Here is a 57671-nt window from a genome sequence, read left to right as displayed (position 1 = left end):
CCTTACAAAATCATAATTTTTGTTTTCAATAAATTTTAATGCATCTTCATAAACTAAATCATTAATATCTTTAATTTGCTCGTCATAATCAATATCTAAAATATTTTCTTTCATTAATAGATATAAAATATACCCTAAACCACTTAAACCGCTTTCTAAAGTAGAATTTAATAATAAACTAGAATTTTGATTCTCAATGTTTTTAAAAATCAGTTCTAGATTAATTGCAATCTTATCTAAATAATCAACTGTTCCATAATGTTTGTATAAACAATAGTAATAATATACTAGTCCAGCTCTCCCATTTAATAGCCCTTCACAATTAAATAATTCACTATTGTATGAGTTAATTTGTGTTATTAATTTTTTTGTTTTATTCATGTTAATTTAATAATTTAAACCCTGCCCGCAACCAATAACTTAATTCAAAAAAATTGCGTGTTTTTCTATTAAAAGAGAGGATAACAGTTATAATACATGTTTGCTCTTGCCCTTTAAAAAACCATTTGGGATTCCTGAAACTTTTTAATTGCTTCTTTGTTAAGTTTTAGCCATTACTTAATTTCATCTTACTAAAATTATTAGTACTTAACTTACTGCTCTATTAAAATCCAATTTAATTAGTAATCTATTTTCTAAATTAACTAAGTGGACGTAATGACCTATTATTATTAATAAATTCCATCAAGATTCGATGCTTTTTAATAAAGTAGAATTGAGAGCACAAAATGCATTGTTAAATACTTTTTATCTATACATTTTTATCTTTAATAGATTCTAAAAAAACTATAATTGACCTTTCTAATAACTAATCCCATAGGAATTCTAATAGTTAATTGATCTGGAATAAAAGTTAAAAAAAACAACAAGTATTTTATCTTTAACTGCAAGACATTTTTTGACAAGTTCCTATACAAGAATCATCTATATATAAAACATTACCGACTCCTTGCGCATTACGCCCTTTAAAATGTGACATTTGTGATTCTTGAAACCTTGTAATAGATTTTTTGTTAAGGCTTAAGCCTTTGGTTAATTTAATTTTCATCTTTTTTTATTTTAAAGAGAGAGCTAAAAAAACAATTAATTCTCTCAATAAATATTTACTCTATTTGCGACATGCAACTTCCATAGAAGATGCAAAACATGATGTGTCATTAGAGGACCTAAGCCTTTGGTTAATTTAATTTTAAATAAGTTATTATCGACAAGATACTACTTCACAAGACATGTCGCCCATACAGGTATTTAATTCACATGATTTAACTGGTGGTACTATACCTCCTTTAAAATGTGCAACTTGTGATTCTTGAAGTTTTGTTATAGCTACTTTATTTAGACTTAAGCCTTTAGTTAATTTAATTTTCATACAATTGTTTAATTTAATATTTTAGTAATATTTGGTTAGTAATTATTTAATGTCTAATTCACTCTTTGATAATAATTGCATTAGAAATGCTATTACATTTATAATCTTTTTATATTCCTTTAAGAATTAAAAAAAAAGAATTTAATTTTCATCTATTGATTAAAAGATAGACGGTTTTAACTAAATTATAAAACCACCTATCTCTTACAATTCTTATCCGTTACATGTACCTTTATTACATGACGCATTACAAGTTCCAGCAACACATGACCACGAATCTTCGATTACATTACCTCCTTTAATATGTGCCATTTGTGATTCTTGAAGTTTTGAAACAGTTTCTTTATTAAGGCTTAAACCTTTTGATAATTTAATTTTCATCTTTTTTTGTTTTAAAGAGAGAGAGCTAAAAAAACAATTAACTCTCTCAATAAATATCTACTCTATTTGCGACAGGAATCTTCTTTGCAGGATGCAACACATGATAAGTCTAGACATGATGCATCCTCTATAATAAGACCACCCTTAAAATGTGCCATTTGCGATTCTTGAAGTTTTGTTATCACTTCTTTGTTTAGACCTAAGCCTTTGATTAATTTAATTTTCATCTTTTTTTTGTTTAAAGAGAGAGAGCTAAAAAAACAATTAACTCTCTCAATAAATATCTACTCTATTTGCGACAGGAATCTTCCTTACAGGATGCAACACATGACAAGTCTGCACATGATGCATCCACTGGTACATTACCGCCCTTAAAATATCCCATTTGCGATTCTTGAAGTTTTGTTATCGCCTCTTTGTTTAGGCTTAAGCCTTTAGTTAATTTGATTTTCATTTTATAAGATTTTAATTACTAACAAGATCCTTTATTACATGATTTAAAGCATGATGCCTCAGCACATGTTCCCTCTTCTATCAAATTACCACCTTTAAAATGTGCCATTTGCGATTCTTGAAGTTTTGTGACAGCTTCTTTGTTTAGGCTTAAGCCTTTGGTTAATTTAATTTTCATTTTATAAAAATTTATTGGTTATTTAATCTATCATAGTTTTAAGACTTTAATATTCCTTCGGTCTAAAATACCCGGGCCCTGGATATATTTTTTTTCGTGAACTGACAAGTGCCACCTTGTACCTACACAGATAGGTCACACTAATATGACGTTTTGATCCTGCCTATTATTTACCTCATAGTAAAAATAGATTTCTACTAATTACTTTTTGTCTTTTACACAAATTGGAATCTAACAATCATATTTATATATTTCAATTACTATAATCGATTCTGTATATCTTGATTTCCGGCAGGTCTTGAGTTTAATTTTATTTTTTTGTTTCCAAAAGAATATATTGCGCTTACCCTAATTGATCTAGAGTCATAATAGTTTTTATATGCACTCTTAACGCCACCGTAATAAGTAGTAATTAAATGTCTATTACTATCTAACACATCATTCATGAAAAAGGAGAGACTAAGGTTTTTATCCAATAACCTTAATTTTAAAGATAAGTTTAGTGATCCATATCCTTCAGCTTGCGAAACATTGACTTTTGAGGGAAACACATAATAATAACTGAATCCCATTAAAAAAGTATGTTTTGAATTAAGAGTTATATCGTTTCTGGTTTGTAAAAATGCGTTGTAACCCTCTTGTTTATTAATCGTTTTCGGAATAGATGATTGAATTATTGAATAACCTATATCAAAAGTATTGTATGAAGTTAACCACTTTATTTTATCGTAGATATAAGTGTCCGTTAATCCATAGTTTTTCATGTTTAAATAGTTTAAATAAGTATAATTTACAATTGTAGTTACTGCATCAATTTCGGCTATTTGCTCATACTTCCCTTTAACATCTTGAAAGTAGCCTTTCAACTCATTTTTTTTAGAATTAAAAATAAATTCGTAATTATCTGTATAAGATGGTCTAAGAAATGGATTTCCTTCTACAATTTTAAAGGGATTTATAACGATTTTAAAAGGATCTAATGACTCAAATCTTGGTCTGCTTAACCTTTTATTAAAAGAAGCCGTTAATGAATAAATATCATTAAATTTATATGTTGAATAAATTGTTGGGAAAAATTTTAAATAGTCGTTTTTATTTTCTTGTCCAATAGATTTTGAATAAGAGGTTATCCATGTATTTTCAATTCTTAACCCTGCTTTTAAACTCCATTTCTTAGTCAAATTACTATCTCCAGACGCATAAACCGCAAATATTTTTTCATTATATTTAAATTTATTCGACTGATTTAGATCAAAAATGACATCTCCTGAAACTGTATTAAAAAAATCAAATTCGTTGATCGTTTCTGAAAGAGATGAACTTGCTCCAAATTCTAAATTCAATGTTTTTAAAGGAAGTTCAACATCTATTTTGGTTGCCAAATTATTAAAATCATAATCAATAGTAGTTTGATTAGAAAAAAAAGGGTTTTCAATAATATTATTATCCCGATCAAAAGTAATCCCCCCGTTATCACCGTCTTTATTAGAAACAGCTTTATAAAAATCCATATCTATTGATATTTTTTTTCCTAAAGAATCTAAAGCAAAAATATTGTGAAAATTAAAAGAATGCCTTTTAGGCTGGCTATTGGACCTTCCTACGGATTTAATAGAAAACTCTAATTCATTATTTATAGTAAATATTTTATCCAAATTGTTTGATTTCTCTTCAACGTCAGAGAAAGAATTTGAATAATCAACCCCTGTTGTCCAAAATTTTAATGCCTGATAATCAATTGACAAACTAGAGTTTAAACCTTTATTTTGATACAAACCCGATCCATCGCCTACCCAATTTTGATTTGGATAAAAAGTTTTATTATGATAAATATTTTTTTTATTAAAATCGTCTTTCCCTACATTTGCGGAAATAGACAACTTATCTTTTTTATAATTAAATGTTGCACCTCCATCCCACGACGATTGATATCGCTCTGTTCCAGAGAGTCTAATTGATGAATTCCACGAATTGTTTTTATTCTGCTTAAGAATAATATTAATTAACCCCCCATTGCCCTCTGCATTATATTTTGAAGGTGGCGCCGTAATAACTTCAATACTTTTAATTGTATTACTTGGAATCGAATTTAAATAACTGTTCAGTTGATTGCCAGTAAAAGGAGTAATCCTTCCGTCTACCATAACGTTTATGCTGGTTTTTCCTAACATTGATAACTGGTCATTATTTAAGATTAGACCTGGAGTTACACTAAGCACTTCTATAGCAGATCCAGCGTCTGCCGTTGTTGTATTTTCAATATTAAATACTAGACGATCATTTTTTCTTACTAAAATGTGCTTTTTTGTTTGTAAAACTAATTCGTCTAATTCAATATTATTTGTCTCAATTTGTATAATTCCTAGATTACTATTTTTAGTGACAGATATTTCACTTTGATATTGCTTATATCCAATATAATTAATGGTTAATTTATATTTCCCTTGATTTACAGAAAATTTGAATGCTCCATTTTCAGAAGTAATTGCCCCAATGACATATTCATTACTTCCATTATGCAATGTAACCGTTGCAAACTCTATAGCATGTCGGGAATCTTCAACTATTCCATTAATTTCAATTTGGGCCGACAGAATTACTGGGAAAAAACCGAGTAGTAATAACAAAAAATATTTCATTTAAGAAGAAAATTTAAAAATAATTAAGTTGTTTAATTGTATTTAAATGTTACTAAATAGGATTACTTATATTCGGTTTACACCTGAAATAATTAAAATTTATAACATTTAAATACAATCAATTTTATGCTAAATTAGAAATAACATTCATCTAAAAATTACGGTTTTTTTTAAAAAATACTACGGTATTTATCTTACACCTAAAACCCATTAAGAATAAATAGAATAGCTAGTAATTAAATTACCTTAAAAGGTGAAAGACAATTAAATTATTTAATTTTTAATCTAACTTATTTCTCAATGACAAATAAATTTGTCCATATATTGAAATAAACTAAACATACTATTTAAGCAAGTACGCGTGTAAACACAAAATAAATAGTTGAATATCTAATATTTATACCCTTAAAAATGAATACATCAATAATTGTTTTTGAAATTGCAAAATAATATTCGAAAATGTTAGTCAAGTTTCAAACACAAAACATCTAATATCATTAAAAATCTTTTTTCGGGTAAAGAAGTAAAAAAATTGCTAAGGTATATTGTGATCAATTAAATAATTTTCAATTTCTAGAAATTAAAAACTAAGCTCTTATCATTTCTTTAAAGAACAAAAAACAATTTTCCTCTCCTTTTATTAAGTTGGTTGCTCACTATGTAATTTGATTTATGCCAACTTGTTTAGACGAATTGCGCTAACTGCAAATAGACTAAGTCAAGTATTTAAAATGAATCCAATTAAATCAATAAATTTTAACTAATAATTATTTTATAACTGTTATTAATATGGATATTGTTTAATTTGCGAAACTATTTATTAATAGTTTTTATATCTGAGATTGTGGAAATAAAGCATCCCCTCGAAAATATCATTTTTAAAAATCCTGTGATTTAAAAAAACTTATTTGACGATTATTAGGATTCACGATATGAGTTAAAGGATTAAACTCTTATGAACATTTTAAATCCCCCGTAAAAAAGAAATTTTAATCGAAGTTTTTTGAATACCTTTTCTTAGATAATATATAATCAAGCATAACTACAATTTTTGTCCCTTCTCCAATTTTTGATTCAATACTAAATTGCCCCTCTAAAGAATCAACTCTTTCTTTCATATTACTTAATCCAATACCAATCTTTTTATTTTTAATATCAAATCCTCCTCCGTTATCACTAATACTCAATTTTAAAATATTAATATTCTTCTTTTGAATTTTTATACTACAATCTTTTGCATTTGCATATTTATTAATATTTAAAATAGCCTCTTGAATTATACGATATAAATTAATCTTATAAATATTTGGAATGGTTGCCCATTCAATAGTTTTATCATTTGCATATATAAACTGAGTGCTGTTGATATTTTTTTGATTTTCAATTAAACTTGACAGTAACGTATTAAAATTATTTCCTTCAAAAAAAGAACTACGACTTAAATCATGTGATATAGTTCTAATCTCATTCTCGATATTTTGCAATTCAAAAATATAATTTTTTCTTTTTGCAATTATTTCCTCATCTATTTTAGAATTAAAGAATCCTAAATTCATACGGACACCATAAATTTTATTCATTATCCCATCATGCAATTCTTTTGCTATTTTAGCTTTCTCAATTTCTTTTGCAACATTTATTTTTTCATGCTGCTCAGTCAATAGTTGATATATTTCTTCATTAGCTTTTTGTTGTTTCTTTAAAAACTGCAACTCTTTATTTTTGTATTTTATATATTTAACAACAATAATTATTACCAGTAGTAATATAAGTCCAAATGAAATTATTAAAATGTAAAGGTTATTTTTAGTCAAAACTTTATTTTCATCCTCTATTTTAGAAGTTTCATATTCAATTCTGGCATACTTATTATGAGCATTTTTTTGAATTGCATTTATACTGTCACTTACCTCAATATATCTATTTACATAAGATAAACTATTCTTTTTGTCGACCCGGGAGAGTAATTTTAATGAAGTTAAAATTTCATTACCATTATTTATTTTAGTTGCTAACTGATTTGCTTCTTTTAAGAATTGAATTGATCCTAAAGTGTCCTTTTGAGTTAAAAGATATTCACCAATATGTATTTTTTTATATAAAATATCTGATTCCTTTCCAATATTTTTAGTAATTCTAAGCGATTCAAAAAACATTAAACCAACATTTTTATAATCTTTCTTTTTCATCTTTGAAAAAGCTAAATTACTTAAAACGTTAGCATACAACATAGGTGACTTTGTTTTAAGTTCTTCAGAAAGAAGACCTTTTAATTCTTTTATAGACTTAGAAAAGTCTCCTTTTAAATCATATAAATTACAAATATTAATCATGGAAATTAGATAATAATTATTTGATTCATTATCACTAATTTTCATTTTTTTTAATTCGTCCAATGCATTTTTATGGTACTTCAAAGCTCCATCATAATCAATCAATTTCTCTAAACAATTACCCATTAATGTATTACAAGAATATGTTAACTGGTAATTTGTAGATAGCTTTAAATACTGTAATGCTTTAGAAATCTCAATTTCGCATTCTATATAGTTCCCTTCATAAAATAATATATAAGCTTTATTGAATAGCATTCTACCGACATGATCATAGTCATGAATTTTGTAATATAATTTTTCTGCTTGTAAATAATAAAAGTAAGCACTATCTTTTTTTGAATTTCTATAACTATCACCAATATAATATAATGCTTTAGCCATTCTAATACTATCATTTGTTTGTTTCGATAGTTGTAAAGCCTTTATGCTAACAGATAAGGATTTTTTTAAATTATTGATGTAATAATATTCCGTTGCAATTTTTAAATATAAATTTCTGACAATGGAATCATTTTTTTTAGATTTTAATAAATCAGTAATAGAGTCTAGATATTTTTCTTTTTTACTTTTCTCTAAATTATCTAAATAACTTTTATTAAGTAAAATAGTTACCTGTTTTTCATAAACGTTTGAATCATTTCTTTTGCATGAAAAAAAAAAGAGTAGTAGAAATAAACAAATTATTTTAGGAGTACCAATCAAAATATACTTATTATTAATAATTTCAAATATATAGTTTTTTGAATAAAAACTATGCAATTTATTTACAAAGTACATAGTTTTTTGAATAAAGACTATAACATAAAAGTTAGCCTCTTGGAGGTATTGGATTAATTGGATCTCCGTCTGCATTGTAGACTTCTGTATTAATAATCACAGAAGTAGAATCAATAGTTTTTTCTATTAAATCATTTTGTAAAATAGGTTTTGGTTTAATTTCAAAATTTTTATTGCTGTTTTCTGGAATTTCATCGCTATAATCATCAGAACACGAATAGGTTAAAAAAGAAATAAAAACAAGGCCTGCAATATATAATTTGCTTTTCATAAAAAATTAATTTTAATTAATATAATTAGGAGCAAAAAAACATCTTTGATTTGTTTAAATTGTATGGTAAATCCGTAATATTTGACTAATTTTGTAAGAAATTATATAAAAATGAATCTTAATATTTTGATAGTTGATGATCATCCTATGACCGTTGATAGCTACATTAATCTACTTTCTGAAAATGATTTTAATGAAAATAAACCAAATTTTATAAAAAGTTATGATTGTGAAAATGCTTATAATAAAATTATTTATTATTCAAAACAAAACATAAATATTGATTTTGCTTTATTAGATATTAGTCTACCTCCTTATAATGAATTTAATATTAATAATGGTGTTGATTTAGCTTTGCTCATTAGAAAAAAATTTAAAAATTGTAAAATAGTTCTTCTTACTATGCATAGTGAACCTCTAAAAGTAGATCGAATAATTAAAGAATTAAAACCCGAAGGGTTCATATCAAAAAGTGACATTAACTTTGAAATATTCCCTATCATTTGTAAAAAAATTATTGCTGGAGATATATTCTATAGCAAAACGATAATGGAATCTCAAAGAGAATTATTTAAAAAAAATATTAATTGGGACAATCATGATAATCAAATTTTAATCTTAATTTCTCAAGGAGTTAAAACTGTTAATCTTCCAAACTATATTCCTCTTTCAATGAGCGCTATAGAAAAAAGAAAAGCAAATATAAAAGAGCAACTTTTATTGGGAAAAGGCAGCGATAAGGATTTAATTGGTAAAGCTAAAAAATTGGGATTAATATAATTTAATACCATTGCGAAGCATTCTTACTTACTAAAAATCTAATATTACTGGAAAAACCGGTTTCCGACAACAGATTTTAAAATATGGGAGTTTGGTTAGGGTGGTTGAGCCGAAATGGCTAGAGGAGGAAATTAAGGAGGAGTTGAGGAAGCGGTTTGAGAATTATTAATATATAAACCAAAGTAGTAATTTTTTCTATTTTTTTTAAAAATTTTATCTAGCTCCGTTGATAACTAATATTTAAAAACAAAACCTCGCATTGCAACAAGGTTGATGTTTTAATTTTGTTTGCGGTACAGATTAAAATCTGAATTATCCTGGTTTCAATCCTGCAATCATTTTTTTAATATTTGGAAGCATCTTGCCTATGTTTGAATTCATCTCATTACAAATTGTCTCTATATTTTTTGATAACTTCTTTTCTGTATCTTCTCTTCCCCAAATTGCTAACGAAATTAAATTAGTTGGAAAATACCACCACCAATTTCTGCTTTCAAAGGTGATGTTATCTAAAAAGGGGTTATTATAATTATTTACACTTAATGTATTGATTTTATTACCAAAAAGATTATACATTTTTAAAGTTTTATTCACTTCATCAACAACAAGAAATCCTTTTGTTATGTTATCAAAAAAATCTTTTGATTCATTTTTTATTTGAGAAGATAAACCAGAACCATTAAAATAACCTGCTTCCTTTTTAATAATGTTTAATTGTTTTTTATGGAATTTCTCAACTTCATTTTGCATTATATTAATACATCGTTGTGGTAATCTCAAAGATATTGAATTCCAAAAATTTGCAAATATATTATCAACAAGTTCTTTCTTTCCAAATGCTTTTGAAACAGAACCATCCCTTCTTGTTTTTTCTTCGCTACAAACTTCTATACAATCTACTTTATTTCCAAATTCATTTGATAATGCTTTTTTTAAATCATCTAACTCGTCATCATTTACATTATCAGATTTAGTAAAAATTACTGTTACTTTATAATTTTCCTTGATAAACTTGTCCATTATTTTTATTTCGAAATCTTCTATTCTATGTCCACTAGCTTGAACACAATAAAAAACAGAATGAAACCAATTCATAGGGTCTGATTTCGTAGAACGCTTTTCAAGTTCTTTATTTAATTCTCTCAACCATTGATCTGCTTTGTTAGCTTCAATGCCCCAAGAATCAAAAACTGTTACAGGCAGTCCTTGCAAATCAAATTCGAGAGCGTGAAAACCGTTTGAAGTTACGGGTTTTCCTACCCCAGTTTTAAATTCATTGTTTCCAAAGAGGTAGTTACCTAATGTGCTTTTACCAACACCCGTTTTACCCATAAGGACCATATTATATCTTGCCATTATTTTTTATATTATAGAGTTATCTTTCATTTTTTGTTTAAATATAGAAGTTAAGTTTTTTATATAATCTTCCATTTTTGACTCTTCCCCATCTATAGCAAATTTGCTGATTGTAAAACAAATTTCAGAAACAGAATAACCCATTGCCGCTGTTACCGCAGCTGCAACAGATCCCGTAATCATTCCGCCTCCTATTGTTCCTACCACAGGAATAAGTTTAAGCAATTCACCGACTAACCATTTTCCACTTGTAGAAATTAGTGAACCTAGACTTACTGTTTTTAACAAAGTAGAAAGCAGATTGCCATAACCATCTAAATCATAAACATACAATATTCTCGCTACCATTCCTGCTTGGTTTGCTAACAGAATTGGGGCATCAGCAAACGGAATTGGAGTAAATCCAACACCAGCGCTCACTGCTGTATGTTGAAGGATAATACTATTGACATTTTTTTTCTTTTCTTCTAAATTTACTTTTTGTGATTTAACAAATGCTATTTTGAGTACGGGTTCTAAGTTATTAGAAGACCATTCAATCAATTTTTCTAAATCAAGGTACTTTGGAGTTACTTTTTCATTTGTTGTAACTTCAAAGCAAGGAGTGTTTTTAATCTCATTAGCCAATTCTTTTACTTCTTGTTCTGTTACTAAATCACATTTAGTAAACACTACAGCGATAGGAATATTGAGAGATTTTATTTTAGTTATCAAATTAATATCCCATTCAGTAACCCTATGACCAGATGCTTGAATATGATACCATACCAAATGAATTTGCTCATCTACTTTTTTACTTTTAGATGCAGAAGCAAATTCTACTATTTTAGCAATAAATTCATCTTTTGAGTTTTCACCACTTAATTCATACCCAACCGAATCGTAAAGTACAACAGCTGAGTTTTCTATTTCATATCTTGTAATTTCTTGTGTAACTGGTTTTCCAGTTCCAGTTTTAGCAATATCTGCTCTAAAAATTAAATTAGTTAAAGAACTCTTTCCTACACCTGTTCCCCCTAACAAAAGGATATTAGGTTTTTTTACAGTCTGTCCAATTTTTCTTAATTCTTCGTCTAATTTCTCTTGAAATGAATTTTCCATTTTTTTTATTTTTATTTTATTTTTAATTTTCAAAATTATCTTTACTTACTGCCAAATTGTGTCATTGAGAGTATTTATTTTTTAAACTCTTAACCATCCTTACAATCCCGTGATCCGGTCAGGCTAGAAATGTGGGACCTTTTCGTTCTGTAGTATTCAAAACAATAATTTGACATCGTTTTTAATTCTTGTAGTTTGATTGCCTATAGTTTCCCAAAAATATAATTTCTATTCCTATAAAATTATTCGTCTTGCCAAAGTACCTTTCTAGCCGATGAAAGTACCTTTCTGGCTCCTAAAAAAGGATTTAACCCTTTAAAACAATCTTAAAAAAGGAGATCCAACCTTATCCATTTAGCCAAATCCATTTCCCTTCCTCATACGATCTGGCATTGTATTTCACAATCCCATGCTATTTTGAGCATTATACCCATATCCTCGAATGCCAATAACAAATCCCGTTAGCGCGGAATTGCATTCCGTGACCTTTCCAATAAGAAACTATAGTCCAAGAGTTCCTATACGCATTGTCATCCTATTAACAATCGAAGAGTTTGTTAATTTCATTTTACTAATTTTATATTAAAAATGGAAAATCCTTTTGAACTTATTTTAGAAAAACTGGAACGAATTGAAATTGCAATTGAAAAACTCAATGCTCCAGCAAAGAATGACTCGGAAACGCTGCTCTCAAGAAAAGAAGCCTGTGAATTACTAAAAATAAATTTTACTTCTCTCTGGAAACATACAAAAAGCGGTAAGCTAAAAAGTTATGGTATTGGTAATAGAGTTTATTATAAAAAAGAGGAAATTTTGCAAAGTATAACTCGTATAAATTAGAATTACAGGAATCCACAACTTCAATTGTCTTTTTATTCATTTTAAAATCATCCATAATGGCAAAACAAATTTTACTACACTGTATTTCACCGATGAACTAAAGCAATTAATAAGAAGTTATAAAAAACGAGAATTAGTAGATTTTAAAAAAAATATGGTAATCAAAGAATCAGACACCCTGTTAACCAGATCAGAAACCTGTGAATTATTAAAAATTGACAGCAGTACTCTTAGGAGTTGGACTAATAAAGGAAAAATTACTTGTTATGGTATTCTGCTAGACGGTATTATAAAAGAGATGAAATTCTAAATTGTTTGGTCGTTTTAAAGTAGTCCCCGCTCCCCAAAGTCTCCTGACTTCGGTATTCCTTTCTAAGAATAGCCAGTATCTAACGCTTAATTTTCAAATCATTAATTTCCCTTTTTAATTCCAAAAACAGATCTTTTACACTTGCCGTTTCCGTTAATACCTGTTTTTCATCCGTGAGTCCAATGTTACACACGTATTCCCAAATCTCAAGTATAGCGGAAACTTTTACTTCATAAGGGGGATAAAAACTGTTGTCTGATGCTACAACAAGTGCATTCTTTTTGTTTTTATTCAGCCGCTTATACACCATACCTTCATTTTTAGTTATCAGTATATAGGTCTTGCCATCATTGACGTCTCCTAACCTTTCAATATACCGCCCAACGATAATGGATCCATCTGCATGTGGTGGCATCGAATCTCCTTCTACCGGAAACCCCCTGTGCTTGCCCGAGCCCAAAAACGGCAATGAAATTTGTTGCAGATTTTCTATATATTCCGGATCGGCATACCCATTCAAATACCCGGCTTTTACTTTTTGTGTGACGACTTCAATAAAGTTATCTCCCTTGTTATCCACCGTAATCGGCAGTACCAATCTGTTATTTTCCAATCGCAACAAATCATCTAGTGGTATTTTACGCACATCCACAGATAGCAACAGATCTATACTGATGTGGTAATAATGCGCTATTTTCTTTAGTATTTCATATGGGGCTTCGGAGGTTCCGTCTTCGTATTTGACGTACCTGCCTCTAGTTATTCCTAACGATTCCGCCAGCTTTTCTTGCGAAATTTTATGTTGCACCCTAAGGTTCCTGATGTTGTCGGAAAATAAAGACATGTTTATTTTGTTATAATTTGTAACAACAAATATAACAAAATTTGTTAGTATCTGTACTAATTTTGTAAAGTATAAAAAAGAAAAGAAGATGGAAAGAGCAATTGTACACATGGATTTGGATACTTTTTTTGTGTCCTGCGAAAGATTGGGGAATTCAAAACTAGAAGGAATTCCTTTGATTATTGGTGGTGGGGATCGTGGCGTTGTCGCTTCTTGTTCCTATGAAGCCCGCACCTTCGGAGTGCGTTCCGCCATGCCTATTAAAATGGCACTTAGGCTCTGCCCTCAGGCCAAAGTAATGAAAGGCGATATGGAATTGTACTCCAAATTATCGCATGACGTAACCGAAGTTATTCAAGAAAAAGCACCAATTGTAGAAAAAGCCAGCATCGATGAATTTTACCTCGATATTACGGGTATGGATAAATTTTACGGGGGGTACAAATGGACCAACGAACTGGCACATTCCGTTACCAAAGAAACAGGATTACCTATAAGCTTTGCGCTATCGATAAACAAAACGGTTTCCAAAATTGGTACCGGCGAAGCTAAACCCAAAGGAAACTTAGAAATACCCGAGAATAGGGTACGCTCTTTCTTAAATCCGCTTTCGATCCAAAAAATACCCATGGTGGGCGATGTGACTTTTCAACTATTATCCCGAATTGGAATCCGTACAATCCAAACGCTTTCAGAAATGCCTGCCGAAGTATTACAACGGATGATCGGTAAAAACGGTATCGACATTTGGAAGAAAGCCAATGGCATCGATAACAATCCGGTGGAACCCTATACGGAACGAAAATCCATTTCAACAGAACATACTTTTAGTCAGGATACCATTGATATTCCAAAACTGAAATCAATACTGGTTGGAATGGTGGAGAAACTCGCTTTTCAATTACGCTCAGAGGAATGGCTGACTTCCACTGTGGTGATTAAAATTAGATATTCCAATTTTGACACCGAAACCAAACAATGCAAAATTGCCTATACCTCAGCCGATCATGTATTGACAAAAACGGTTACCGACTTATTTGATAAAGTATACCAACGTCGCATGCGACTCCGATTAATCGGAATTCGTTTCAGTGGGTTGGTTCGTGGAACCTATCAGATCAATTTATTTGAGGACACCGAAGAAATGCTGTCTTTGTATCAAGCCATGGATAAAATGAAAAGCCGGTATGGATTTGATGCGGTGATGCGGTGTGCCGGAGCCACCTTCAAACCCAACAACAAGTCGGAAATTTTAAAACGTAAATCATAATCCATGTACCTCAACTGTCATTCTTTTCATTCCCTGCGCTACGGCACCATTCCATTGTTGGATCTCATCCAGCAGGCTTTTGTTTCTGGGGTAAAAGCTATGGCATTAACGGATATCAATACGGTTACCGGTATCTATGATTTTACAAAAGCATGTAACGAGCTTGGGATAAAACCACTCGTCGGAATAGAATTTCGCTGCAACCATCAATTGCGCTATATCGGTTTGGCTAAAAATGCCGATGGGCTCGCCGAAATGAACCGCTTTCTTACCCAACATAATTTTGAGGGTACTTCGTTGCCATTGGTGGCACCTTCATTTAATAACGTCTGCATTATTTATCCTTTTGAAAATAAGCCAGCGGAATTAAAAGACCATGAATTTATAGGCATTGCTCCTGATCAACTTCCCAAATTGTTTCTTCCGGAATGGAAGGCTTTACTTGACAAAATGGTGGTTTTGCAATCCGTCACTTTCCGTACCAAAAGAGAATTCAACCTGCATAAAATCCTGAGAGCTATTGATACCAATGTGATTTTATCCAAACTCACTGAAGCCGATTATTGTAAAACATCTGAAGTAATGATTCCTTTGGAGGAACTGCTTTCGAAATTTGAGGAGTATCCACAGATTATTGAAAACACGCACAAACTGATGGATCAATGTCATTTTGAATTCGACTTTAAAACTCCCAAAAACAAAAAGTATTATTCCGGTAGTCCCGAAAGCGACATGGAACTTTTGACGAAGTTAGCTCACAAAGGATTAATCAAAAAGTACGGTGCCGATAATCCGCAAGCGTTAGCAAGAGTGGAAAAAGAATTAAAGGTGATTGACCAATTGGAATTCAGCGGCTATTTCCTGATCACATGGGATATCATTCAATACAGCATGAGTCAGGGCTTTTTGCACATCGGTCGTGGCAGCGGTGCCAACAGTATTGTAAGTTATTGTCTGGGTATCACCGACATCTGCCCTATTGAACTCGATTTGTATTTTGAACGCTTCCTGAATGTGAACCGCAAAAGCCCCCCCGATTTTGACATTGACTGGTCCTGGAAAGAACGAGACACCATTCTCCGATACATTTTTGATAAATACGGTGCCGATCATGTCGCTTTTTGTGGTACCAATGTGGAATTTAAATACCGCTCCATATTCAGGGAAGTGGGTAAGGTTTTTGGGTTACCCAAAGAGGAATTGGATGCTTTGGCTAAAAACCCGATGCAATTGCATGATAGCAATAAAATCGTGAAGCTAGTTCAGGAATACGGTATGCTACTCGAAAAATACCCCAATCAAAGAAGTATGCATTCCTGTGGTATCTTGATTTCGGAAGAACCCATTACCAATTACACGCCTTTGGAAATGCCACCGAAAGGGTTTCCAATCGTCTTGTTCGACATGCACATTGCAGAAGATATTGGTTTTGAAAAATTTGATATTCTCAGCCAGCGTGGGATTGGTCATATCGACGACAGTGTAAAACTAATCGAGAAAAATCGAGGGATCAAAGTCGATATCCGGGATACTGCTATATCAAAAAACGAGGCTAAGGCCAATCATTTTCTAAGTCATGGAAAAACAATTGGGTGCTTTTACATAGAAAGCCCGGCCATGCGTGGATTATTGCGCCGTCTCAAATGTGATAACTATAAAATCCTTGTAGCCGCTTCCTCTATTATTCGCCCGGGTGTCGCCCAATCGGGTATGATGAAGGAATACATTTTCCGACACAGCCATCCGGATCGTTTCGAATATTTTCATGATGTTTTTAAGGAACAACTCGGAGAAACTTATGGGGTGATGGTCTATCAGGAAGACGTAATCAAGATTGCTTTGCATTATGCAGGACTTCCTGCAGCCGATGGCGATATTCTGCGTCGGGCCATGAGTGGAAAAGGACGCTCCAAAGCAGCACTTCAAAAAGTAAAAGACAATTATTTTGCCTGCTGTGCCCAAAAAGGACATCCCCTTAAGTTGAGTGAAGAAATATACCGACAAATTGAATCTTTTGCTGGCTATTCCTTCTGTAAGGCGCACTCCGCTTCTTACGCCGTGGAAAGTTACCAAAGTTTATATTTAAAAGTCTACTACCCTATTGAATTTATGGTAGCGGTCATCAACAACCAGGGTGGATTTTACCGTACGGAAGTGTATATTCACGAGGCACGAATGTCTGGAGCAACCATCCATAATCCTTGTGTAAACAAAAGCGACTATGAAACTAACCTATACGGAATCGATGTTTATTTGGGTTTCATGCATCTGGAAGGTTTGGAAAGTAGGTCATTACATTTTATAGTTAAGGATCGGCAGGAAAATGGCGGATTCAAATCATTGGATGATTTCATCAACCGTGTTCCGATATGTATCGAAGGCATCCAGATTTTGATTTTTATCGGAGCATTCCGCTTTACGGGAAAAACAAAAAACCAATTACTGGTGATTGCCAGACTCATTCTCGTAAACTTTAAACCCGAAAATAGAAATCTAATGCTGCTTCAGGAACCTATCAAAGAATATGAACTTCCAGTACTCGAACGCTCTCCTTTTGAAGATTCTTTTGATGAAATCGAACTGCTGAGTTTTCCGGTTTCCTGTACTCCTTTTGATTTATTGCAGACTAAATATCGCGGGCATGTAATGGCAAAAGATTTATTAAAGTACCATAAAAAAACGGTTAAAATGCTGGCCTATCTTATTTCCAGAAAACACGTGCCCACCAAAATGGGTGCCATGTATTTTGGAACTTGGGTCGACATCGAAGGCGAATATTTCGATACCGCACATTTTACTAAAAGTTTGGAGAAATATCCGTTCCAAGGCGGTGGCTGTTACCTCCTTCTGGGAACTGTTGAAGTGGATTATCATTTCCCAACCATTACAGTTACAAAAATGGCCAAAATGCCATTCCTCCCAGATCCACGATATTCCAACACTTCTGATAGGCAATATAAAGTACATCAACAGATTAACGAAGATGTAAGCATGACCCATCGGGCACCGTATCCACAGGAGCATGAAATTAACCTGCCAAGGCATAAAATGGTGGTGGGCGAAAAAAAAGAGTCTGTCTGAATATTTTAGGAAGTGAGAAAGGAGCGGTTTTAACAACTTCATACACAAGAATAATAATATAATTCACGTTATATACCAAATGAAAAATCAGGAATACGCAATAGTAGATATAGAAACCACAGGCGGCAATGCCAGTGGCAGTCGCATTACAGAAATTGCCATTATTATCCATAACGGAACTAGCATAATCGACCGTTGGGAAACGCTAGTCAACCCAGAAAAGGAAATACCGCTTGCCATTTTTTCGCTAACCGGGATTAACAATGAAATGGTTCGGGATGCACCTATTTTTGATGCCATTTCTGAAAAGGTTTTAGAAATGCTGACCGGACGCATTTTCGTTGCTCATAATGTCAACTTTGATTATTCGTTTGTTCGCCACCAACTCGAAGCTAGCGGATTCAAATGGACTGCGCCAAAATTGTGCACCGTTCGTGCCGCAAGAAAGATTAAGTCGGGATTGGGTTCGTACAGCTTGGGAAGACTTTGCCACTCGCTAGACATTCCTTTAACAAACCAACACCGTGCCGGCGGTGATGCGGATGCGACAGCCATATTGTTTTCCCGTTTACTGGAATGGGACACTGAAGGAGTACTAGAAAAAATGATAAAAAAGACGGCACAAGACCAGCGCTTACCTCCTAACCTACCGCCAGCTGACTTTGAGCAATTACCTGAAAAAGCAGGGGTATATTCTTTTTACGATCAGACAAGAAAAGTCATTTACGTAGGAAAGGCTATTAACTTAAAAAACGGGTGGCCTCCCATTTTAGCGGCCATAATATCACTCCACAAAGGCAAAATTTCCTCCGGGACATATACAGTATTTCCTTTGAAATTTGTGCTACAGAATTAATGGCGCTGTTGCTGGAATGTACCGAAATTAAGAAACTGTGGCCCACCTACAACAGGGCATTAAAACGCTTTGACCCTAAATATGGACTGTATGAGTATGAAGCCCGCAGTGGTTACCGATATCTGGCTATTGGAAAGTTAGCCAAATTTCAGGGGTGTATTGAGTCTTTCAATAGTTTGTATAAAGGCATTAATGTATTGCGAAGCCTAGCCGAACAATTTGGCATTGATAATCGATTCTGCAATTACGGCATGGACGACCATGGAGAATTTATACCAAAACCGGAACGGAACGATTTACCTGAAGTTGAACAGCACAACGAGCAAGTCAAAAACGCCATTGCTTTTTTAATAAAAAACAGACCAACCTTTGCTATTATAGACAAAGGAAGGACATCTGAAGAACGCAGTTGCATTTGGATTGAAAACGGTCACTTTTATGGCATGGGATATATCGCTTCGGATATTGGTTTTACGGATCCCGCTGAGATAAAAGATCATGTCACTCCCTACAAAAGCAACCAATATACTGTGGATTTAATCCTTGCTTATGCAGAGAAATATCCCGGTAAAGTGCGTTTTAAACTAAATGAGAATGAATGATATCACGCTTTAATAGACCCTAAACATTTTACTTCCTTACCTATTCTAAAAATATTAAGAGACCTATTCTACTGGCATTAATGCTTAATGACTAGAAGTAAAATTTGCATTGTTAAAATTTAAAACTAAATACGAAAGTAGGGAATATAAGCCTGTTTCAAATTTTTAGTTTACGAGCAATTGCATTTGTATATTAATTTACAATCATGTCCTGATCGTAAATCGTTTTATCATAATCAGTTTTTATAAAAATGTGATATTTGCCAATTGGCAATTCAAAAGCAACTTCACTATTTTTAGGGATTGTTAGAAAACTTTGAATGGGAATAGCCAAGTTATTCATAAAAGCATATTCTTTAAAATCAATTATTTCAACTAAAACTTCTTTGTTTTTATAGCCAGAAAATTTGCTGTCCTTTACAATTACTTTTTTGAATTCAGCATTGGGATAAATAATTTTCAAACTTGGTTTAAGGTTATTAACCAAAAAATAATCAGCAGATGATTTTACTTTCGTCGTGTCTGCCAGATATTTGCGAGGAATTAAAGTTAAATCTTGTTTAGTATCTGCACAAATGACTGTTTGGTTTATTGTTATCGGGTTAATTCCTGATAATTCTTTAAAATACTCCGCCATCCATTTATCCTTATCGTCTTTCTTTTCTATATGAGAATGCCCTACATATACAAAAATTTTGGCATTAGGGCCTTTCTCTAGAATCTTTATAATGTTTTTGGCCTGACCCAATTCTCTATCAATACCTTTCTCAAAATTTTCATGTCCTGTAACGATAAAACCTAAAGCTATTGCCTTTCTGATGAAATGAGCAAAATAAGGCTCATCAGTGTAAATTCCATTCTTATAATTTGGGGTGGTCTCCTTTTCTGAACTTTGACTATTAAATCCTTCTAATGACAGATAATGATATCCATTCGCTTTCAACGTTTCTAATAGTTCCATTGCAAACAATCTATGCTTTGGATAATAATGATCTTCATTCAGCATAATAACTTGGTTTTCTTTTGCGATTTCTGCAATCTTCCCAAAAACCTCATCGTCTTTGTAAACATCCTCTTTACTAGATAAAGCGGTAATCACGGAAGTAAAATTTTGTTTACGTTCTTTTTCGTAATCTACAATTAAGGAATCATACAGTTTATTATTAGACATGGATGCATTAACCGCTGCTAAGAACTGGAATTTGTCATCATTTCCCATTTCTGATTTTAGAGGTGCAGTTTCCAACTTTTTGCTTGCAAAAAGCGGGTTGGGATGTATGTTAGGAAAATTCTTAATAAATATTGATACATAGGACATTTTCTTGGTATTCAATGAGTCAATATCAATTTTATTCAATAAATCATTAACGAATAATGAAAAGTTCTTGTCCTTTCTTGAATTGGTTTTCACCAATCCTAAAACTTTTCTTTTCCCTTTTTGCTTTTCGAAAAGGAAAGTATTATTTACCGTATCAGATACTAGAATTTTAGCATTTTTAAAATTAGCGCTCAGTGGTTGGGCATTCTGGTAAAAAAAATACATCTCAATTCCATTTTCTTTTGCATCAGCAACTAAAAAAAGATCTTTTGATGCTATATTATTATTCTTTAATACTTGTTTAAATTCTTTTTCATTACTGACAGCAACTTCTCTAAATTGAACATTTTTATCAAAGTCAATTCCCACTTTCAAAGAATCATTGTAAAAATAATTTCTATTAAAATAATTGTACTCAGACAATTTACTTTTATTCGAGCCACAAGAAATAAATAGCAACAACACTAATAAATTAAATAATCTAAACATTATTCTAAAGGTTTTTCTAGGGGTCATAACTGCGTTTTATTTAAATAAAGTAAAGGAAATTAAAATTAGATAATTTCTTACGAAAATAGCAAGAACAATCTAAATTCCAATACATGATTTAGGATTTACATACACTGCAATTTTTAAATACGATTGAATCATAATCTAAACCCAGTTTAACACCTTAAAAAATAGTCTACTCTCAGAGCTTATTGTTTATACCATTTCTAATCGCGTACTGATTGTTTTATTCCTAAAGCAATTACAGAAATCGTATTTTTTATCTAAAAAATAAGAGATTTTAAATCTAGTTTTTATTCGAAACGGACTAAAGGGCAGCTAAGATAGTGTCTTATGGATGCTCCAAGCGCATAATGGCTACGCTGCACTAGCCACCCTTCGGGACTTATAGCTCTTCACATCCATAAGCCACTTATATCTTGCTTTCTTTTTTTCCGTTTTTTCTTTTAAAAACATTTTTTTGAGTAAGACGGGCACAGAGGAAGTAATTTAAATAATAGTAATAATCTAAATCACAACATCATGGCACACAATCTCAATTTCAACGCTCAGACAGAGAAACACAGCTTTTTCAGCGTGAAAGAAAAAGCATGGCACAATTTAGGGCAGGTTATACAGGACTATCCCACAAGCGCGGAGGCAATACTCCACGCAGGCTTAGACTATGAAGTCGAAAAAAGAAAATTGTTCACTCCCAGTCTACAGGGTAGCACCATCGAAGTTCCGAATTATTTCAGTACTGTACGCACTGACAATGATGCCGTTTTGGGTGTCGTGGGTAAAGACTACCAAATTGTTCAAAACAGGGATGCCTTTTCATTTTTTGATGCTATTGTAGGCGGTGATGGCATCTTATACGAAACCGCAGGGGCTTTGGGCAAAGGGGAACGAATTTTTATTACCGCTAAACTCCCCAACTATATCCGCGTGGGTAAAGATGACCTTATCGAAAAATACCTTTTCCTAACGACTTCTCACGACGGAAGCGGTAGCATAACTGCTGCCTTTACTCCTATTCGAATTGTATGCGCCAATACTCTTAATGCCGCACTGCGCGACCAAAGCAATACGGTGCGCATTCGCCATACCTCCAACGCCAAACAACGTTTGGAACAGGCACACAAGGTCATGGGTATTTCCGATATTCTATCGGTACAAATGCAGGCTATTTTCAATTATTGGACAAAAATTCGTATCTCAGACAGCGAAGTAAAAAAACTCATTCAGTCTGCCCTTGCACCTAGCAAAGAGGTGCTCAAAAACCTCCAAGAAGGCAATGAGGATGAACTATCTTCTTGCTTTAGCAATATGGTGGATAGTGCTTTTTCATACGCCATGTCAGACCCTACCCAACTAATGGACACTACCAAAGGCACCGTTTTTGGAGCATACAATGCCATAACGGGCTACTTTCAGAATGTCCGCACGTACAAGGATGATGAAGCAAAAGTGTCTTCTCTTTTAATGGGTGGTACGGGACAATTGCGAGCACAGTCGGCTTTTAACCTGTGTACCAATTTTGCAAACAAAGGAGTGGATGCGCTACTAAATTAAACTAAAAAGGACAGGTAGTCCAACCTGCCTGTCCTTTACAAAATCGCCTATCCTTATACTTTTAAAAAAGTGATGAGGGAAAATAAATTATAATCTTCAACGTAAAATATGAATTGGAATTCGGAGACACCTTCAAACACTATACCCTCATAGACCAATTTTTTGTACTGTTTGGCAAGCAAAAACAAGGCTACTGACAAGACGCAAACAGCAAGGTTTGAATATGTATTCCGCCCCGCAATTGTTATTACTTTCGTAATAACAATTGCGGGGCGTTCAGAACTGCATGATTGCTTATATTTTTTACTGTGTACACTGACAACTTACAATTCAGATCTTGTTGACGGAATGATATCCTTTTTAGAAGACTGTTTTTACTCTATTAATAGTAGTAAGACTGCTTAATATACCCCCCGTCCTGTGCACTTTATTATGTTTCCCCAGACATCAAAATGGCTTTTTCAATCACAGCGACTGTCGCGTCTGTAATGACTATGATAAGCCCTTGAAAACCGCTTCTGCACAAGCCGTGTTACAAGATATTTACTAAAAATCCAGGGAGTCAGGATTACTCTTATCTAATTACCAGTACACTTGATGGTAAAGTTTATTTTTTTCAATTTTTCTGTCGCAAAATCATAAAGTTTGGTTATTAAATATTTTCCCTAATCTCTTCCAAATCTATATTCCCCAACGTTATAAAATCATATACAAAAACATATAATTTCTCATTTGGCTTATATAAATCCTCAATACATCGATCTGCCGTTTCAAATGAAAGGAATTAGTACCATTTCTATGTTATTGTTGCCAGACTGAGGCAACAAAATTGCAATTTTCATGTAAGTATTTCACGACGAGACATCGGTTTTAGACAAAAAAACATTCCTAATAAAGACTATTTTTTTGTCTTTTTTTTAATAAAAACATTGAAATCAATATTTTATTTCCATAATAATCATTTAGATATTGTAATTTTTACCTACGAAATAGATATGGGTACTTAAGAAAGAATACAAGCTCTTTTTACTCCTTTATCTATAAATGTATTACAATCCAGCACACGTTAATAATGGCTTTTAGAACTATAAATATTACTGGCTTTGACAGTAAATAGGAATTAAATGCCGCCGTTAATTTAAAATTAAAGAATATGTTTGAAGCTATAAATAAAAATGTTTCTAAAGCAACTCAATTTACACAAAGTGAATTGGAATATTTTGACTCCCTATTACAGTTAAAAATAGTCCCAAAAAAAACTTTATTATTGCAAGAAGGGGAAATTTGCAGTTTTGAAGCTTATATTAATAAAGGCTGTACTAGAACGTTCTATATCAATGAAAACGGTTTTGAAGTAATTCTCCAATTTTCAACAGAAGATTGGTGGCTAAGTGATATTGCAAGCTTTCATGAAAAAAAACCAAGTAAACTATATATTGAAACGTTAGAAGATTGCGAACTAATTTTTCTCTCGCTAGAAAACAAAGAAGCCCTTTTGGTAAAAATCCCATCACTTAAAAAATACATTAGCTAAAATTGGTACTCTGAGTTATTTTTTGGAGTAGAAAACTACAGCATTGATATGGAAAATTTATTAAATATTGTTGAATTAATTTCGGCTTTATAAAGATAAATAGGGACCGATTCACAAACTTAATTGAACTTTCTATAGGGAGAGCCTTTTATTTAGATTGTTAAAAATCAATTATTATTTAGTACTTTTATATAAAACAATAATTGTTGAATAGTAAAATCTCTCAAATATCGGAAATATATACACAACTTATTCCTCCTATGGAAGAAGGACTCCTTGTGTTTCGGCTTCACGAAAAAATTAAGAATGGGGAGATTGATGTAAACTTTTCCACACAGGATATTCAACGAGTAATAGAAGAAACAAATCAATTTAACCTAACTAGTAGTATCCCAAATCGCGAGCGTCTTCTGAAAAACTTACTCACCTATTTTATAGAAAGACCAGCAGAACAAAAAAATCTTTATACACTAACAGAGTATGCGAGGAAATTTATATTGTTATTGGAGCATAAGATCAATAATCCTTTTCGTAAGTTTCCTCTGCGTGAAAGCTTTAAGAGATATGCAAATTTTTCTGCTCAAGATGTTCGGCAAATTAATCAATTTGAAAGTTGGTTTAACCAAGGATTTCAGGCTACTACAAGGGAAAACATATTTGATCATTTGGAGGAGTTAAAATCCGATGTTCAATCTTCCATCCAACGCCTCAATAAACTGTTATATTCAGGAAAGGAAACAGCATTGGGCTTAGTCTCTGAGTTTTCGGTAATTTTTAGCGATCTTGGTGAGAAGGCTGACGAAATAAGGGATACTCTTAGATTAGGCAACACGCTTCAGCTTGAATTTGATCTGGTTGTTTCTTTTTTTTACACACAGTCCATAGAATTCAAGCGTCCATCCACACCAGAAGAAACTTCGCAATTAAACGAATTGCTTTATTCTTATACAAGGTCTTCAGAAATAAAACAAGAAATCAATTCCTTTTTTGAATTAGTTGATACTAAACTTGGACAATTGCGAGAGCGTATACAGTACGCCAGTACTAAGTTAAATGAATTACAAGAACTTTTTCGATACCAGAGTCATTTCAAATTAAACCTTAAAAGACTTCTAGAGTATGCTCTCACAGCAGTTGATCAAGATAAGTGTGAATTTGTATTGCCTTCTTTATTATTGCTAAAAGGGTTTCCCGAAGAGCGTTTTAAACTTACAGCGATGCCTGATTTAGAAAGAGATTTTACCCAACGTAATATGGTAATCGATAATCCACAAGATATTGAATATCATCGTCAAGAACTAGTCAAAATAGAGGTGGATTTAAATAATCAGCAACGTACATCCGTATTAGTTGATCATTACAAAGAGAGACTTAAAAATGGAGAAACAATAGATTTTACAACAGAATTTTATCATTTATTAGATAATGAGTCAGACGAGGAAGTAGCCATACAGGTAGCTTATGAGCTTATTCAATATACTGATCAAAACCCAGGTTTTGGTGTAGATATCCTGCCAAAAATCCTAAAACGTTATCAAGCAAAACCTATTATCACATGGACGATCAACTTAAAGAACCAGAAATAACTATCGATTTTAGTTTTTTGAAACTGAGGGATGTACAGGCACATTTTGCCGATTTAAATATTGCTTTACTTGGAGGTAAACATATCCAAACTGGAGAAGGTTATAATTTTACTTTATTAAACAACTATCCAGACCAATTCAAGTTTTTTTACCGTAGCCTTTATGGACTAGAGTTGAAACAATCAAGAGTTGAAAATATAGACTATTATTATTTAGACTTTCCTGATGAGGGCAAGGGAAAATTACATTCGTCCGATCGCTTTCGGGAAATGACCCCATGGGAAGTAATAATTGCACTAATGTTGCTAAATATGTATTATGATCGCTTTTTCGAACAAACAAAAATTATAAATTGGGTAGTAATTCAAAAAGAAATAACTGAAAGCGAAATAGCAAATTTGTATAAAAAGGCTTTTTTCAACAATGCTGTTCGCGATCACTATAGCGATCCGGAATGGAAAGCCCTTTTTGATACTTTTAAAAGAGTCTTGAGAAATTTCGATCGTTGGGGCTGGATCAAGCTTCAGCCTGCGGAAGAAAGCGATGGGGATTTAGTTTTTGTCATCCGAGAAAGTATTGACCGTTTTGGAAAACTTTATCAATACGAGATTAGCCAATTTGACAATTTCATTGAGCAAATAAACCAAAAACGATTAAAGTCATGAGGTATCCACTAATTCATGCTCTATCAACCGTTGGAATCTTAAAGCACTATAATCAGGATTACTTGATTCATGATGAGCGTACAGATTTTACTGGCGCGAATGGTGTTGGAAAATCCATTATTGCAGATCTTTTTCAATTAATATTTATTAATGATAGGCAATTATTTCAATTTGGCACAGAAGGTTATCGAAAAGAAGCTAGGCAGATTCACAAACTACCATATAAATGCCGTGATGCATATGCATTTTTAACAATTGAGATTTCTGAACATAAATACATTTGCATAGGTGTTTGTATCCCCAATACAACCAACAGGCCACTAAAGCCATTTGTAATTACTACTAACTTAGATAATCAGCAACGATTAGGTGATAGGTCTTTCACTTTGGATAAGGTACCAGTCGCCAAGCATTTTATAAATGATAATAACCAAGTCAGTGTCGTTGAGGAACTGGGCCGTCATTTCCGGGATAACCATGGTCTTTACTTTGAATTTTATAGCAGTCGGGATCAAAAAGACGAACACTATGCCCGCTTATATGATCAGCAACTTTTGCCTATTAATCTTAGTATTCCAAGCAGTTTAAAAGCTTTTGCTAAAATAATCCAATCTTTTTCAAGAGCTAGAACCGGTGGCGATAAATCAGAAGACCTGAAGGATTTTCTTTTTGATGGCTTAGAAAAGGAATTCGAGCAGCTTTTCGATAATCATAAAAATGAGATAGATAAACTATTAAAAGACTATGATGATCTTCAAAAGTTTATTATTGATTTAGAGAATAAACAATTGCAACTGGGCGAGCTAGACGATTTTGCAAATAAACAACTTACAGCCCAAAAAAAACATCTCTTAAGTAATTGCGGATATTCTTTTTCCAATAGTAATAAAACACAGGCTTCGCTTCAATCAAGTTTAGAAGAATATGATACAAATTTACATAAACTGGAGCTTCTTCAAACTCGACTGCCTCGTTTACTTTTAATTGCAGATGGTTATGAAGCTAGGCTTTCGAGATGTAGTTCCAAATTAGAAACCATCACTGATTGTCAAGAGTTAATGAAAAAGGTTCGAACAACTGATAATCGGATTAAAGATTTAACAATTGAAAATTTACCTTCTATAGCAGAAGAATTTAATGGCAGTATTTTTATTGACGACTACCAAGATAGCGAGGTTCTAAGACGTTGTCAAACATTTATACCTGTTTACCTACAATACAAATCCATTGCAGCTATAGAAAAGCAAATTGATCTTCAAAAGGAGTTAATCCAAAACAGAAAGATAAAACTAAATGGAGAAATTGATTATCTAAATTTAATCAGCAGATTATTTAGCTATTCAAGTGAACAATCTCTTATTGCTCAGATAATTAAGTCAGATAAAACAATGTCAATTGCCCAGGAAGCAGTTTTATTTCACTTTATAAATACTCACTGGCAAAAACCAGAAGACATAGGCTATCCTTACTATGCACAAGGTTTTCAATTTTTTAATGAGGACCACATAATCAAAGATGATAATCTTCAGGGGTATTGGCTTAGTGTGAATGATCTAAACATTTTTATTCCTAACCTTCAGAATGAACCGGTTTTGGGAAATCCTGATTTACGCAGTAAAGCGATTTCTGAACTTTTGGCAAATAACGAAACATTAATAAGTACAGCCAGAACAGAACTAGTACAGTTACAGCTTTTTGAAAAAGGTCAAGATTGGAAGTATGTCGAGATTTTAGTAGATTTGGATCAACTTCTATATGATTATGGAATTGCTGCAGATTTCGCTATTACTGCCCAGCTTGTCATGCAAATCGATGATAAAATTGATGCCCTTAAAAAGGAATCTGAAGATTTACGGTACCAGATAAATGAGCAACTGTTAGAGGAGGGTATTGATCCTACCACAGATATCCAAACTGTACTTAATTTAGAAAATTCTAACTTTTTATGTTGGAAGAAAAGATCAGAAAAATTCCAACAATTGTATAACAATGACAGTGCTACTGAAACTGCAATGAGAGAAATCAGTATGCCAGTATTGAAACAGCAAGTAGATGAGAGAAAAATTCGTGCCAGTCGTGCAATGGAAATATATTTGGAAGATCGTACAGCATTAGAAGCGCTTTACCCCGAACTTCTAACAGAATCTTTACCGGAAATCCACGAAGAAAAACTTCGCGAATTAAAAAAAGAATCTGAGGATGCAATTCGAAACTATCAAAGTCAGTATCTCGCTTCTTGCAAACTTTTTCGTGAAACTGCCGATGGCAATAACATCGAGATTGCAACAGAAATATCAGAAGGCCGTTATAGCTTTCCTCTTTTGGAGAGAGCTTTACTTGGCAGTAGAGTTAGATTTCAGGATCAAATCTCAGAAGAGCTTCGGACAGCTAACAGGTCGAGGCATAAGTTGATAGATTCGATTCACGAGACCATGCTAAAAATATTTATACGAACAAAAACAAAATATGAAGAATACCGTACACAGGTTCGTGATTTAAATTTATTTTTTAAAGGAAAGACTATCAGTAATAAATACTTTTTCCAAGTTGAATTTATCCCAAGTGGGGATATCCCAATAGAATGGATAAATCAACTACAAAGCCAATCTCAACATTTATATAAACCTGGGGAACTTCCCATCGGTGAATCTGTAGACGTGTTTGTAGAAGACTTCTTTAAAACAGCAGTAGGTTACAAAAAGAAGATTGCATTTAGAGACCTTCTTGATCCCAAAACATACTTTACACTTGATGCAGGACTTACCGATGAGAATGGAAAAGAAGTCTCAGGAAGTACTGGAGAAACCTATACTGCAAAAGTACTCTTAGGTATTGGGAGGTTATCAAAAGTTCAGTCCCAAAATCGTGATGGAATTCGTTTCATCATATTAGAAGAAACTGCAAATCTGGACAAAACCAATTTTAATAATTTTCCTGCTATCGCAAAGGAATTTGGCTATCAAATTATTACAATGACTCCAAAACCATTTGGAGCTGATGCAACAGCTGGCTGGTATCTGCACCACTTGTTGCCAGGAAGAAACGATCCAGATATTAACTATCCAATGCCAGCCAGTTATTTTAAAACAAATACTGATAAAGAAGATCTACTAACATATCTCAACAAAAAGGCTCAATGAATTGGATAGCACTGAAAGCACTTCATGAAATTTACGAATCTGGTGCAACTAAAAAAAGGGAAAGCCTGATGAGGGACAATCATTTCTTATTTCTTTTACAGCAAACAAGGGAATTAAAAGAAGGTGTAAAGAACATTGTTAAAGGAGATGGTTTTGACAACTATTACCAACGTTCTCATTTAAATAAATATTTAGAATATAATAATTTTCTAGATAAAAATGGCTTACTTAAGCCGCAATTACGAATTCAGGAAGATGATATAAATATCCTTTTGGGACTTGAAAAAGGAATGATGAGTGGAAATTTAATCCCAATAAGAAATGAGATAATCCAGGCTGAAGAAACAGTTAGAGGTGTGTCGCAAATGTTTTTTAAAAATGAAAAGTATTTAGAAAAATCAGACAGCTTAATAAGTGCTGTAAAAGGTATTTTGGGAATTGCTGAACTTGCTAATGACAAGGATCAACAATACAAATATGTATTACAAAGTAACCTGCCAAATAAAATTGTGCTCTGTGAGAATCTAGACTTTTTAAAACGTCCTTCTAAACCTAGAAAACGCAATATCGAACTTTGGTACGCAGGTGGTAAGAATATAGATAAGCTTAATTATATAGGTGAAATTAATTTGCCCATCTATTATTCCTGTGACTGGGATTATGATGGATTAATGATCTATCAGTTAGTAAAAAAAAAAATATCTAATATCCGTCTGCTGTATCCAAATGGCCCTAGAAAAAGCATTGTTAAAACTGAACATGATAGTCATTGGAAATTTAAAAATGAATCTCATCTATTATCTAATCTAGATCCTTCTTTCTATTCCGAGCTGGAAAAAACACTGATCATAGAATTAATCACTTCTAACGATTGGATAATGGAAGAAACAAATGATTTGATTGAAATGATTAACCATGCTAACAAATTGGATTTAGATTCATAATAACGGATAATCTTCACAGTTAAAGATTTAGTATGTTTTGTGATAGAAATATTTATTAAAGTTCCAAAACTTTCAAAACTTAGTTTAACTAATAATTATTCCAATAAATATATCCACAAATAACAAAAATAACTTTTAAACAGATATAAAATATATTTAATCAAATTAAAGCTGATACCTCATTTACCACAAAAAAAAAAGACATTCTCTTTTACTTTGATTAAATAAAAGTAAAATTATCAGATTACATTTTGTCGCAAAATCATATATAAAACTAAATACCTTGTTGCTTAAATCCCAAACAGAACATCCATATCAAACTACAGAAGACATATAAAGTCATCTCCTTGTAAGTAAGACCATTATTACTTTTTCTGAATGCCTCTTTGTTTCATTCCACATATAAAAATACCTTAAATTTACTGAAGGCAATTTCAAACTAAATTATTAAAATGATTATTATGGAGAATTTTCAAGATCTGGATATCATACAAGCAACAACTTGGATTAAATCGCATGTACATGAGGATCACTGGCCAAAAAGAATTCAGGAATTAGAAGATAAAGTAACCCAACTAACCCATGCTGTGAGGGGTGGCGATTTTACTAAAGATATGAAAAGACTTAATCTACAGGAGGATCCCATAGGATGGTATTTGTATTTAATGCAATGCCTGACTTGTGATATTGATAAATACGAATTTTATCAAGGTGCCCGCGTAGCACCGATTTTTAAGACTTTGGGAGCCCATCTTGATCTTGTTAAAAAGATCGGGGGAATTTCAGCAAAGGTTTTAAAAATGATCAAGAGTGAAAAAAAACAGACTGATTCAATTCTCTTTGAGATTCTAACTGCGTTGCTTTGGGTGCGTCAGGGCTATGAAGTCTCTTTTATTACCGAAGGCAAGGAGAGAAGCCCTGATTTAATGGCAATTAAAGGAGGAGAAAAATGGTTTATTGAATGCAAACGATTGTCACAACGCTCAGAGTATAGCATCAAAGAACAAAATAATTGGCTGGCTATGCTTGGACATATTTCCAAATATCTAACTGATCACAATTTATTTTTAAAGGTTGTTTTTCATCAGGAATTGCACAGCCTTAAAGATACGTTTCTTAGGGATTTACTCATTGAGCAAACATTAAAAAATGGTGAAATATTGGAGATATCAAATGATATCCTTACAATTAGTACTTCGAAAATAAATATAGGAAATATAAACATTATTTTAGAAAAGGAACCAGTCAAGTACGGTTCACCTCATTTAAGAGAGCTCATCGGCGGTGATAGGGAAAGTACAGGTTTTAGCACTGGCATTTTAGCTAATTACGGAACTTATGGCAAGCCTGCAGGATTTAACAAATACCTACTAAAAATTTCCAATATTTTTGCAGTTGATTGGAATTGTGATGCACCGCAAGCAATAGAAACGAAAGCAAGAGATATTATGACCCATTTAAAAAAAGCAAATAGTCAATTTAGCAACTCAGGTAATGCAGTTATTCATGTTGGTCTCGAGACGTACGATGGACCGGCAGTGGAAAGAAAACGTTTTGAAAAGATCACACAAAATGCAGCTGTTTTTGACAAAGAAGATAAGAATCTGAAGTTTGTTTATTGCCATTTTTTGCAAACTTACAGCTTTACAGATGACATATTTGTCTGTGATGAGTCAGTTGCATACTTTCGTGAAAGAAATTACTTTGAAATACCTCTGAATAACAATTTCCTTCTGGGTTTAGACACTGTTGTTAAAAAGAATTCACTTCACTGGGAAATCCCACATCCCTGATTTGTTAGTGAAGTTGGTAGTGAACTACTAAATAGTTATATCATCGCCACATCCTAAATGGCAGTATATTTCAATGTAATATCAACTTTGCAATTAAACGTATGTCCTATGTTAAGAAAAAGAGTTTCCAATTTTCTCAAGTAAATTAATTCATTATACTATTATCTTTTCAATGGATCAACTAAGAAAAGAGATATCAAAGTGGTTTAGTAATTAATATGACCTGCTAGTATTCATTTTTTTATTATCGATCACATTCACTACAACCTTTAGATCTGAATTTATTATTCTCAATCTAAAGTTTATATCTTAAATCAAGAGCCTGTTTTTCAAGACCAGGAATCAATTCTCTTTCGATCTGAATGTCTTTTAAGTTTTTTTCTATGAAATGTAATGCACCGATTCTACCTTTTAAGATAAGGTATTCCTTTTTTTTATTATTTAAATTAAAATCCGTAGTTTTAATTGGAGTAGTATCGATTACTACAATTTTATCAGGATTTTTATCCACTATATCCATTTCTTCCCCGTCAACTGTTAAATTTAAAATCTCATTGATTACTAACCAATTCTTTTTTGTATCGGATTTTAAATAAATACCTATAACGGGATTTTTTTTATTGTCTTCCATGAAAATCTGTAATGGAAAATTATTCCTTAACCCTCCATCATAAACTTTTACCCCGTCTTCTTTTTTCGCAGTGAAGTAATATGGTATTGACATTGAACATCTAGCCGCATATGCTGCGTAGGCCGTCTTTCTATCGCCCTTTGAATCAAATTTAATAGTTCCGTCTTTAATACGGCTTGCATATACAGTTGTGTGATTTACAAAATCTTGTAATTTAATCTCATTTTGTTTAATAATTTTCTTATTGAGGCATCTCTTTATCCAATTTTCTATTTCGTTACCAGGGTAAAAGCCTCCTCTTGTAATTAAATTTACTAGACCTTGGAGTATTCCAGTATCTCTAAAATCATTAAAATCTTTTTTATTTAATTCATCAAGTAGTTCCTGGGGTTTATATCCTGCACCCAATAAAACAGCCGCAATTGCACCGGCAGAAGTTCCTGCAAAGGCATTAAAAGAATAATACTTTTCAAGTTCCAACAATGCACCTGCAAATGCTAAACCTTTGACTCCTCCCCCCTTTAAAACAATCGAATATGGATATTGATTACTTACAACTAAGAGTAAATTATCCATTGCATTTTTATAAGCTATTGTTAAACTTGGTTCGATAATTTTCCTACAACTATCACAGATTTTTCCTGAATCCAATGATAACCTGATTTCTTTTTTATCTCTTTTAAAATGAAAAATGCAATCTTTAGAAGTTTCATTTTCATGTGAATGGATCTTCGGTGCTAAAAAGTTTAAAGCATAACGAGTCAAATAATAGCGACAGAACCTTACTGTATCATTAACGAATTGTTCAGACGAATCAACCGTAAACATTGCGATTGACCTTTCTTTGTTAATCGTACCAAAAAGATTTTTCACCCTAACACTGGATAAAGCCTTATCAAGGACAATAATTAAGAATGGTCTATTACCTTTTGCTAAAATCTTGTACTCATCAACCCACTCGAAAACTTCCTCAGCTGTAAAAGCAGTTCTGGTTTTATAAAGTGTGCTTTGGAATTCTTCCTTTGGAATTTCAAATCTAAATTCAGTCTGAACTTTATTTAAAGATTTACATGCTGCTTTCACGCTTTCAATAAGCTTGGGGTTTGAAACTAGTACTTCAATGGGATATGACATTTTATCTAACTATTAAATACGGATCCTCATCAAACAGGGTTTCCTTACTATTTGCACTTTCAATTTTAACACCGTATTTATAATCTCCCTTTTTATCTGCAGAATCCTCAGCAAGCCTAATGATTTCATTTGTTTGGTAAGGAAAGAAAAACGGTAAACCAATTTGTACAAAATTCCTTTTCCATTGAAAAGGACTTTCATTTTCAAAATACAACGTAAATATCAAGCTTTCTTTTTCAAAATCTAAATGGCGATATGCATTTTGCACATTCCATTGGATAATCGAAAATTGTTTAACTTCGATTTTTTCAGGAATTATCAATTTTCTTTCGTGTTCTGAAAAATCCACATTAATTGTAACAATTTCTGCCATGTTAATTCGTAATTAGTGTTATTATAGATTTAAATTTGGTTTCGAGTTATTTTAATTCTAATTGTAACAAAGTGTAAGGTGTTCCTCTAAAATTAGTATATAAAAGACTTTACTTATTCCAGTAAATAAAGTAATTTTTATCGAATAATTCATACAGGAAATACATTATTTTGATAAATATAATAACGTTGGTTAAGAAGTTGAGCTAGTGTTAAAAGGGAAGTTCAGCATCATCCAAAAGTTTTTTAAAGGTTTGCTCATTATTCTCCGACTCTTCTTCATAGTCTATATTTCCCGCGCCGCTGTAGAATTTTTTTAATATCCTAATTTCTGCTTCAAATCTATATTTTTTGAGCAAATCAAGAAGTCCTTGTCTCTCATATCCTGTCTCTAATTCAATTGACTTATATTTTCCATTATTCATCTTTACAATAAATTCTTTACCATCCTCAAAAAAATTTGCCGAAGTAATAAAAACCGCCTTTGCTTCTTTTCCTCTTTCAATTGTTTCTTTATAATACTTTTCCGCAAAAGGAAGTGTTCGTCTAAAAAACCATCTTAAAGTTGAATGTTTATTGCTGTCTCCTAAATTTATTGTTGCCCCAGAATTATAACCTTTCAATTCCACAAAAATTATTTCAGGAGGATTACTAGATTCAATAATATAATCATACTCATAATTTTCTTTATTTCCTTCTTTGTCAAGCATTGTCAATGTTTTTCCTCTTTCAATACTGGCATTTGGATAAATAGTCTTTAGTAAAGGATACATTAAAAACTCAAATAAGGTTCCTCGTAGTTCCTTTAGTGCATCTTCCTGACCAGCATCTTTGATTGACTTTAATATTTCTCCAATAGTTTCATCGACATTGTGGCCTACATTTAAAAAGCTAGACAATTCTCTCATACCATTAAGCACCTCATAAATTTTTGCACCAAAAATTGCGCTAATATCAAAAGCAATAATTCCATTTTTTTTGATTGTATTTAGTGTTTGGCTTGAGCAGGTTTTATAAATTAATACAGGTAGTATTTTTCTACTTTCCTCCATTACGGATTTACGGTTTATCTGAATTCTTGCAAGGAATGCATCCAAATGTATTGGCGAATAATCGCTTGCCAATACGACATCCAAAACAACCAGTGTTTGCTTATCAATAGTATCTGCTTGTGCACCTAGGACCGTATTTATTCCTGTTGCACGAGTATAAGCAAATGCATCCCACATCAAATTATTATGCTTAGCACCAATATGAGGAGTTTTTTTATTTCGATAAACAACATTTTTATTGTCTATTAAATTAGAGTTACCCAGCCATCTGATTATATCAGGCAAAACCGTACAGTCTGTAACCATATTTACAAAATGATTAGCCATTAGCATTTCTTCATCAGGAGTAGATCTTTTTTCCTTAAATAATTTGTAAATAATATAAACTACACCATTTTGGTCTTTTACTTTGTAAACAATATCAAGCTTCATCAATAACGTAATAATATCATCTAAAGAAACAACTTTAGTTGAGCTTTCTTCCAGTGGCGCAGCCGTAATTTTTAAACCCTCAAAATAGGATACAATTCCATCATTTTGATCCATCAGCTGTAATAATCTATAAATAGGCGGGCGGGATTTTTTACTAATATCTTTCACTCCATCCTTACCAAAATCATATCCATTTCGAATATACACGTACTGACCTTTGCCAAATGTGTATGGCTCTGAAGATTTAATTACTTTTTGGGCAACTGCACGACTTACTATCTTTCTAGCATTTGCAGGAGTAACGGAAAATTTATTAATTAAATTAATATGTATATCCATCGCAGACTCAAACAATTTAACTTCTAGTAATTCTGCCAAATACTTATTATACTTATCCTGAATTGTAATTTTGGTTTCTTTCATTTGTCACACTGCCCTTATAAATTTTATTTTTTAAATTTTGTCGCTCCGTCTTTTTTTATCATGAGTTGCATTTAAAAACACAAATACCTAATAATTAAGTTTTTAAATATTATTAAAAATGTATAATATTCTTAATTCTTCGAAAATACTCTCAAAATTGTAAAAAAGTTGTCACAAGATCGTGGTATTTGCTTAATTTAGGTATTGCAATTAGTTTGAATTCAAGTACGTGATTTTATAAAATCTATTCTCTTAATTTATTAATTTATTTGTCCACAGCACAACATCAGAATCTGGCACAACCAATCTCAACAGCAACTCTGGGCGGGACAATGCAACATAAACAATCCGCAACTCTTCCATATCATTTGAATTCCTGTCTTTCTCATCCAAATTTAGTATAGTTTCATAATTCTTTCTAACCGACTTTTTTCCTAATAAAAGCAAAACTGCCTTAAATGTCTTTCCCTTTGCGGAATGAACGGTACCAAAATGAAATGGATGCAATCTCTCGCTGTTATGATCTTCACCAAAATAATCATCTATAAGAACATTTCCGAATTCAGTGGCAATACTAAACCTAATTTTAATTGATGAATTTCTTAAAGCTAAATTGGCTTCTTCAATCCATTTATTTAATGTCTTATCTTTAGTATTGGGCAGGCAATCAATAAATTTAAAAATCTCATTTCTATAGTTTTTAATTCCCATAACAGAAATTCTTTCACTAATAAATTGACTGCTACAATAAAATGCTGGATCATCCACACGGTTTATTGCTTCAAAATATGATTTTTCCAACAACTTATATCCTTTGTTGAACTTACCAAGTTCGTACATATGCTTGCCCTTGACAATTCCTTTTACTTGATAATGATTTTTCAACCAAGGAATCGTTTCAAAGCTATGGACATCTGAACTAAGCCCAAGATATCTTGAACTGGCAGTCCCTCTATATAGTACTGCAACATCAACTTTACTAATATCTATACCATTTTCCTCGCAGTCGTTTAGAAAACTATTTAAAATTTCTTTAAAGCTTTCATGACTCTCTTCCGCAGTAATACTTAATTTATCTTTTTTTGTTTCTTTCTTGGGTATTTTATAACCTGAAATCATAGGCTCCAACGATGAATCTTTAACATGCTCATTAACAGCCTTAATCTCAGTAAATGAAGATAATTTTTTTATAAAATTGCAAATAAGCTGTGAACTTCTTCTGTTTTCATCAAGAAGTATTTTATTCCAAAGTTCATATTTTGCGTCAAATAACTCAGGGCGAGCGTCATTCCACTCAAATATTGACTGATCACGATCACCAATAAGCATAATATTATTATTTCCGCTGTGATTTAATATATCGATAATTTTCATATGTACGTCATTGGTGTCCTGACATTCATCAATCAAAAAATTGGAAAATTTTTTAGCCAAGTTCTCAGCTATTGAAGGATATTTCTCAAGGACTTTCAATGAAATATAATTTGCATCGGATTGATTGGCGTACCCTTTTTTAAATAGTTCCCTTTTTGACCTAATTATATTTGCAATATTTCCATTGATTTTACCATCTTTATTAAAATAAAGCCATGCAAAATGGAATGCCTGATAAGGAGCTATTGGTATCAACATATCATTAGAGTCAAACGTTGTCTTGTCAAAATATTGATCATAATCCATATCAAATTTTTTGACATTCCAAGGGCCGTGCGGCTCACCTACTAATTCAGGTTTGGAATTGCAACCAATTATCAAATGTCCGAATGGAAGAAAAATATATGTATTTATAAAACTATCAATCGTTCCAAGAAAGTGAGGATGTCTTAATGGTAGTGGTATCGCAAATTCACTTACTAGCTTATCTTCTATTTCATAGCAGGCAATATTAGTAAATGAAATTATTGCAAGTCCTTGCTTTTGCAGGTTTGGTTTTCTTAAAAGACGGGATATTCTTGCAGCTAATGAATAGGTTTTCCCACTTCCCGGACAAGCCTTTACCACCACGTTGCCTTCCTCGTAGTTCAAGATTTCTTTTTGCCCATCTGATAAACTTTCATACATAGATCAGATTTTTTTATCAATTACCCAACGAATAGACTGGGTTATATAGACTGGAAGCACGAAATCTTTTTGTAATTTTGGAGCAGATTCCAGAACATAAGCCAAATTCTCAGCTAACTCAGATTTATCTTTGTTAGATTTAAGCTTTCTTAATATATCAGCCGCTATTAAATACTTATTCGCTGTAACATCAATATAATTTGCAGAATGCATTTTATTATAGATCTTAGCAATTAGTACTGCATTATAATCGTCCGCTGTTATCAGCTCATATTCAAATGTATGTTTGGCCAGCTCAATATGAAGGTTTTCATTTGCCAATTTCTGTGCTTTTAGGGCTCTGTCTGAAATTTTATTAAATTTGATTGAAAGAACACCCTTTAAAAATGTTTCCATTGCTTCATATCCGGCGATTTTAAGTCCTACTTTGGCATCAAAATTTATAATCCGATTATTTAGATCAATAATCAACAATCTTTTAAGTTCAGTAAATATTTCAGTCGCCTGTGCCTTGTTTATTCCATTGGTCTTGCTAATAAAATTTGCGATTTTTATGATACTTCTGTCGTCATCGGTAATTATTGAACAAAAAGTTGATAGCCTTTTTTCCTTGTCCTTGCTATTAAAAAGATTAGCAAATGGTTCAAACGCGACACCATTTATATTTACAATCTCGATGCCATTTTTATCCAGATCATAATCTGCGCCCATCATCACTGCAAAAACAGGGAGCAGTAATGCTTCAGAAATACCTTCTACTAAAATTGATCCACTTGCGAAAAACAACTGTGATTTCGTTACGTCCAAAAATTTTCTCAAATGAGCTTTATTCTTAGCTGAAAGAGCTGATTTTTTAGTTGTAAAAAATGAGGTTTTACTATTTTCATCTTTTTGAAGGATTAGCAAATTATCAAGATCAGATTTGGCTGTGATTGTCGGAGAATGAGAAGTTATAAATATTTGAACTCCTAGATCTTGCAAAGTATTTAAATAATTAAAAAATGTATTTTGTCTCTGTGGATGCAAATGAGCTTCCGGTTCTTCTATCAGTAAAGCATAATAGTGTTCAATTTTTTGGTCTCTTCGGCTTTTTAAATCACCTAAAATTGCTGATGCCAAAATAATATTGTTGTCCCCCAATCCATTCTGACTGATGTCAAAGTATTTTTGCAAATGATGGTTAGTTCCCAAAACTTTATCGGAATAAACAGGCTTTCTAGTCAAAAGCCCTTTTACTATATTATCATATTTATATTCCAATAACTTTAAATGTACTTTCGAACTTTTTTTCTTGATATCGGCTTTCTCTAAATGTTCATTTATAAAGTATTGTCCGGTACTAATTAAACCCATCCAGTCATCGTTTTGCAGTACCGTTTCAATTGCCTGTGAGAGCTCTTTTTTCTTTTCATTAGTTAATTTAACTGTTTTTGAACCTGCTTTATCAGCCTTCTCATAAGAAGTCATATCCTTGAATAAAGAAGTTATTTTATTATTGTTGGCATATGGTCTCAATTCTTGCTCTGCATTTCTTAAAGGTTCAAGGTATGAGTAATAGATTTGCTGTAACTCAGACATGTCAACTGTGCTGTCAAATCCACCTAATACTTTCCATTTTAATTTTTCGTTTCCTAAAATATCGTTTTCTATCTCGTATTTAAAGTTTAACCTCAGACTCGTTTCAGCAGCATTCATAGGATTTTGCCATAGCAGAGAATGAAATAGCTGTCTGTCCTCAGCTTCTTCAATCTTAAACTCTAATAAAAATTCAATAGGATCCAAGACATCCGAAATCAATGTATTGTCGATATAAAAATCTTCTGGATTTTTAATACCAATGTCACGCCACTGCTTCCCTATACTAAGACAAATCCGGATGGCATCAATGATAGTACTCTTTCCAACATTATTTTCTCCTACTATAATGTTGACGCCTTTGTTGAACTCTACTACTAAATGCTCAATAGATCTGAATTTCGAAATGGTAAGCTTTTCTATATACATAATTAAAAATTATTATTTTTTTGCCTTAAAATGCTAAATGTATATAATTGCAAAGGACTAGCATTACGGTTTTCCGTATTCCTCATTATAAAACTATTGTTTTTTAGTTCACTAAAAAAATAGTTACATTTCTCACAATAAAAGTAAGAGTAAATTAAATATAAATCGACTGGTCAAATTATAATAAAAGAGTATGATCTGACTGACTATTCGCCAATAATTACGCTAGAGAAATAATTCGATCATCTTTTTTATTTATTAGAGAGATCTAAAAATTATAAGCGATGACACCAATCCCCAACAGGACATCCAAACCAAATTGTTGAAGCCATCTTAAGACTGACCCTACATATAGTACGCCAATATCTTCAAATCCTCCATAAAATGATGCGAAATTTGTCCTTTCGAGGTCACCTTAAAATATAAATAAACCACCTTTCTTTATAAAAAATATTTTATACATTTGTCTCAACCACTGGATTAATGTGTTCTTAGAAAAGATCTTATTACAAATTGACCAAATACGGTAATTCAATTGAAAAATAGGTAAAAGTTTATTTGTTGTTATTGTGGTGTTATTTTGTTCAGATTTGTACCGTATTTGTACCTCGAGATCTGTAAACCCCAGTAAAACCAGGGCTGCTAATTTCTGTATAGAAAATAGCACTAAATTCGTAGTTGTCTTTTTTAACAAATTTTCAACTTATTTGTTACAATCAAAATCATGGTTTCGTTACAAATTTCAACTGTTTTCGTAAAAATTAAGCATTCAACAATGCGCCAACCAATAATAACAAGGTAATTATTGAAATAAAAAAATATTATATTATCTCACATATAACGGAATAAAAAAAATCATATCAATACAACGGGCCCAACTAATTTTTTTCCATGTCTAAAAATATGTTGCGAACATGATTTTATCCTCTAAAAAACAACTACTTAAGCACTTATTGCTTATATTTGCACAATGATAAAAAAGACTTTGAAAGTCTAGTGATCCTATTGGTGACCCTGTTCTTAAAAAACGTTTAGAAAGCCCAGTATTTACTGGGACTATTATAAAGGCATCGGAGCCTCTTTCTCCGCGAGAGAATTCTCAAAATGAACTAAAACCCTTTAAACATCACTGTTTAAGGGGTTTTTTATTTTCACCGAATAACCAAATTATTCATTATTTCTCAAAAAATCGGTGCACAATCGGTGCACTTGGACTTATGGGAAAAAAAAGTGCACCGAATTTTGGCTCAACCCTAGTAAAACAAGCCGTTCACAGAATGAACATCTTGACTTTTATTGACATTTAAACTAATTTAATTATCAATTTAAAGGTTGCCACTATGAAAACAAAAATCACAGTACTTTATTATTTGAGAAAATCTAAAGTCAACGCACAGGCACAAATGCCAATTTACCAACGTATCACTATCAACGGGCAACGCTTTGACGTGAGCACCGGATTGTTTATCGAAGAACTCAAATGGTCCTCTGAAGCATCTAAAATGAAAGGCAACACCGAAGAAGCTCGTATGTTTAATGGTCGGCTTGACATGATGAGAGCCATCGTTTACGAAACCGAGAAAAAACTTTTCATGAACCAGATTGAAATTACCTTTGAGAGTTTCAAAAATGAGTTTCAGGGCAAAAAAGAACGAGCACGAATGTTAATACCGATCTTTCAGGAACACAACCGTAAAATCAAAGAATTGGTGGGTCAAGAATATGCACCTGGAACATTGGAACGTTATGAAACTTCGTTAAAGCATACCAAAAGTTTCCTCTTATGGAAATACAATCTGACCGACATCAATATCGAAAAAATTGATCATCCATTTATCATGGAATATGAATTCTACCTGCGAAGCGAAAGAAAATGTGCCAATAACACCGCTGTTAAATACATCAAGAACTTCCACAAAATCATCAACCAGTGTCTGGCCAACGGATGGCTCAACAAGGATCCTTTTTCCAATTACAAAGCGAAAGTCAAAGAAGTCGTTCGTGATTTCCTTTCTGAAGCCGAAATAGAGCAAATGATAAACAAAGAATTTGTTTCCGAGCGATTGGAACTCGTTCGCGACATATTTATTTTCAGCTGCTTTACGGGCTTGGCATATATCGACGTGAAACAATTAACGCTGGACAATATTGCATTGGGTATAGATGGCGATAAATGGATATTCAAAAACCGGCAAAAAACCGATACCGCTTCCAAAATTCCATTATTGCCAATGGCCCAAGAAATCATCGACAAATATGCCGAGCATCCGGTTTGCAAAAACGAGAAACGCCTCCTCCCTATTTTGACCAACCAAAAAATGAATGCCTATCTTAAGGAAATCGCTGATGTTTGCGAAATCAAAAAAGAATTGACCTTCCACATTGCCCGGCATACCTTTGCGACAACCGTGACACTCTCCAATGGCGTTCCTTTGGAAACCGTCAGCAAAATGCTGGGCCATACCAGCCTTAAAACCACCCAACATTATGCTAAAATTCTAGACAAGAAAATTAGCGAGGATATGATGATTTTAAAAACAAAATTCGCTTCCAAGGTGTTATTCTTTGCCCTACAGATAAATTTAAATCCATATTTCTTAATAGCTGCTTTAAATATTTTGTTTTTTAAAAGTTTAAATTTAGCTAGCTTATACTTATAATCCTATAAATTCTAATGCTAATTACTAACACAGTGGTTTTAAACACATAGCTTCTATTATAAATTTAAAATATTCTATCCTACTTTTAGTCATACCTCTCAAAATCAAACGAGTTGCAACTTAACCCCGAAATTAAAATGGAATAATAATCCCGACAATCTATATAATCATCCGAATAATATATATTTGTATCAAAGATTTCTAGACAAATGACAGAAATAGGTAAATTTCTAAACAAAAAATCAGTAAACAAAGCTGAAATTGCTAGACGAACGGGGATAAACACCTCGCACCTTAGTGAATTAAGTCTTAATGAATCCACAAGATTAACCGTAGAAGAATTATACCTAATAGCTTTATCAATTGATACAAATCCATCAATCATTTTAGAAGAAGTTTGCAAACATTTAAAACTAAATAATGGCTAAAATACCTTTCAAAGTTTCTGCTAGAGCAGGTAAATTATTTGGCAGAGAAAATTTTTCTAACCCAGAAGGTGCTATTATTGAATTGGTAAAAAACTCGTATGACGCTGACGCTAAAAACTGTTTTGTATTTTTTGATATCCCAACTATAAAAAAAAGGGACAGTGATGGAAATGAATTTGAAATCCCGCTTAAAGAGAAAAGCATTTTATATATAATTGACAATGGAGAAGGAATGACTGCACAAGTTATTAAAGAACATTGGATGCAGATTGGAACAGGGAATAAAGAAAAAGACTTCATCTCTGACGATAAGCGTACGAAAACAGGAGCGAAAGGTATAGGGAGATTTGCTTTAGACAGACTAGGATTTGAAACAGAAATGTGGACACTTTCAAAGAAGACAAAAGGTGAAACTGGTTCATATTGGAAAATGGACTGGAATCAATTTGACGAATCTGACAAAGCAATTTCCGAAATAGAAGCTGATCTTGAACCTATAGAACTTGATTTAAAACTTAAAATAAAAACGCTTATTCAAAATGATTTATTGATTTCTAAAGTTATTGAGAATATAAATTTTGACAGAGGAACAATTATTAAAATATCGAACTTAAAAGATGAGTGGTTTAATGACGAAACAAAGAGTGTTTTTAAAAGTTTAGAGGCTTTAATACCGCCTAAAGAACTTAATATTCCTTTTGAAGTTTATTTCAAACATATTCAACAATCTAAGGAATATGGAAAGGTTGAAACGGCATTTTTTAATGATTTTGATTACAAATTAAAAGCAACTTACAATGCGGACACTTTAAATGTAGATTTTGAAATAACAAGAAATGAAATTGATATAAAGTCATTAAAAAAGAATTATCCCGACATTTTTAAAACAAAGAATTATCCATATGATTTAGAAACTCTTGAAAAAAAGACATTTTCATATTCAAAATCTATAGATAAAGTTCTTGATTGGGGATTAAATGATTTAAATAAAAAATTGTTAAAAGATGTGGGGAGTTTTGAATTTACTTTCTTTTATTTAAAGCAATTAAACTCGCTAAAAGAAGGCTATCCATATAAAACAATAGTGCCTAGTGAAAGAAAATCAACATTGGAGCGTTTTGGTGGGGTTAAAATATACCGCGATTCTTTTAGAGTGAGACCTTATGGTGATCCAAACAATGACTGGTTACGGTTAGGATTTAGGGTTGCACAAAGTCCAGCGGGACCTGGACAAAGGATAGGTGATTGGAGAGTAAGACCTGAATCTACTGCTGGTATAATCACCATTTCTAGAGGCACTAACCCTTTATTGATTGATAAGTCTGATCGAGGTGCATTACAAGAAAACGATGCTTTTGATACATTTAAGCTTATCTTAACTAGGATAATTCTTGAGTTTGAAGTAGATCGAACAAAAGTTTTAAATCCTCTTTATTTGGAACAAAAAAGGAGGATGATAGACCTTAAGGAAAAAGAAATTCAAAAAAGAGCCGAGGCACTAGCCAATAAAATAGTTGCAGAAAGGAACAGGGTAGAAGAATCATTGTACGGTAAAAAAGTCAAGCCCGATTTATTTCAAGAAAAAAAAGAAGAGGAAGAAAAAAAGAGTTATGAAGAGGCATTTAAAGATACCTTTAAAGCAATTGATGATGAAAGAGTTGATCAACAAAACAGAGAGATTGTTCAAGTCCGATCATTAGCTAGTTTGGGGCTTGTAGTGTCATCCTTTGCTCACGAACTTAAAGAAATAAAAGACAATGCTTATGAAGTTAAAGAACTTGAAGGAATCTTTAAATCAATCGTCCCTAAAGAAATTAAAAACTCAATTGAATATAAAGATGGTATCGAAATAATTGATTTATTAGATGAAAATTCAAATAAAATTATTCATTGGATAGATTACGCATTAACTACTATAAAAAAAGACAAAAGAACGAGAGGGGAATTTGAGTTCTCTATATTCTTTAAATCCTTAAATGAGTCTTGGATTAGAATATTCAAAAAAAGAGATATTCAATTAAATATTATTGATAATCTTGAAAAAGAATCATACAATTTTAGAGCTTTTGAAATGGATATGTCAACCATTTTTACAAATCTTATTAATAACTCTATTGATTCTTTTAATAATTTGAATGAGACCCAAGAAAGGATTATTGATGTTATTCTTAGTCTTAAAGATAAAAATATTGAAATAATATATTCTGATAATGGAGTCGGCTTGGATGAAGTATTTGAAAACAAAGATGAAATATTTTTACCATTTAAAACAGCCAAAAGAGACAGAAAAGGAAAAGAAATAGGAACAGGTTTAGGAATGTATTTAGTAAAATCAGTCATTGATGATAATAATGGGACGATTGATATCCTTGAGCCGGAAAAAGGTTTTTCAGTATTAATATCATTCCCAATAAGAAAATAAGAAAATTATGCCAGCTAAATATAAAATTGGATACATTGATGAAGATGAAAAACAAGTAAAAAAATACCGCAAAAGATTCCGTGATTTTGGAATTGAGATTGTTGGTTATGAATTCTATAAAGGACTTACGCTTGAAGAACTTATGGAACAGGTTTATCAGTCTGAAATTGACCTATTGATGATTGATTACAAATTAGATGAATCAAGTAAGCTCTTTTTTAATGGAGAAGAAGTAGAACGAGAAATTTATGATAAAAAACCATTATTCCCCCATATTATTTTTACAAACAAAAGAGATGATGCAGAACATTTTGTTGACGATTGGAAAATAATATTTAGTAAAGATGAGATCCCGAACAAAAATGATGAAGACTATAATGAAGATAAAACAAAACACTTTATCACAACTTTAATTAAGGCTATTGAACAATACAGAAACCTTATTGAATTAAAGAAAAATAAGATTTCAGAACTATTACTAAAAGGCGAAAAAGAAAGTTTAAACTCATCCGAACAAAACTCATTAATTTTTTTGCAAAGAGAACTAGGTGGATTAGATAAAACTAAAAAGAAAGAGATTCCCGAAAATTTAATCTCATTTGAAAAATTAGAAGATTTATCAAAAATACGCATAGAGGCCGAAGAATTCTTACAATCGTTAATTGAAAAAAACAAGGAGAAATGAAAGTAAGAGAACCTCTACCAATTAGGAGAACTGCTCCGACTAAATCTCCTAAAGAAGGAAAATGGGCAAAACACAAACCTGATTTATGTCAAGATTTTCATTCACATTGTGGCTATTGTGGATCTTATGATGGATATCGTCATACTTGGTATGAGGTTGACCATTTCATACCAAAATCGTTACTAGACGGGAAAATATCAAATGTAGAATATTCAAATCTAGTATATTCTTGTAAGTTTTGTAATAATACGAAATTGGCAAAATGGCCAACCAATGATATAAATATTCCTAATCACAATGACCAAGGATTTGTTGATCCTTGTAACGAAGATTACGATAATCATTTATATAGAACAAATGATGGAAGTATAATGTGGAAAACAGATTTGGGAAAATGGATGTGGGAAATCGCGTTTAAATTTGATGAGAGAAATTATGCAATTAAACTTCTTTGGGAAGTAAATCAAATTAGAAAAATAATTTTAAAATATGCAAAAGAATTATCCAAGATGAATATTCATTCCGAAGAATATAAATTAGTACATACGAAGGCAGGGGATTTAAGTTTTAAATATGTATTAGTTCACAACGAATTAATGAATCACTACAATAGTCTATAAATAAATGACTAACAAAAAAAATACTGGTTCATATTACACGCCATCATATTTGGCTAGTTTTGTTTCTAAAAGAGTATTATCTCATTTTGGAAATAGAACTCGAATGTCAATTTTAGAACCAAGTGTTGGTGATGGAGCTTTCGTTTCTGAATTAGAAAAAGAAGAAAACATAAATATTAATTTAACCGCATTAGATATTAATGATATTGAATTAATAATAGCCTCCGAAAAATGGGGTAAGAAAACTGGATCATTTGTAAAAACCGATTTCTTAGAATATTCAACTACAAAACTGTATTCGGCAGTTATTGGAAATCCACCATATGTTAAGAAAAATATACTTACATCAAAACAAATTGAACTAAGTAAAGAAATACATTCAAATGAAAATTTAACTGAAGCTTCAGTAAAAAATATTTGGACTACATTTTTAGTTAAAGCAAATACTTTATTAGCTAAAAATGGAGTTTTAGCATTTGTGCTACCTTCAGAATTATTACAAGTTAAGTTCGCAGAGGAAGTTAGAGAATATTTAAAAAAGGAATTTGAAAGAATTGAAATTTTTACTTTTAATGACCTTATGTTTGAATGTAAAGGGCAAGATACTATTGTTCTTTTTGCTTACAAAAAAGCGGATCAAAAAGGCGAATATTTTACAAATATTACTTCAAAAGAATCTTTAGAACAAAATAATTTTATTTTAAATCATAACAATATACTTGTTGAGTCAAATGTAAAATGGACGCATCACTTTTTAACTTCAGAAGAATTAACTTTTATCGACAATTTAAAATTACAACTAAAAACGGTTAATGATTATTCATTTTCAAGACCAGGAATTGTTACTGCTGCAAATAAGTTTTTTATTATTGATAAAGAAACTGAAGAAAAATACGATTTATCAAAATACACTAAACCAATTATTCAGAAAGGACTTTTTGTAAATGGAAGTGTTGTATTCAGTAATAAAGATATTCAAAAACTTGAAGAAAAGAATCGTCCTACAAGACTACTCCAGTTAAATGATAGTGACAATATCCCTGCAAAATTAAGAGAGTATTTAAGTTTTGGAGTAGCAGAAGAAATACCCGGTAGATATAAATGTAAAATTAGAAATAATTGGTACGTGATTCCTAATATTTCAGTAAAACCAGAAGCTTTTTTCTTTAAAAGAAGTCATTTATATCCAAAACTACTAAAGAATAATTCAAATGCTTTTGTAACGGATTCAGCATATAAAGTTGAAATGAAAAATGGTTATGATTTGAATAGTTTTATTTATTCATTCTATAATACATTAACTCTATTATTATCTGAATTAGACGGTAGATATTATGGTGGAGGTGTCTTAGAATTGACTCCGAGTGAATTTAAAAAACTCCCTGTTCCTTATACCAGAATTAACAATATTGAATTTGATAATTTTACTCAAAGTTTCGAAAACAAAAATAATATTGAAGATATACTTATTATGAATGATTTTAGAATTTTAAATTCAACTCTAGGCCTCACTGATATAGATATTAAAAGATTATCTGAAATAAGATATAAATTAAAAAAGAAAAGACTGCGAAAATAACATCTACACTATACTTATAAGTATATAAATCCATTGGTTGTGCTAAGATAGGAAAAGTAAAATAGAGCCATATGGAAAACATATTGCATGAATTTTCAATAAAAATATATGCAATTAAATAATATTTATTAACTTTGTAACATGAATAAATTACAAGAATTAAAAAAACATTTAAAACGAGGAAAAGTATACCGTAGGGCTGATTTGTCCAAGTGGTCAAAATCCGTTGACCGTCACTTGGATGAGTTGGTACAGGAAGGCACTTTACAAAAGCTGTCTCAAGGGCTATACTATTATCCCGAGGTAACAGTCTTTGGAGAGACACCTCCTGAAGAAGAAGTGTTGGTACGTTCTTTTCTCAAAGACAAACGTTTTCTGGTAACTTCCTTAAATGCTTATAACACATTGGGAGTAGGAACCACCCAGTTATACAACAGCAAAACGGTTTACAATCACAAGCGTCATGGGGATTTTAACCTTGGCGGTATGACGTTTTCATTTAGGGTAAAACCTCATTTCCCATTAAAAGTCACAGCCGAATTTTTATTAGTGGACTTGTTAAACAATCTCGACCGATTAGCTGAAGATCCAAAAGAAGTAGTTTCAAAAGTGAGATCAAAAGCAAAAACAATGGATGTTAAAAAACTAAAAAAATCACTTCAGGAATACGGCAGCGTTAAAGCAAAAAAATTGTTGGAACCTGTTATAACAGCACAATATGTCTGACTACTTACACAACCACAAAAACTTCCGTGATCTCCTGCGTATTGTAGGAGCAGAATTAAATATTGAACCTGGGCTTATCGAAAAAGACTATTGGATTATGCATGTGTTATACGGGCTAAAACAGCAAGGGTTTCAATTCGAACTCAAAGGAGGTACTTCTCTATCCAAAGGATATGGAATTATACACCGTTTTTCTGAAGACATCGACCTCCATATCAAACCACCTTCTGAAATGGAAATAAATGAAAACCCAAACAACAATAAGCCTCGGAATATTCAAAAAAGAAAAGACTTTTATGATGGATTGGCAAGTGAAATAAAAATAAACGGAATCATAGCAGTAAAAAGAGATGAAACATTTGACGACCTAAGGCAATACCGCAGTGGAGGCATACGATTACATTATGAGAGTATAACGGAAACCATTGAAGGAGTTAAAGAAGGAATTTTACTGGAAGTTGGATTTGACACGGTAACACCAAACAACCCTCTAACAATATCGTCTTGGGCATACAAAAAAGCAATACAGCAAAAAGTAGACATAACTGACAATCGTGCTGTAGATATTGCCTGCTATCACATTGGGTACACTTTTGTCGAAAAATTACAAACAATTGCAACCAAATTTAGGCAGGAGCAGGAAGACAAAGTAGAAAGGCAAAATTTAATGCGTCAGTACTATGATGTCTACAGCCTGTTAAAAGATGATACAGTTAAAGCATTCATAGATACCCAAGAATATCAGAAACACAAAGAAGCTCGTTTTCCTCCCAAAGACTACGAAATACCCATTGCCGATAATGAGGCTTTTTTACTAAAGAACAAGGAACTCAGGGAACGATTTACAGAACGATATAAAAAAACGGCAAAATTATATTATAAAGGTCAACCCGACTTTAACGAACTACTTGCTGAAATTAGTAAATGGGTTGAGAAATTGTAGTTTTTAAAATTAAGGTATGCTCTTGAATAATTTTAAATCTAAATATTTCATTTGCGATTTACTACATATTGTGTAGTAAATCGCAAATGAAAAAAAAGAAGTTCAATAACCTGTTCAATCATTGAACATATTAATTTTAAGCTTTATTTGATTGGTATTTTTATTTCATAATATTTGCTATGGATGAATTCGAAAATTTGCGAGACAAAATTGAGGAGCAAAAGCGAGACCCTAGGATAATAAAAGTTATTAAAACGTAACAATATCAACCAGTTAAAAATGGAATACAATTCCCTCTTCCTCCGCAAAAGAAAAATCTAAAATTTTTGTTTCAGGTTTTTACTTTTTTAGTACTGAAATATTAACATTAAAAGGTAAATTTAATTATGTAATTTTTTCTATTACTTTAATCACTAAAGTGTTCGACTATTGTAAAGAGTTCGACTGTCGAACTCTAACGTCTCTTTTAGTTACAACTTTTTACCTTTAAAAAACTTAGAATTATTAAAAAACGTTAAAAACACTTAGTTAAATATTTTAAAATTAAAAAATAATCATTAAAAAAAATTACTCAAACAACTATAAAACAATGAATCAACTCATAATTTTAAGCTCTCAAAAAACGTCAATATTGGTATAAGGTGTTCGACTGTAGTCCCACCTAGTCCACCAAAAACCCTGTAATCATTTGATTTACAGGGTTTTTTATTTTTAGTTGACAATTTAGTTGATAACTAACATGTTAATATAATTTTTCAACATACTTCATTAGATACACATCGACAAGCATCTCCTCGGTTTATTTTTAATCTTTTTCTTCCAGTTTCAATTTTTGTTCTTTCTACCAACATATGTTGCAAGAACTTAATCAGTTGCCTTAATTGGAGATAATTTCCTTACTTTTTGTGGTGAAAGATGGCGAAAGTTTTTCCTACTTCATTTTCCACTGGCATTCGAGCGATTTGGAGTAATTCTTTATTTGCCAATAAGGAGGGGCACGGAATGCAATTCCGAGCGATCGGCTGTATTTCCGCCGATCTGGCTCCCAATTTATTTTATTTGTTATTCGATCTTATTCGCATTCCCTATTTTCTCAATTCTGAAATCCAACGAACTCGCTTTACTCAAAAACTGTATAATTTTTTCAGAATTTGCCAAAAATGATTTTGACGCCATCAACAAATACACCCTCAAACAAAACCATCAATCCCGCCTTTCCGGCTATTGCTTTGACGATTTAGGTGCCGGACAACAAATAAAACATTTCGGAAACGATTGCAATGTAATGGCTGAGGTCTTGATCAGCCGTTACGAGCAGTTTGTGGAAAATAATTCTATCATCCACCTCACCTCCTCCAACCTATCCGCTTCCGAAATCGAAATGCTATACGGCAACCGACTCCGCTCCAGAATGAGGAACATTTTCAACGGCATCAGTTTTAATATGAATTCAAATGACAAACGATAATAATCATCTTTTAACTAAGCAACTGCGTCACTTCGAGTAATTTTTAAGTTCTTCATTTAAAAATTGTATCGAGAAGCAACCTGAAAACTTAAACTTTAAACCTCCTCACCTTGAAACAAATAACTATCTTCTAAAACTGGTTCATCGACAACCAGACCATCAAAAACCTATTAAATCATTCCCCTGAAAACCATGATACAATCTGCTATTGGATCAAACAATATCTTTCCATTATTGCAGGAATATTTTTATCATGATTATGAAAAAATTGCATTGATATTAGGAGAAGGTTTTGTTCGTGTAAAAGAGAATCAAACGGTAAAGTTTACTAAGTTCAATGCTATTGCTACTCCAGATATTGCAACCCAATATGAGTTAATTGCTAATATAGAAAATATAGAAACAGCAGTTCAATTGTTACTAAACCGTAATGTCTAAACCCATAAATAAAATACAGGTTTTTGAACATCAAACGCTCCATTATGGTAGAGAGTACAATGCAGTTTTGTTTCAAGAAAAGCATTTTAATGCATTGGCTAAACTGAATGAGCTTCACGATAACAAGTATTTTACTATTGTCCATAAAGGAATTAAGTTTGCTCAATATGTTGGCGTAGTTCAAATTGATGGTTTATGTATTGAGATTCTTCCAAAGGCGGATCATTCATCTGATGACAAGAAAGTTTGGCAAGGCGTTTTAATAGAAATGTTGCGAGCTACCAAAAAACTAAAAGTGGATAATGTGGGTAATGCCAATGTCAACAAGCAAAACATTCATTTATTAGATATTTATTTTGAGTGGTATCTTAATGAAATACAAATACTTATTCACCAAGGTTTGATTAAACAATATTATAAGGAGACAAATAATGTTAAAGTATTAAAAGGAAAATTAGAGTTCGCAGGGCATATTCAAAAAAATTTAATTCACAAAGAGCGTTTTTATACCACTCATCAAGTCTACGAAAAAGATCATTTAGTGCATCAGGTTTTGGGTCAGGCATTGTGTATTATTGAACAATTTTCGAAAGGCAATTATTTGTACAGTAAATGCAAGTCCGTTCAACTTGATTTTCCTGAAGTGCAACCAATTCAGGCAAATGAAGCAACTTTTGCTAAGATCCCTAAATCTAGAAAAACGGCTCCTTATAAAACGGCTTTAGAGATTGCAAGATTAATTATTTTAAACTTTGCACCCAATGTGTCTAGTGGTAAAGAGAATATGTTGGCCTTACTTTTTGATATGAATTCTTTATGGGAAGAATATGTGTTAGTCTGCTTGAAAAAAGCAGCAAAAAACAACGATTTAAATGTCGCTGTTCATGGTCAAAAATCACAACCTTTTTGGAATGGGATCACCATCCGGCCAGATATCGTTATTGAAAAAGAAGACGAAACTTTTATTATTGATACCAAATGGAAAAACATAAATGGCAGTAAACCTTCAACGGATGATTTACGCCAAATGTATGTGTACAATGACTACTGGAAATCGACTAAAGCCATGTTACTGTATCCTTCCAATACTACAACATTTACTAAAGAAGATTTTATTCCTTTTAATAAAATAACAGAAACAGCACATCACTAATGCGGAATAGGTAAAATTTCTATTTTTGATTCGGATAAAAAAAACCTAGATAAAGAAATAGGAAACACCATTTTAGAATGGTTTAATATAATTTGAAAAGTCTTCTCTTTAGAAAGCTACCTTTCAAAACCCCCATTTTTATAATAATCATATTATTTTTTCTGCAAATAACCGCTTTTACGGTAAACCGTAAAGGAATGGAAAATCATTACGTTATATTTGGCAAAAAAACCTCTTTTTTCCTACGTGGAAATGATATTTTACGTTCGTTGAATTAAAGCATAACTATGAAACATCTTTACAAAATTATTTTTTTATTCGTTCTAATAAATTTTAATTCCCCCCTAGCTTATTCTTCCAATAATATAGAAAAAGGTATACCAATAAAGACGGTTGCCAATCCATCTGGGCAAATAACAGGAAATGCAACAGTATGTTTGAATGCAGCAAAGCCTTTAATAACATTTGAAGTAAAAGACGAAAATGGAAAAGAACCTTATACATTTACTTATACCATAAATGGAGGAACTACACTAACTATAAAAACAGAAAATAGTAATAAAAGTATAACCGTTTCTGCACCAACAGATGTTGCAGGAACTTTTACCTACGTTTTAACCGGTGTAAAAGATAAAGAGGATAAGGATGTTGATTTTTCTATTAATCCAGTGATAATTACGGTAATTCCTAATTTTACTGTAAATGCCGGTACTGATATTATAGTTTGCAGTGGGAATACAATAAATTTACACCCCACCCCATCAGGAAATGGTTCTCAAACCGTAAGCTATTCATGGACTGGTCCAAATGGATTTACAAGCACTCAACAATCGCCTAGCATTTCAAACTCTTCAATAGCGATGTCAGGCGATTATACAGTAACTGCTAGTATTGGTAGTTGTTCAAAGCAAGATGTAGTTCGAGTTGATGTTGCAGAGCCACAAATAACGAGTGGTCAATTTCAAAACGGAATTTTAGTTAAATGTACCACATCTCCTTCTCAAACAACAGGTGTAATTAATTTTATGCTTACTATTCCTTCATATAGTTCAAACATTCAGAATTATACAATTGATTGGGGTTCCGGTTCTCCTTCAACTCAGGTTTTGAATTCTTCAAATTGGTCTAATTCAATTTTACATACATACAATGTTGGTATGCATTTGATTAGTATTACTATTAATTTTACTAACGGTTGTTCAACAATAAAACAATTCAATGCATTTGTAGGGAGTTCACCTGCAGCAGCAACTTTGGTTTTAAATCAAAATCAAGCTAATGGATGTGCTCCATTAACTACAACGTGGACTTTTACAGTTCCAAATAATGTTGACGGTACGAAATATTCTGGCACGTGGGGTGAGACATCAACACAAGATAACTTTGTTTATAGTCAAGGTGGATCTGTCCCAACAGCAACTTCCACTATGTCATGGTCACTCCCTTCAATAGATCCTGTTACTTTAACAACTACTTACGTTATTACAAAAACTTACCTATCATCATCTTGTGGAATTAATGTTGTTTTAGGTGCTACAACTTATTACAATACTTATCAGCCTATTGTAATAACTCAAAATCCATGTACTAATACACCGCAGCCATCAGGTACTGGTTTAGTTTCAGTTGGTAAAAGTCCTGTAGCTAGTTTTGCCCCAACATCATTTCCTCCTAAAATTTGTATTGGTAATCCATTACAGCTTACAAATACTTCTAATTTTGGACAAACAATTCCAACATCAAATGGAGCTACTTGTTTAACTACAGGGAATTTTTATTGGACAATTACAGCATTAACTCCTGTATCTCCAGGTGCTTGGACAGCTTCTGGATTAGGCTCCAATAATGGGCTAACAGAAGCTGATTATGATTCGTGGACAAATGGTGCAATGACTCCAACAATAACATTTAATGAACCTGGTAATTATAGAATAACTTTATTTATTGCTAATAGTTGTGGTGGTGATTCTGTTTATAAAGATATTTGTGTGCAGTCAAAAGTTACTCCTGTTTTTACATTAAGTTCTCCTCTTATTGGTTGTGTTCCATTGACAGTTCAAGCTACCGATAATTCGGTAACTTCTGTCTCCTGCTCAAATATAACCTATCAATGGAACTTTAACAATACAGCGATCTGTGGAACGACACCAACAGTAACCTATTTGAATGGAACAAACGCTAATTCACAAAATCCAAAATTGCAATTTAATAATGCAGGAACTTATAAAATTTCATTAACTACCACCAACGATTGTGGATCTTTAACTTCAGCAATTCAGACAATCACTGTCAAACAGCCACCAACGGTTTCTATAAATAGTATTGCGGATTTTTGTCTTAATCAGAATACGACACCTTTAGCAAACGTTGCTAGTTGTTTGCCTACTACTAGTCCATCTATGACTTATTTATGGACTTTTACAGGTGGTTTGCCAACTACTGCAAATACACTAACTGCGCCGATGGTTACATATGCGATACCGGGAATCTACACAGTTTCTTTAGCCGTTACTAACGAGTGTGGGACAACAACCGTTAGTAGTAATTCATTTCTTGTTAAGCCAAATATGACTGTAACTGCCGCTTCATCTTCTCCTACACTTTGTATCAATACACCACTATTACCAAGTATTACACATACAACGACATTAGCAACAGGAATCGGTTCGGCAAGTGGTTTGCCGACAGGCTTTACCGCAACATGGTCTTCAAATACTATTACCATTAGTGGAACACCGACTGTTTCAGGTGCTTTTAATTATTCAATCCCTTTAACAGGGGGCTGTGGTGCAGTAAATGCAACAGGAACAATTACAGTTACTCCAAATATGACTGTAACTGCTGCCTCATCTTCTCCTACACTTTGTATTAATACACCACTGTCATCAAGTATAACACATACAACGATATTAGCAACAGGAATAAGTACGGCAAGTGGTTTGCCACCGGGAGTAATTGCGGCATGGTCTTCTAATACAATTACCATTAGTGGAACACCGACCGTTTCCGGTACTTTTAACTATACAATCCCTTTAACAGGAGGCTGTGGTAATGTAAATGCAACAGGGACAATAATTATTAAACCAAACAATACTGTAACTGTCGGATCATCTTCTCCTACACTTTGTATCAATACACCACTATCACCAAGTATTAAACATACAGCAAGCGGGGCAACAGGTATTGGAATTACATCTGGTTTACCGGCAGGAGTTACCGCAGCATGGTCTTCTAATACAATTACCATAAGTGGAACACCGACTGTTTCAGGTACTTTTAACTATTCAATCCCTTTAACAGGTGGGTGTGGCAGCGTAAATGCAACAGGAACAATTACAGTTACTCTAAATATGACTGTAACTATCGCCTCATCTTCTCCTACACTTTGTATCAATACGGTATTATCGCCAAACATTACACATACAACGACATCAGCAACAGGAATCGGTTCGGCAAGTGGTTTGCCGACAGGGGTTAACGCAACATGGTCTTCAAATACGATTACCATTAGTGGGACACCGACTGTTTCAGGTACTTTTAACTATACAATCCCTTTAACAGGGGGCTGTGGCGCAGTAAATGCAACAGGGACAATTACAGTTACTCCAAATATGTCTGTAACTGCTGCCTCATCTTCTCCTACACTTTGTATCAATACACCACTGTCATCAAGTATAACACATACAACGATATCAGCAACAGGAATAAGTACGGCAAGTGGTTTGCCACCGGGAGTAATTGCGGCATGGTCTTCTAATACAATTACCATTAGTGGAACACCGACCGTTTCCGGTACTTTTAACTATACAATCCCTTTAACAGGAGGCTGTGGTAATGTTAATGCTACAGGTACTATTATAGTGAAACCGGATAACATAGCAGGAATTGCATCATCCTCACCAACCTTATGTATCAATACAGCCTTGTCACCAAATATTACCCACACCACCAC

43 protein-coding genes and 1 pseudogene (1 of these 44 running past the window's edge) are annotated in these 57671 nt (G+C 32.4%); 25 read left to right on the top strand and 19 right to left on the bottom strand.

Annotated features, from left to right (window positions below; translation table 11 throughout):
- The 10 genes from ACFX5F_RS13165 to ACFX5F_RS13120 all read right to left on the bottom strand — a co-directional run.
- On the bottom strand, positions 1-381 hold the beginning of the coding sequence (locus ACFX5F_RS13165; protein WP_379852465.1) for a lanthionine synthetase LanC family protein. Its footprint begins 750 nt before the window's first position; 381 of the gene's 1131 nt are visible here — the first part of the coding sequence; the start codon lies at positions 379-381; its stop codon lies beyond the left edge, outside the window.
- Between the two features lie 499 nt (positions 382-880).
- Positions 881-1048: a class I lanthipeptide gene (locus ACFX5F_RS13160; RefSeq protein WP_379852464.1), complete on the bottom strand. Its 168-nt coding sequence runs from the start codon at positions 1046-1048 to the stop codon at positions 881-883.
- Between the two features lie 153 nt (positions 1049-1201).
- A complete protein-coding gene (locus ACFX5F_RS13155; RefSeq protein ID WP_379852463.1) occupies positions 1202-1369 on the bottom strand; it encodes a class I lanthipeptide in 168 nt (55 codons plus the stop codon).
- 213 nt (positions 1370-1582) lie between these two features.
- A complete protein-coding gene (locus ACFX5F_RS13150; RefSeq protein WP_379852462.1) occupies positions 1583-1750 on the bottom strand; it encodes a class I lanthipeptide in 168 nt (55 codons plus the stop codon).
- A gap of 62 nt (positions 1751-1812) precedes the next feature.
- Complete coding sequence (locus ACFX5F_RS13145) at positions 1813-1977, bottom strand: class I lanthipeptide (protein WP_379852461.1); 165 nt, start codon at positions 1975-1977, stop codon at positions 1813-1815.
- Positions 1978-2039: 62 nt separating this feature from the next.
- Positions 2040-2204, bottom strand: a complete 165-nt coding sequence (locus ACFX5F_RS13140) for a class I lanthipeptide (protein WP_379852460.1) — start codon at positions 2202-2204, stop codon at positions 2040-2042.
- A gap of 18 nt (positions 2205-2222) precedes the next feature.
- Positions 2223-2381: a class I lanthipeptide gene (locus tag ACFX5F_RS13135; RefSeq protein WP_379852459.1), complete on the bottom strand. Its 159-nt coding sequence runs from the start codon at positions 2379-2381 to the stop codon at positions 2223-2225.
- Positions 2382-2641: 260 nt separating this feature from the next.
- A complete protein-coding gene (locus tag ACFX5F_RS13130) occupies positions 2642-5008 on the bottom strand; it encodes a TonB-dependent receptor (RefSeq protein ID WP_379852458.1) in 2367 nt (788 codons plus the stop codon).
- A gap of 1001 nt (positions 5009-6009) precedes the next feature.
- Positions 6010-8133, bottom strand: a complete 2124-nt coding sequence (locus tag ACFX5F_RS13125; protein WP_379852457.1) for an ATP-binding protein — start codon at positions 8131-8133, stop codon at positions 6010-6012.
- 31 nt (positions 8134-8164) lie between these two features.
- The gene (locus ACFX5F_RS13120) at positions 8165-8404 is read right to left on the bottom strand and encodes a hypothetical protein (protein ID WP_379852456.1); all 240 of its coding nucleotides are present in this window, start codon (positions 8402-8404) and stop codon (positions 8165-8167) included.
- Between the two features lie 111 nt (positions 8405-8515).
- Here ACFX5F_RS13120 and ACFX5F_RS13115 point away from each other — a divergent pair, with 111 nt between their 5' ends.
- Both ACFX5F_RS13115 and ACFX5F_RS13110 read left to right on the top strand, forming a co-directional pair.
- Positions 8516-9184, top strand: coding sequence for a response regulator (locus tag ACFX5F_RS13115; protein WP_379852455.1), 669 nt, complete (start codon positions 8516-8518; stop codon positions 9182-9184).
- A gap of 43 nt (positions 9185-9227) precedes the next feature.
- Complete coding sequence (locus tag ACFX5F_RS13110; RefSeq protein ID WP_379852543.1) at positions 9228-9353, top strand: WCX domain-containing protein; 126 nt, start codon at positions 9228-9230, stop codon at positions 9351-9353.
- 143 nt (positions 9354-9496) lie between these two features.
- Here the strand turns inward: ACFX5F_RS13110 and ACFX5F_RS13105 are convergent, their stop codons facing one another.
- Together ACFX5F_RS13105 and ACFX5F_RS13100 are read right to left on the bottom strand one after the other, a co-directional pair.
- Positions 9497-10540, bottom strand: a complete 1044-nt coding sequence (locus ACFX5F_RS13105) for a GTPase domain-containing protein (RefSeq protein WP_379852454.1) — start codon at positions 10538-10540, stop codon at positions 9497-9499.
- Positions 10541-10546: 6 nt separating this feature from the next.
- Positions 10547-11641: a YcjF family protein gene (locus ACFX5F_RS13100; RefSeq protein ID WP_379852453.1), complete on the bottom strand. Its 1095-nt coding sequence runs from the start codon at positions 11639-11641 to the stop codon at positions 10547-10549.
- A 588-nt stretch (positions 11642-12229) separates the two neighbouring features.
- Between ACFX5F_RS13100 and ACFX5F_RS13095 the strand changes: the two genes are divergently transcribed.
- Positions 12230-12481 (top strand): helix-turn-helix domain-containing protein, encoded by a 252-nt coding sequence (locus tag ACFX5F_RS13095; protein WP_379852452.1) that lies wholly within the window; start codon positions 12230-12232, stop codon positions 12479-12481.
- 389 nt (positions 12482-12870) lie between these two features.
- Here the strand turns inward: ACFX5F_RS13095 and ACFX5F_RS13090 are convergent, their stop codons facing one another.
- Positions 12871-13635: an XRE family transcriptional regulator gene (locus ACFX5F_RS13090; protein WP_379852451.1), complete on the bottom strand. Its 765-nt coding sequence runs from the start codon at positions 13633-13635 to the stop codon at positions 12871-12873.
- An 88-nt stretch (positions 13636-13723) separates the two neighbouring features.
- Between ACFX5F_RS13090 and dinB the strand changes: the two genes are divergently transcribed.
- The 4 genes and pseudogenes from dinB (at position 13724) to ACFX5F_RS13070 (ending at position 19444) form a co-directional block, all read left to right on the top strand.
- Positions 13724-14905: a DNA polymerase IV gene (dinB, locus tag ACFX5F_RS13085; protein ID WP_379852450.1), complete on the top strand. Its 1182-nt coding sequence runs from the start codon at positions 13724-13726 to the stop codon at positions 14903-14905.
- Positions 14906-14908: 3 nt separating this feature from the next.
- A complete protein-coding gene (locus tag ACFX5F_RS13080) occupies positions 14909-17986 on the top strand; it encodes a DNA polymerase III subunit alpha (RefSeq protein WP_379852449.1) in 3078 nt (1025 codons plus the stop codon).
- 79 nt (positions 17987-18065) lie between these two features.
- Positions 18066-18835 (top strand): annotated as a pseudogene (locus ACFX5F_RS13075) (exonuclease domain-containing protein); the annotation flags it as partial.
- A 6-nt stretch (positions 18836-18841) separates the two neighbouring features.
- Entirely contained in the window at positions 18842-19444 is a 603-nt protein-coding gene (locus tag ACFX5F_RS13070) for a hypothetical protein (protein ID WP_379852447.1), read from the top strand.
- Positions 19445-19637: 193 nt separating this feature from the next.
- Here the strand turns inward: ACFX5F_RS13070 and ACFX5F_RS13065 are convergent, their stop codons facing one another.
- Positions 19638-21278, bottom strand: coding sequence for a hypothetical protein (locus ACFX5F_RS13065; protein WP_379852446.1), 1641 nt, complete (start codon positions 21276-21278; stop codon positions 19638-19640).
- A gap of 516 nt (positions 21279-21794) precedes the next feature.
- On the opposite strand from ACFX5F_RS13065, the gene ACFX5F_RS13060 reads away from it, so the two are divergent.
- The 7 genes from ACFX5F_RS13060 (at position 21795) to ACFX5F_RS13030 (ending at position 32488) form a co-directional block, all read left to right on the top strand.
- The gene (locus ACFX5F_RS13060) at positions 21795-22826 is read left to right on the top strand and encodes a DUF932 domain-containing protein (RefSeq protein WP_379852445.1); all 1032 of its coding nucleotides are present in this window, start codon (positions 21795-21797) and stop codon (positions 22824-22826) included.
- Between the two features lie 1153 nt (positions 22827-23979).
- Entirely contained in the window at positions 23980-24360 is a 381-nt protein-coding gene (locus ACFX5F_RS13055) for a Crp/Fnr family transcriptional regulator (protein WP_379852444.1), read from the top strand.
- A gap of 260 nt (positions 24361-24620) precedes the next feature.
- The gene (locus ACFX5F_RS13050) at positions 24621-25946 is read left to right on the top strand and encodes a hypothetical protein (RefSeq protein WP_379852443.1); all 1326 of its coding nucleotides are present in this window, start codon (positions 24621-24623) and stop codon (positions 25944-25946) included.
- Positions 25916-26611 (top strand): condensin complex protein MksE, encoded by a 696-nt coding sequence (locus tag ACFX5F_RS13045; RefSeq protein WP_379852442.1) that lies wholly within the window; start codon positions 25916-25918, stop codon positions 26609-26611. Before ACFX5F_RS13050 ends, ACFX5F_RS13045 begins: the two co-directional genes overlap by 31 nt.
- Positions 26608-29751 carry a hypothetical protein gene (locus tag ACFX5F_RS13040; RefSeq protein WP_379852441.1) on the top strand — a complete coding sequence of 1048 codons (3144 nt, stop codon included), beginning with the start codon at positions 26608-26610 and terminating at the stop codon, positions 29749-29751. Before ACFX5F_RS13045 ends, ACFX5F_RS13040 begins: the two co-directional genes overlap by 4 nt.
- Entirely contained in the window at positions 29748-30695 is a 948-nt protein-coding gene (locus ACFX5F_RS13035) for a hypothetical protein (protein ID WP_379852440.1), read from the top strand. Before ACFX5F_RS13040 ends, ACFX5F_RS13035 begins: the two co-directional genes overlap by 4 nt.
- Positions 30696-31156: 461 nt before the next feature.
- Positions 31157-32488 (top strand): hypothetical protein, encoded by a 1332-nt coding sequence (locus ACFX5F_RS13030; protein ID WP_379852439.1) that lies wholly within the window; start codon positions 31157-31159, stop codon positions 32486-32488.
- A 295-nt stretch (positions 32489-32783) separates the two neighbouring features.
- Here ACFX5F_RS13030 and ACFX5F_RS13025 read toward each other — a convergent pair whose 3' ends face one another.
- The 5 genes from ACFX5F_RS13025 to ACFX5F_RS13005 all read right to left on the bottom strand — a co-directional run bounded on the left by ACFX5F_RS13025 (position 32784) and on the right by ACFX5F_RS13005 (position 40597).
- Positions 32784-34253: a patatin-like phospholipase family protein gene (locus ACFX5F_RS13025; protein ID WP_379852438.1), complete on the bottom strand. Its 1470-nt coding sequence runs from the start codon at positions 34251-34253 to the stop codon at positions 32784-32786.
- Between the two features lies 1 nt (position 34254).
- Positions 34255-34626 carry a hypothetical protein gene (locus ACFX5F_RS13020; protein ID WP_379852437.1) on the bottom strand — a complete coding sequence of 124 codons (372 nt, stop codon included), beginning with the start codon at positions 34624-34626 and terminating at the stop codon, positions 34255-34257.
- 211 nt (positions 34627-34837) lie between these two features.
- Positions 34838-36532: a hypothetical protein gene (locus tag ACFX5F_RS13015; RefSeq protein ID WP_379852436.1), complete on the bottom strand. Its 1695-nt coding sequence runs from the start codon at positions 36530-36532 to the stop codon at positions 34838-34840.
- A 252-nt stretch (positions 36533-36784) separates the two neighbouring features.
- Complete coding sequence (locus ACFX5F_RS13010) at positions 36785-38593, bottom strand: UvrD-helicase domain-containing protein (protein WP_379852435.1); 1809 nt, start codon at positions 38591-38593, stop codon at positions 36785-36787.
- Between the two features lie 3 nt (positions 38594-38596).
- Positions 38597-40597 (bottom strand): ATP-dependent nuclease, encoded by a 2001-nt coding sequence (locus ACFX5F_RS13005; protein WP_379852434.1) that lies wholly within the window; start codon positions 40595-40597, stop codon positions 38597-38599.
- A 1340-nt stretch (positions 40598-41937) separates the two neighbouring features.
- Between ACFX5F_RS13005 and ACFX5F_RS13000 the strand changes: the two genes are divergently transcribed.
- From ACFX5F_RS13000 to ACFX5F_RS12950, 11 genes are all read left to right on the top strand, one after another.
- Positions 41938-43257: a site-specific integrase gene (locus ACFX5F_RS13000; RefSeq protein ID WP_379852433.1), complete on the top strand. Its 1320-nt coding sequence runs from the start codon at positions 41938-41940 to the stop codon at positions 43255-43257.
- Positions 43258-43466: 209 nt separating this feature from the next.
- Entirely contained in the window at positions 43467-43685 is a 219-nt protein-coding gene (locus ACFX5F_RS12995; protein ID WP_379852432.1) for a helix-turn-helix domain-containing protein, read from the top strand.
- On the top strand, positions 43678-46107 hold the full coding sequence (locus tag ACFX5F_RS12990; RefSeq protein WP_379852431.1) for an ATP-binding protein: 2430 nt from the start codon (positions 43678-43680) through the stop codon (positions 46105-46107). Before ACFX5F_RS12995 ends, ACFX5F_RS12990 begins: the two co-directional genes overlap by 8 nt.
- Positions 46108-46114: 7 nt before the next feature.
- Positions 46115-46792, top strand: coding sequence for a hypothetical protein (locus tag ACFX5F_RS12985; RefSeq protein WP_379852430.1), 678 nt, complete (start codon positions 46115-46117; stop codon positions 46790-46792).
- Positions 46789-47412 (top strand): HNH endonuclease, encoded by a 624-nt coding sequence (locus ACFX5F_RS12980; RefSeq protein ID WP_379852429.1) that lies wholly within the window; start codon positions 46789-46791, stop codon positions 47410-47412. The genes ACFX5F_RS12985 and ACFX5F_RS12980 overlap by 4 nt, the downstream gene beginning before the upstream one ends.
- Positions 47413-47416: 4 nt before the next feature.
- Positions 47417-48991 (top strand): Eco57I restriction-modification methylase domain-containing protein, encoded by a 1575-nt coding sequence (locus ACFX5F_RS12975; RefSeq protein WP_379852428.1) that lies wholly within the window; start codon positions 47417-47419, stop codon positions 48989-48991.
- A gap of 141 nt (positions 48992-49132) precedes the next feature.
- Positions 49133-49717 (top strand): DUF6088 family protein, encoded by a 585-nt coding sequence (locus ACFX5F_RS12970; RefSeq protein WP_379852427.1) that lies wholly within the window; start codon positions 49133-49135, stop codon positions 49715-49717.
- The gene (locus ACFX5F_RS12965; RefSeq protein WP_379852426.1) at positions 49710-50660 is read left to right on the top strand and encodes a nucleotidyl transferase AbiEii/AbiGii toxin family protein; all 951 of its coding nucleotides are present in this window, start codon (positions 49710-49712) and stop codon (positions 50658-50660) included. Before ACFX5F_RS12970 ends, ACFX5F_RS12965 begins: the two co-directional genes overlap by 8 nt.
- A gap of 1660 nt (positions 50661-52320) precedes the next feature.
- Positions 52321-52566 carry a hypothetical protein gene (locus tag ACFX5F_RS12960; protein WP_379852425.1) on the top strand — a complete coding sequence of 82 codons (246 nt, stop codon included), beginning with the start codon at positions 52321-52323 and terminating at the stop codon, positions 52564-52566.
- A complete protein-coding gene (locus ACFX5F_RS12955; RefSeq protein WP_379852424.1) occupies positions 52559-53719 on the top strand; it encodes an McrC family protein in 1161 nt (386 codons plus the stop codon). The genes ACFX5F_RS12960 and ACFX5F_RS12955 overlap by 8 nt, the downstream gene beginning before the upstream one ends.
- 287 nt (positions 53720-54006) lie before the next feature.
- On the top strand, positions 54007-57671 hold a 3665-nt coding region (locus ACFX5F_RS12950), incomplete at its 3' end, for a beta strand repeat-containing protein (protein WP_379852423.1).

This window comes from Flavobacterium zhoui, from assembly GCF_042787235.1.
GTDB classification, from domain to species: Bacteria; Bacteroidota; Bacteroidia; order Flavobacteriales; family Flavobacteriaceae; genus Flavobacterium; species Flavobacterium zhoui.
Note: the sequence above shows the minus strand (reverse complement) of the source record. Positions and strands in the feature narration are given on the sequence as shown.

Bases quoted from the DNA above. Each gene is read 5' to 3' on its own strand.
- ACFX5F_RS12990 (WP_379852431.1), top strand. From the start codon at position 43,678: ATGGCTAAAATACCTTTCAAAGTTTCTGCTAGAGCAGGTAAATTATTT.
- ACFX5F_RS13025 (WP_379852438.1), bottom strand. From the start codon at position 34,253: ATGTCATATCCCATTGAAGTACTAGTTTCAAACCCCAAGCTTATTGAA.
- ACFX5F_RS12985 (WP_379852430.1), top strand. From the start codon at position 46,115: ATGCCAGCTAAATATAAAATTGGATACATTGATGAAGATGAAAAACAA.
- ACFX5F_RS13045 (WP_379852442.1), top strand. From the start codon at position 25,916: ATGGACGATCAACTTAAAGAACCAGAAATAACTATCGATTTTAGTTTT.
- ACFX5F_RS13000 (WP_379852433.1), top strand. From the start codon at position 41,938: ATGAAAACAAAAATCACAGTACTTTATTATTTGAGAAAATCTAAAGTC.
- ACFX5F_RS13095 (WP_379852452.1), top strand. From the start codon at position 12,230: ATGGAAAATCCTTTTGAACTTATTTTAGAAAAACTGGAACGAATTGAA.
- ACFX5F_RS13160 (WP_379852464.1), bottom strand. From the start codon at position 1,048: ATGAAAATTAAATTAACCAAAGGCTTAAGCCTTAACAAAAAATCTATT.
- ACFX5F_RS13035 (WP_379852440.1), top strand. From the start codon at position 29,748: ATGAATTGGATAGCACTGAAAGCACTTCATGAAATTTACGAATCTGGT.
- ACFX5F_RS13105 (WP_379852454.1), bottom strand. From the start codon at position 10,540: ATGGCAAGATATAATATGGTCCTTATGGGTAAAACGGGTGTTGGTAAA.
- ACFX5F_RS13040 (WP_379852441.1), top strand. From the start codon at position 26,608: ATGAGGTATCCACTAATTCATGCTCTATCAACCGTTGGAATCTTAAAG.
- ACFX5F_RS12970 (WP_379852427.1), top strand. From the start codon at position 49,133: ATGAATAAATTACAAGAATTAAAAAAACATTTAAAACGAGGAAAAGTA.
- ACFX5F_RS13005 (WP_379852434.1), bottom strand. From the start codon at position 40,597: ATGTATATAGAAAAGCTTACCATTTCGAAATTCAGATCTATTGAGCAT.
- ACFX5F_RS13140 (WP_379852460.1), bottom strand. From the start codon at position 2,204: ATGAAAATCAAATTAACTAAAGGCTTAAGCCTAAACAAAGAGGCGATA.
- ACFX5F_RS13135 (WP_379852459.1), bottom strand. From the start codon at position 2,381: ATGAAAATTAAATTAACCAAAGGCTTAAGCCTAAACAAAGAAGCTGTC.
- ACFX5F_RS13020 (WP_379852437.1), bottom strand. From the start codon at position 34,626: ATGGCAGAAATTGTTACAATTAATGTGGATTTTTCAGAACACGAAAGA.
- ACFX5F_RS13080 (WP_379852449.1), top strand. From the start codon at position 14,909: ATGTACCTCAACTGTCATTCTTTTCATTCCCTGCGCTACGGCACCATT.
- dinB (WP_379852450.1), top strand. From the start codon at position 13,724: ATGGAAAGAGCAATTGTACACATGGATTTGGATACTTTTTTTGTGTCC.
- ACFX5F_RS12965 (WP_379852426.1), top strand. From the start codon at position 49,710: ATGTCTGACTACTTACACAACCACAAAAACTTCCGTGATCTCCTGCGT.
- ACFX5F_RS13155 (WP_379852463.1), bottom strand. From the start codon at position 1,369: ATGAAAATTAAATTAACTAAAGGCTTAAGTCTAAATAAAGTAGCTATA.
- ACFX5F_RS13055 (WP_379852444.1), top strand. From the start codon at position 23,980: ATGTTTGAAGCTATAAATAAAAATGTTTCTAAAGCAACTCAATTTACA.
- ACFX5F_RS13145 (WP_379852461.1), bottom strand. From the start codon at position 1,977: ATGAAAATTAAATTAATCAAAGGCTTAGGTCTAAACAAAGAAGTGATA.
- ACFX5F_RS13050 (WP_379852443.1), top strand. From the start codon at position 24,621: ATGGAAGAAGGACTCCTTGTGTTTCGGCTTCACGAAAAAATTAAGAAT.
- ACFX5F_RS13010 (WP_379852435.1), bottom strand. From the start codon at position 38,593: ATGTATGAAAGTTTATCAGATGGGCAAAAAGAAATCTTGAACTACGAG.
- ACFX5F_RS12975 (WP_379852428.1), top strand. From the start codon at position 47,417: ATGACTAACAAAAAAAATACTGGTTCATATTACACGCCATCATATTTG.
- ACFX5F_RS12955 (WP_379852424.1), top strand. From the start codon at position 52,559: ATGTCTAAACCCATAAATAAAATACAGGTTTTTGAACATCAAACGCTC.
- ACFX5F_RS13015 (WP_379852436.1), bottom strand. From the start codon at position 36,532: ATGAAAGAAACCAAAATTACAATTCAGGATAAGTATAATAAGTATTTG.
- ACFX5F_RS13090 (WP_379852451.1), bottom strand. From the start codon at position 13,635: ATGTCTTTATTTTCCGACAACATCAGGAACCTTAGGGTGCAACATAAA.
- ACFX5F_RS13115 (WP_379852455.1), top strand. From the start codon at position 8,516: ATGAATCTTAATATTTTGATAGTTGATGATCATCCTATGACCGTTGAT.
- ACFX5F_RS13065 (WP_379852446.1), bottom strand. From the start codon at position 21,278: ATGACCCCTAGAAAAACCTTTAGAATAATGTTTAGATTATTTAATTTA.
- ACFX5F_RS13100 (WP_379852453.1), bottom strand. From the start codon at position 11,641: ATGGAAAATTCATTTCAAGAGAAATTAGACGAAGAATTAAGAAAAATT.
- ACFX5F_RS13060 (WP_379852445.1), top strand. From the start codon at position 21,795: ATGGCACACAATCTCAATTTCAACGCTCAGACAGAGAAACACAGCTTT.
- ACFX5F_RS12995 (WP_379852432.1), top strand. From the start codon at position 43,467: ATGACAGAAATAGGTAAATTTCTAAACAAAAAATCAGTAAACAAAGCT.
- ACFX5F_RS12980 (WP_379852429.1), top strand. From the start codon at position 46,789: ATGAAAGTAAGAGAACCTCTACCAATTAGGAGAACTGCTCCGACTAAA.
- ACFX5F_RS13125 (WP_379852457.1), bottom strand. From the start codon at position 8,133: ATGTACTTTGTAAATAAATTGCATAGTTTTTATTCAAAAAACTATATA.
- ACFX5F_RS13070 (WP_379852447.1), top strand. From the start codon at position 18,842: ATGGCGCTGTTGCTGGAATGTACCGAAATTAAGAAACTGTGGCCCACC.
- ACFX5F_RS13150 (WP_379852462.1), bottom strand. From the start codon at position 1,750: ATGAAAATTAAATTATCAAAAGGTTTAAGCCTTAATAAAGAAACTGTT.
- ACFX5F_RS12960 (WP_379852425.1), top strand. From the start codon at position 52,321: ATGATACAATCTGCTATTGGATCAAACAATATCTTTCCATTATTGCAG.
- ACFX5F_RS13030 (WP_379852439.1), top strand. From the start codon at position 31,157: ATGGAGAATTTTCAAGATCTGGATATCATACAAGCAACAACTTGGATT.
- ACFX5F_RS13120 (WP_379852456.1), bottom strand. From the start codon at position 8,404: ATGAAAAGCAAATTATATATTGCAGGCCTTGTTTTTATTTCTTTTTTA.